We start from the raw sequence: 45,855 nt of genomic DNA on the forward strand, positions 1-45,855 counted from the left end.
CGAAGCCGCCGTCGTGGGCGCCGAAGACGAGACCACGGGCCAGGCCGTCGTCGCGTTTGTGATCCTGCGCGGGGACGCTAGCAACAAGGGCGACGAGACCGTGCAGGAGCTGAAGAACCACGTGGGCAAGGAAATCGGCCCCATCGCCAAACCCAAGCACATCCTCGTAGTGCCGGAACTGCCCAAGACCCGCTCCGGCAAGATCATGCGCCGCCTCCTCAAGGACGTCGCCGAAGGCCGCGAAGTCGGCGACGCCACCACCCTGTCCGACCCCACAATCATGCAGGAGATCGCCAACTCACTCAGGAAGTAGGCAGCTGCGGGTCTGACTTGCGGGTCTCGCTCCTGGATCCAGCACGGGTAGACCATGATGGACTAGGGTGCACAGAGCCCCCGCTGCCGCCGAAAGGATCCTCATGCTCCCCGCCGCACGTCACCAGGCCATCGTGGATGCAGTCCAGCGTGATCGGGTTGTCCGCGTGTCCGACCTGGCACAGCAGCTGGGCGTGTCCCATATGACAGTGCGTCGGGACATCGAGATGCTCGAGGAAAGCGGTCGTGTGGAGCGCATCCACGGTGGCGCCAAGCTGCCCGGGGACACCGCCTCCCATGAGCCGGGCTTCGAGCTGAAGTCCACGCAGCTGCAGGCGGAGAAGCAGGCAATCGCAGTTGAAGCGGCCGCCCTGGTGCATGAAGGAATGGCGGTGGGCCTCAGCGCAGGGACCACAACGTGGGCGCTGGCTAAGGAACTGGCAAAGGGGGCAGGCATCACGGTGGTCACGAACTCCATTCGCATCGCTGACTTGTTCCACCGCTCGGCGGGCGCCGGCCACCCCGGCTCAACGGTGATCCTGATTGGCGGCGAGCGCACGCCGTCGGACGCCCTGGTTGGGCCTATCGCGACGGCGGCGCTCAAGCAACTGCATCTGGACGTGCTCTTCCTGGGCGTCCACGGCATGGATGCCGATGCCGGCTTCACGACCCCCAACCTGCTCGAGGCCGAAACTGATCGCGCCTTTGTGGCAGCAGCCCGCAAGCTGGTGATCGTGGCCGACCATACCAAATGGGGCACCCAGGGCATGAGCACCATCGCAGCCCTCGAAGAGGCCGACGAGGTCATCAGCGACGGCGGGCTCAGCGAGGAGGCCCGGCGCGTCCTTCAGGAAAGCGGAAGCCGGCTACGGATCGCTGAAGTCTAGCTGCGGTGCGGGGTCAAGGGCAGCAGTTAGGGGCAGCCGCATGACTGCCTGACCAGCAGCCGCGTCGGGAAGACCCGATGCCGGGGAGGCTCGCCACGGTCGGCTCCCACGAGCGCGCGCACCGCTGCTTCAGCCATCTCGCGCACCGGCTGTTCCACCGTGGTCAGCGGGGGCCAGGAGTATTCGGCTTCGACCGAACCGTCGAAGGAGGTTACCGCGATGTCCCCCGGAACGGACAGCCCCGCCTCATGGAGGGCGCGCAGGAGACCAACTGCCTGCAAGTCGGAACTCGCGAAGATGGCTGAGGGTCGTTGCGCTGACGCCAGGAGTCGTTTTCCCGCTGCATAGCCGCCCTCCCGGGTAAAGGCACTGCGGGCAATGGGACCCTCGGGCAGCCCTGCGTCGGCCAGCGCCTTCAGCCAGCCCTGTTCACGGCCGTCAGCTTCATCGCCCGTGGTGGTACCCATGGCCAGGCCGATGTTTTTGTGGCCATGCGAGGCCAGGTGCTCCACGGCGATACGGGCACCTTCCACGAGGTCCACCCCCATGCTCGTGACCTCGGCCTGGCTATCGCTGTGGCTGAGCAGGACCGATGGAATTTCCGCTGACTCGAGGTCCACGAGGTCCGGTTCGAAGACGACGCTTGCCAGGACAACGCCGTCCACCTGCCGGGCCGCCAGGTTGCGGATATTCCGCCGTTCCTTGGCGAGGTTGCCCGCCGAGTTGGTCAACAGCAGCGCGTAGCCGAGCTCGGCGGCCGCGTCTTCCACAGCGTGGGCCAGCAAGGAATAGAACGGGTTGGTGTTGTCCGGAACCACCAGCCCGATAGTCTCGCTCGACCCCAGCTTCAGGGCCCTTGCGGCAGCGTTGGGACGGTAACCCAGCACTCGGATAGCGTCCTGGACCTTGGCTTCGGTAGCAGGTGCGACCTTCTTGGGACCACCGTTGACCACATAGCTGACGACCGCGGTGCTCACGCCGGCGTAGCGGGCGACGTCCTTGCGCGTCACTGGCCCGCGGGAGGCGGAGGCTGGCTGGGTGGTCATGGCATCATGCTAGCGACAAAGCCTGCGCTACAACCAAGCCGGGGCATCGCCGAAGTCGCGGATGGGCAGGCGTTCCCCACCGCGTTGGGCGGACTCGTGGGCCACGATTCCGGGCAGCGTGAACCGTGCGGCAACCCAGGCGTTCACGGGCGGAATAGTGCCGCTGTTCACCGCGGTGACGAAGTCGTCAACGAGGAACTGATGGCTTCCTTCGTGTCCATTAGGTGCACCACGGAATTCTTCGGGCAGCCTGCTTGGATCGTGGACCGGAGCCAGGCCCGAGATGAAAGCATCGCGGAGCTCCGGCGCCACGTTGGCGAGGGAGGGGTCGTCGGCCGACATGCTGGGACGGGTCTGCATTTGCTCCGAGATGTCCAGGACATCCTGCTTGTCCTGCCACAGTGTGGTGGTGGCGAGCTGTTCAAAGCTTGCCTCCGTCCCAAAGAACCGGAACCGCGACTCGCGAAGGTGGGAGGGGTAGCCCACGCGGCGCATCTCGTTGGTCCGCATGACGCCGCCGTCGCTAAGTTCGAACAACGCGGTGGCGTTGGAGAAGTCGTTGCCGAACATGCTGACGTTCCGGTCGAAGACGCCGTCGTTCCTGTCATCCTTGACACCCACGCAGCTGACGCTGACGGCATGCGCAGGCACGGCACCCAGCACTCCCCCGATCGCGTGCGTGGGGTACAGCATGGGCGGGTAGCTGGCGGTTGCCTTCCAGTTTTCTCCGCCGCTGAACTTGTAGGCGTCGTAAAAGCCGAGGTCCATGTCGTGGACGTAATCTCCCTCGGCATAGAAGATCCGACCAAACCTGCCGGCAGCATGCTGGCTGCGGGCGTAGACAGTAGCCGGGTTGTAATAGCTGGTCTCCCCCATGGCGTAGACAAGTCCGGTTTCGCGGACCGCCTCGATGATGCGCGCGATCTCGTCCTCGGAAACAGCCATGGGCACCGCGGAGTACACGTGCTTGCCGGCGCGCAATGCACGCTCCACCAAGGGACCGTGGGTCCAGCGCTGGGTGAAGATGGCGACGGCGTCGACGTCGGACGCCAGCGACTCGTCGAAACTCGCCATGGTGCCGTCCAGGCGGAACTGTTCGCATGCCGTGGTTGCCCGTTCAGTCAGCTCGTCGACCGCGTAGACGGCACTGACGCCGGGGTGCAGCTTGAAGAGGTGCGCGAATTGCACCCCGAACTGGCCCATGCCCAGCACTCCGATTGAAAACGCCATTGTTCATTCCTTCCGGAAGTCATTCCTGCTCTGATCCTTGAGTCGATTCAGTGTTCCATGCTAAATCTACTCGAGTCAATCGTTCTCAAAGGTGAGGCTTTATTCCATTGATTTTACAGAGAAAACGTCTTGCACATCAAAATCTACTCGTGTAGATTCGGGGAAGTTGTAATCCACATCACAGCGGAGGGATCAAGGATGACCACCACCACCGCCCGCGGCGCCGTACCGGCCCGCAAGGCGCCGCGAGGAGCAGAAGGAACTGCATCTCGCGGCTGGCGCCGCAACCACGGAGACCTGAAGGTCGCCCTGTTCTTCATTGCCCCGGCCATGATCGGCTTTATCGCCTTCTTCCTGGTGCCCACGCTTCGCGGTATTTACCTGAGCTTTACGGAGTACAGCATCCTTGGAGATCCGGAATGGATCGGGGCCAAGAACTACGAGGCCATCGCGAAGGATCCGCTGTTCTGGAATGCCCTGGCCGTAACCTGCCAGTACGTCCTCATCAACATCGCCCTCCAGACGGCACTGGCACTCGGACTGGCGCTGCTGATGCAGAGGGTCGCCAAATCCACCCTGATCCGCGGAACGCTGCTCCTGCCGTACCTCATGGCCAACGTCATCGCAGCACTCCTCTGGTTCTGGCTGCTCGACTACCAGATCGGCATTGTAAACTACCTGATCGAGGGCCTGGGACTGCCCCGCGTCGCCTTCTTCGGCAGCGAGCAATGGGCCATTCCCACCCAGGCGCTCATCAACACCTGGCGCCACATGGGCTATACAGCCCTACTGATCTTCGCCGGCCTCCAGGCGATTCCCAACCACGTGTATGAAGTGGCCAACCTCGACGGCGCCTCCCCAACCCAGACTTTCTGGAAGATCACCATGCCACTGCTGCGTCCCGTGCTTGTCCTGGTCCTCATCGTTACGGTCATCGGCTCATTCCAGGTCTTCGACACGGTCGCCGTGACCACCCAGGGCGGTCCCGTCAACGCCAGCCGCGTCCTGCAGTTCTACATCTACCAGCGGGCCTTCACCGAGTCGGACTTCGGCTACGGCTCAGCACTTGCCGTCATCCTCTTCGTCATCCTCGCCCTGGTGGCCTTCATCCAGATGAAGTTCCTCCGCGGCAACGAGTCGGACCTGGACTAAGGAGACCACTACCATGAGTACCTCCACCCCTTCCCGCCGCTCCGGCGAGGCCGCAATCCAAGGGTCCCGTGCCGCCGTCGGCAGTCCGATCCGCCGAAACCGCAAGCCCTTCAACTGGCGCCGCGCCGGAGCCTGGGCGCTCGTCATCGTCGCGATCGCCGTGTCCGTGCTTCCCTTCTATTGGGTCCTGCGCACGTCCCTCTCAACCAACAATGCGTTGGCGGCCAACGCCACCAACCTGCTGCCGGCAGACTTCAACCTCGGCGCCTACAAGCGGGTCTTTGGACTCCAGACGGCGGAGGAAGCCGTTGCTGAGGGTGGCTCCGGCGCGCAGATCGACTTCTGGGGCTACCTGCGCAACTCGGTTCTCTTCTCCTCCATCACCACTGCCGGAGCCGTGTTCTTCAGCGCCATGGCCGCCTATGCCTTCGCCCGACTGCGCTGGCGGGGCCGGAACGCCGTCTTCAGCCTGTTCCTGGCAACCATGATGGTGCCGCCGATCTTCACGGCGCTGCCCAACTTCCTGTTCATCAAGAACCTCGGCCTGCTCAACACCATGCTCGGCCTGGTCCTGCCGTACGTCTTCATGACCCCGTTCGCCATCTTCTTCCTGCGCCAGTTCTTCCTGAACATGTCCCGTGAGGTCGAGGAAGCGGCCATGCTGGACGGCGCCAAGCACCTGCGCATCTTCTTCCAGATCGTGCTCCCCAACGCGGCAGCACCCATCGCCACCTTGGCGCTGCTCACCTTCATCGGGCAGTGGAACGAATACTTCTGGCCCCTCCTGGTCGGCCAGGACGAAAGCGTCCGCGTCCTCACGGTGGGCCTGGGTGTGTTCAAATCCCAGTCCCCGCAGGGCGCCCCCGACTGGTCCGGCCTCATGGCCGCAACCCTTGTCTCAGCCCTGCCCGTCCTCATCCTGTTCATCGCCTTCGGCAAGAAGATCGTGAACTCCATCGGCTTCTCCGGCATCAAATAGAAACTTCTTCCGAATCCCCAATATCCGCACCATCACCTTCCGAAAGGCCCGTCATGAAGAAAACTATCGGCGTCGCCGCTGCCGCCGCAGCCATCGCCCTCACCCTCTCCGCCTGCGGGGGCGGGGGAGCCAGCACCAGCACTGAAGCCAAGGGCGAAATCAACTACTGGCTCTGGGACGCCAACCAGCTGCCCGCCTATAAGCAGTGCGCCGACGACTTCACGAAGGCAAACCCGGACATCACCGTGAAGATCACCCAGCGGGGCTGGGACGACTACTGGAGCACACTCACCAACGGCTTCGTCGCCGGCACAGCCCCCGACGTATTCACCAACCACCTTGCCAAGTACCCGGAATACGCCAAGAAAAAGCAACTCCTGGCCCTGAATGACGCCGTCGAAAAGGACAACATTGACCTTTCCCAGTACAACGAGGGCCTCGCTGACCTCTGGGTCGATGAAGACGGAAAGCGCTACGGCCTCCCCAAGGACTGGGACACCATCGCGCTGTTCTACAACAAGAAAATGGCCGCCGACGCCGGCATCACCGAAGAGCAGATGAAGAACCTGACCTGGAACCCGCAGGACGGCGGCAGCTACGAAAAGGCCATCGCCCATCTCACTGTGGACCAGAACGGCAAGCGCGGTGACGAGGCAGGCTTCGACAAGAACAACGTAGCTGTCTACGGCCTGGGCCTGGAAAACTCCGGTTCCGGCCAGGGTCAGACCCAGTGGAGCTTCCTGTCCGCGACCACCGGCTGGACCCACAGTGACAAGAACCCTTGGGGCAAGAAGTTCAACTACGATGACCCCAAGTTCCAGGACACCATCAAGTGGTGGGCCAGGCTCGCGGAGAAGGGCTACATGCCCAAGCTCGAAACCACTGTGGGCGCGAGCGTCGCGGACAACTTTGCCGCCGGCAAGGCTGCCATCAACAGCAATGGGTCGTGGATGATCGGCCAGTACACCGGTTACAAGGGCGTGGAAGTCGGGATCGCGCCGACGCCTGTAGGCCCCAACGGCAAGCGCGCCTCCATGTTCAACGGCCTGGCCGATTCAATCTGGGCGGGCACCAAGAATCCTGCTGCCGCCACCAAGTGGGTTGAGTACCTTGGTTCTGCAGCCTGCCAGGACGTCGTGGCCGGGAAGGCCGTGGTCTTCCCCGCGATCAAGAGCTCCGCGGAAAAGGCTACGGAGGCTTTCAAGGGCAAGGGCATCGACGTCTCCCCCTTTGCGCAGCACGTCAAGGATGAAACCACCGTCCTGGTCCCCATTACGGACAACGCGGCCAAGGTTGAGGGCATCATGGAGCCGGCCATGGACGCCGTCGTCTCCGGCAAGCAGCCCGCCAGCTCCCTGACCCAGGCCAACGAACAGGTCAACGGCCTGTTCAAGTAGGGCCTGCTCCCGGTAGGACCTGCCCAAGCCGGACAAACCCTCCCTTGCGAAACGGCTCCGGGTGCCCCGACCTTCTCGGGGCACCCGGCCCCCTTTCAACCCAAGTCTTAACCCGCTTCTAACTCTGCAGGCGGCCTCCAGGCCGTCCTGCCGCACCAACCTCCCGAAAGAGAGAACCGCCATGGACCCCCTCCACCTCCGTTCCGCCGGAACTAGCCTGGTGATCAGCTTTGACAGCGGAGAGGCCGAGGTCATCCACTGGGGCGCCGACCTTGGCGACTCCCTTCCGGACCTCGCCATCCTCGTCGAGCCCATCCCGCCCTCGTCCATCGATGGCACTGTTCCCGCCGGTCTCCTGCCGCAGGCCTCCTCCGGCTGGCGCGGCCGCCCCGCCCTGCGCGGCCACCGGATCATCGACGGCGTTCCCGGCCTCGACTTCTCCCCCCGCCTGCGCGTCGTCACCATCACCGCCGGGCACAACTCCGCCGTCATCGTCCAGTCCGATACCGAAGCCGGCATCACGGTCGAATCATCCCTAACGCTGCACATGGGCGGCCTCCTGGAATTGCGGCACACAGTCGCCAACGACGGCGCCACGCCGTACCAGCTCGACGAACTGGCAACTGTCCTCCCGGTGGCACCGGACGCCGTCGAACTCCTGGACCTGACCGGCCGCTGGGCCCGGGAAGACCATCCCCAGCGCCGCTCAATCCAGCAGGGAACTTGGGTCAGGACCGGCCGGCACGGACGGACAGGACACGATTCCTCCCTGTTGTTTGCCGCCGGCACGGCAGGCTTCGGCAATCGTCACGGCAAGGTCTGGGCCACCCACCTGGCCTGGAGCGGCAACCACGAGCAGTTCGCTGACACCATTGGCGATGGCCGCACGATGATCGGCGGCTCCGAACTTCTGGGTCCCGCCGAGGTCATCCTCGAGCCCGGCGGCACATACGCCACACCTTCCCTCTTCGCCGCCTACTCGGACAGTGGACTGGACGGCATCAGCAAGGCCTTCTACAGCTGGTTCCGGTCCCGCCCACACCATGTGCTTCCCGCCCAGTCCGCCAACGGCGGTGCCGGCAAGGCCCGCCCGGTAGTGCTGAACACCTGGGAAGCCGTCTACTTCGACCACAACCTCGCCTCCCTGATCGAGCTCGCGGACTCCGCGGCTGAGCTTGGCGTGGAGCGTTTTGTTCTTGACGATGGCTGGTTCCGCGGCCGCCGCGATGACCGAGCCGGGCTCGGCGACTGGTACGTGGACGAATCCCTCTGGCCCGACGGGCTGACGCCGCTAATCGAAGCCGTCACGTCGAACGGTATGGAATTTGGCCTGTGGGTTGAGCCGGAGATGGTCAACCTCGACTCGGACATCGCACGCGCTCACCCCGAATGGATCGTTGGTCCTTCCTCCGAGTCCCACAAGGACGGCGGCCGGCTGCCCCTTGAATGGCGGAACCAGCACATCATCGACCTCGTCAATCCGGAGGCCTGGCAGTACATCTTCGACCGCATCGATGCACTCCTGCGCGGCAACAACATCAGCTACCTCAAGTGGGACCAGAACCGCGACCTCCTAGAGCACGGCCACGCCGGCCGCTCCTCAGTGCACCAGCAGACCCTCGCCGCCTACCGTTTGTTCGACGCGCTCCGCGAGGCGCACCCCGGCGTCGAGATCGAATCCTGCTCGTCCGGTGGTGCCCGAGTGGACCTCGGTATTCTCGAGCGTACGGACCGGATCTGGGCCTCGGACTGCAACGACGCCTTGGAACGGCAGACCATCCAACGCTGGACCGGCCTGGTAGTGCCGCCGGAGCTCGTGGGCGGGCACATCGGCCCCACCACTTCGCACACCACCGCCCGCACCCACGACCTCTCCTTCCGGGCCATTACTTCACTCTTCGGCCACTTCGGCATGGAGTGGGATGTGCGTGACGTGCAGGGTGCAGAACGGGAGGAGCTCAAGCGCTTCATCGCTCTCTACAAGGAGCACCGGGACCTGATCCACAGCGGCCGCATGGTGCGCGCCGACGTCGCCGACGACTCGCTGATGCTGCACGGCGTAGTGGCCGACGGCGGTGTCCCCGACGGCGGCGTCCCGGCCGGTACGACGGCGGCGCTGTTCACCCTGGTCAGCACCCGAACGTCCTTCGCGGAGCAGCCAGGGCGGATTACCATCCCCGGACTGGATCCGGAGCTGAACTATCGGGTGGAGGCCATCTTCCCCGCTCCCGGCGATGCCGACTACGTGCACACGTTCACCCAGACCCGGCCGCCCGCCTGGCTGGAATCAGGGGCGGAAGCCAATGGCCGCTTCCTCGCCGAAGTCGGCCTGCCGATGCCGATCCTCAACCCGGAGCACGCGTTGTTGTTGCGCTTCACGGTGGCCTAGAGCAACCCTAGAGGGGCTGCCGCTTGGGCGGCAGCCCCATTATGGTGCAGTCCCCTTACGAGCGTGGGGATGGTGAACGTACGCTGAGGTATATAGGGTCCTCTTCCAACACTCGGGAGTATGCCGTGGACACTGAATTCGCCGAGGTCGCCGGGCATGATGTCACCACCATTACGTGCCTGTGCGGCAATACCGTCAGCAACGAGGGCCTCATCCAGGCCAATTCAGAAGGCATCCCGATCCATGCCGGCGACCCCCCGGTACCAGCCGGGCTGGCCGCCTGGCCGGAGGACGAGGACCTTTACACACTGTGTCCTTCATGCGGCCGCGTATATCGCGATTCCATCATCGAGGAGACTGGAACAGCACCGGTGGCGTTCAAGGTGGACGTGGCAGCGGGACCAATTGCCGAGGCCATCCGGCTTCACTGGGAGCTGAGCTCCTAAGTCCCGCACCTCGGGCAGGGCGTCCCGCATCGTCACGGCGGGCTGCAGCTCAGGCCGCGCTTCCCAGCCGCGCAGATATCGCCGAACCCAATAGCAGCACGCGGAATGTACGCTCCGTGGCTTCCGTCAGGAGCGTGGCCCCCTCGGCGACCGCCCGGTCCAGGTTCATGGGGATAGGGATGATGCCGGCGATCGCGTCGATGCCCGCAGAATGCACGTCCTGGGCGTCCTTGCCTATAGAACCGGCAAGGGCCAGGACGGGAACACCCGCCGCCTGCGCGCGTTTGGCGATTTCCGCCGGAACCTTGCCCCGCGGCGTTTGGAAGTCAATGGCGCCCTCCGCCGTGACCACCAGGTCCGCCTCAGCAATGCATGCATCCAAGTCCACGCCCGCCAGTCCCGAATCCAACAGCAGCTCAAAGCGCGGCACCAGGTTTGCCCCTATCGCTGCCAGTCCGGCACCGAGGCCGCCGGAGGCACCGGTTCCCGGCCCCGTCCGAAGATAGCCCTCCGGCCTGCCCGACGCCGCGGCCAGCACTCCAGCCCAGCGGTCGAAGCCGAGCGAGAGGATCTCGACCTGCTTTTCCGTAGCCCCTTTCTGCGGCCCAAACACCCGCGCCACACCCTGCGGACCACAGAGTATGTTGAAGGGGTTGAGAGCCAAGTCAATGGTGCAACCCACCAGCCGCGAGTCCAGTCCACTGAAGTCGACGGCGGCAACTTCGGCGAGTGCGGCCCCGCCTTCTTCCAGCTCTGATCCGCCCGACCCGAAGACATGCGCCCCCAGTGCACGCAGGGCGCCGGCTCCGCCGTCGGATGTCCCGGAATCCCCGCAGCCCACAATGATGCGCTCGGCTCCCTCGTCCAGGGCGGCGAGGATCAGCTCCCCGACACCGCGAGTCGTCGTTCGGCCGGGATCCCGGCTGTCCTTCGGGACCAGGCGCAGGCCTGCAGCAGCCGCCATCTCAACTACCGCCGTCGGTGTTCCCACCCGTCCAAGCATGGCGAAATGGGAATCGACCGGGGCTCCCATGGGTCCGGTAACCCGGCGGCGCAGGATTCTCCCGCCGGTGGCTGCCGCGAGCGCGACGGCGGTTCCCTCACCGCCGTCGGCCATGGGCACCGAGGTGACGTGGACACCTGGGATCACCCGCCGGATTCCCGATGCAATCGCTGCCGCCACCTCCACGGCGTCGAGGCTTTCCTTGAATCCCGACGGAGCTACCAGGATGCGTTGCGGAATGGACATAACCATTGGATCCACCTTTGCGAGTGAAATTAGTTCGAGGTTGTTAGGGCGAGGTCAAGAGCGGAAGGCCCATGGCCGGCCAGACGAAGAAGCTGAAGAGCAGGACGAGGACGGCGTTCAGCGGCCCGAGCCAGGAGGAGAGCCGGAGGAGGTCCCGCGGTTCGTAATTGGCACGACCATCGATTTCCGCGAAGAGGGCCACAGGTTTGGCCGAACTTGTCAGCGTGTGGCAAAAGCCGGCGGCCGCAGTTGAGGCAAAAGCCGCCGCCACGGCATCAACCCCCATGGTGCCCGCCGACGCCACCACGATGGGAATCAGGACGGCGGAGCGGGCTGAACGCGACTGGATCACGAGGTGGGCCGCGGTGGAGATCGCCACCACCAGGACGAACACCACCGGCTTGGCGGCACCGAGCACTTCTACCGGCGCCAGCAGCGAGGCCGCCAGCCAGTAGGCCGCTCCCGAGGTCACCAGGCTGGAGCCGAGGGCCAACGTGGCCGCCATAAAGATCAGCATGGACCACGGCACCTTTTTCAGGGCCGCCCCCAGCTTGACCGAGCCGTAATACGGCGAGGAAACCACGAGGGCACCGATTAATGCCACGAGGGCCGGTTCCAGTCCGTGGATCGGCTCGGTGCACCACAGGGCCACCACCGCGCCGAGCAAGAGCAGGGACCTGTGCTCGTCAAGGTCAAGAGGGCCTCGCAGCCGGGTCGTTGACTGCTCCTGCAATTCGGTTATGCCTATACGCAGTCCCGCCGTCCGCTCGCCCGGGCTGGTGAAGAGCCTGAGCACCAGCTCGGTCGCCAGGCCGGATGAGACGAGTGCCAGCGGCAGGCCCAGGAGAAGCCATGACGCAAAGTCAAAGCCGCGGAAGCCAGCGGACTCGAGCACTTGGCTGGTGATCAAGTGTGCCCCGGCACCGAGGAAGGAACTGACCGCCGACAGCAGGATGATCGTCGGGAACAGGACGGAGAGCATCTTGACGACGCAAGGGCGGTCCCGGAGCGCGCCACCCAGGGCCAGGAAGATGGGGAGGGCTAGTGCCGCACGACCCGACGTCGCGGGGATGGCGAACGCGGTGACGATCAGTCCCAGGGAGGTCAGGTGTGCCAGTTGGCGCACGCTGCGGGCGCCGGTGATGACAAACGCGGCGCCGCGGGCGGCCAGGCCCGTGGAGGCTACAGCGCCCGCTATGACGAACGCGGCCATGAGGAGCCAGATCGATTCTTCGCCCAGCGCGTGGAAGGGGTCCTGGGTGGGCAACGAGCCACTGATAACCAGTGCGACGGCGGCGCCCAGGGCGACGTAGGTGTCCTCCACTTTCGTGAAAATCCAGAACCAGATCGCACCGATGAAGATACACAGCGTCATGGCCGCGTGGCCACTGAGGCCTTGCCCGTTGACAGCGTTGATCGTCAGGAGGCCCATGAAGGCGAGGGCAACCAGCAGGGAAACCGCCTGGGCGACAGAAGCGAACCCGAGGATCCGTGGTCCTGTTTCCTCCTTGGGAAGAATCGTCCGTGGATGCGATTCGAAGTACACGGTTTTCATCTCAGCCGATACCCCGCGCCGCGGACGGTTTCCAGCCTCTCGGCTCCGATCTTGCCCCGCAGGGCCCGCACATAGACATCCACCACGTTGGACGCGGGGTCGAAGTCCAGGTTCCAGGCATGGGAAATCAGCTGCTCCCGGGTGAGGACCTGGCCGGGATGCCGCAGGAAGACCTCCAGGAGGGAGAATTCCCTCGCCGTCAGGTCCGCGACGGTATCCCCTCGCCGCACGCGTCGGCTGCGCAGATCCAGTTCGAGGTCTTCGTGTCTTAGTGCACGAATCATGCCAGGTTCACCGTCGTCCTGGAGTCGGAGGCGAATGCGGGCCAGCAGTTCCGCGAACTGGAATGGCTTGGTCATATAGTCGTTTGCCCCGCTTTCCAGTCCATGGACGGTATCCGAAACCGAATCATTCGCCGTCAGGACAATAACCGGGGTCTTCGATCCTTCACCGCGCAGCTGTGCCAATACTTCAAAGCCGTTCAACGTGGGCAGGCCGATGTCCAGGACGACCATGTCGAACTCACCGGAGCGCGCCAGCAGGAGGGCGCTCGCGCCGTCGTCGACCACCAGGCATTGGTAGGCCGCAGCCACCAGCCCCTTTTCTATGAAATCGGCAATGCGCGAATCGTCCTCGGCCACCAGGATGCGGCTCATGGGTAGTCCTTCCTTGGCTCTTCGGCGGGCTCGTCAGGGGACACCGGCTGCTCGTCAGGTGCTGGAATCGTCAGCCCAAAAGTGGCACCTTCGCCCGCCTTGCTGCATACCCAGGCTGTTCCTTGATGCGCTTCAGCAATGCTGCCGACAATGGCAAGGCCCAGGCCGGCGCCGGGGCGGATCGGGATGCCCGAGCAGCCTCGCCCCGATGGAAGCGCCCAAAGATCATGGCGGCTTCCTCTTCCGTGACGCCGATTCCCTTGTCTGCGACCCAGATGGAGAACGTTCGTCCCGCCCCGGTTCCGTTGAAGGCCGAGCCCAGCGAGACCGTTGATTCTTCAGCCGAGTACTGACAGGCGTTGGTAGCGAGTTGCAGAACGGCCTGGGTGATGCGCTGCGGGTCCAGGAGGACATTTCCTTCCGCGATCTCCAGGATCGGCCAGCCGCGCGGTCTGAGGGTTTGTGCCTTGGCTTCGATGTCCAGGAGAAGGGAGGCGGCGTCGGTTTCCTGCAACCTGGTGAAGCCTGGCCTGTCCACTTTTGCGAGCAGCAGGAGATCGGTGACGATCCGCCCCATCCTGGCCAGTTCGTCATCAACCAGGGAAAGCGTCCGCTGCCGGTCCTTCGGGTTGTCCTCCATGAGTTCCAGGTGCCCCCTGATGACCGTGATGGGCGTCCGGAGCTCGTGGGATGCGTCGTCCACAAAGGCTCTCTGCGTTCGATAGGCGACCTCCAGCCGATCAAGCATCGTGTTGAAGGTCACGGCGAGTGCCGAGATATCATCATTCCCCTGTACGGGTACACGGGCAGTGAGGTCGTTTTCGGATATATCGTCGGCCACCCGGCGGACCTCTCTAACTGGACGCAGGATCTGGCCCGCAACCAGCCAGGCCATTCCGGCCGTTATTGCAAGCCCCCCAAAGAGACACAGAAAATGATGAGCGTAGTGCTGGCTGCCTCGGCCACCAGGGGCGCCATATAGAAGCCCACGATCAGGTGCCCGGTTTCCTGCCCCGAAACCACCGGCAGCCGCGCCCAGTGCAGTTCCCCGCCACTGGTCTGGGAGATCCCTGACGCAGCAGTCCCACTCCCAATGGCCTCGATCAACTGCCTGTCCTGTGGAAGCTGATGGCTTATGGAGCCCGAACTGAGGGCGCCGGTGGGAGTGTAGAGGACTCGTCCGCCCACGCTTCCCAAGATGACCTCGTCTTCAGCCGCGGATTGCCGGCTCAGATAGATTTCCAGCATCTTTTCGATCGAGGTGAATGGCTTGGCTGTCGTGGGGTCCACCCCTTCCGCCGAGAAAGCCCTGAATTCCCGCAGTTCCTGGGCAATGGCCTCATGGGCCTCCGCCCTGGCTTGATTCATCATGAGGGACCTCACGGTGAGCAGCACCGCCAAAAGCGTCAGAGCTGTCGTGAAAAGGATCCAACCAGCGATCCGCCAGCGGGCGGGGATCGGGGATCCCAGCCGGCGCGAGGCGCCCGAGTGGTCAGCAGACTCCTTCTTATCGGGCTTATCGGGAGTCCGTGGCTCGTAGGAGGTCTGTGCTTCGTAGCTGGTCTGTGCTTCGTCGGCGGTCTGCGCCTTGTCGGTGGTTTGTGCCTCGTAGCTGGTCCTGGTCATGTCAGCCTTTCCGCTTGCCCCTGCCGCGGCGGTGGATGGTGCTGGTGCACCGCTTGCGGGCGATGCCTGAACTGGTGCCGGTGCCACTAGTCATCTCCATAATCGACGTCGTCATCATCTATGACCACGGGGGGCGCCACGGGCGCCGGAGTGGGGGCGGGATTGTTTGCCGGCGGAACAACGGGAGCGGGAGGCGCAGGTTCCAAGGACGCAGGAGGCGGTTGCCCGCCGGGATCTGCAGTGCCTGGATCTGCAGTGCCTGGATCTGCGGCTCCGGGATCAGGAGCCCCGGGATCAGGAGCGTCTGGCTGCGACGGCATTGGGCTCGGCGTCGGAGTGGGCTCCAGTGCCGGGACAGGGCGTGAGCCGGGGCCGTTGAGCTCCACAGGCCGGGGGTCTTCGGCTGGAGGCCCCGACGGAGCCGCCAGGAGGCTCCCGCCCAGTGCAAGCAGGACCGGAATCACAAGGACGGCAGCCATCAGCGCCACCCGTTTCAGCATCTGCATGGACCCATCGTGTCAGGAGCTCATGAAGGGCCTATGAAAGGAGAGTGAAAAAATCTTCATGACCACCAGGCGCGCGTCGATGAGGCTCCGAGCGGAAGATGATGCCCGCCCATCGCCTAGAGTTGGGGCATGAATCACGACAGTCCGACGCCCGCGGAAAACAGTCAGGCAGCAGCCCGGAGCACTATGGAAGCCGCACCTGAGGCCCCTAACGACCCCTCAACTGACCGCGGCACCATCCTCATTGTCAACGGCCCCAACCTGAACCTGCTGGGCACCCGCGAACCCGAAAAATACGGAACCTCCACTTTGGCTGACGTTGAGCAACTAGCGATGGCAGCGGCCGGAACCCATGGCTTCACTGTGGACTGCGTGCAGTCCAACCACGAGGGCGACCTTCTGGATGCCATCCACGCCGCACGCACGTCCGCCGTCGGAATCGTGATCAACGCCGGTGCTTTCACCCACACTTCCGTTGCACTTCGCGATGCCTTGGCCGCAGTGCAGCTTCCCGCCGTCGAGGTCCACATCACCAATGTGCACCAGCGCGAGGAGTTCAGGCACCACTCCTACCTGTCGCCGGTTTGCACAGCCGTAATTGTGGGCGCGGGGGTGCAGGGTTACAAGTTGGCTATCGACTACCTCGCCACGGCGCTCTGATTCTTCTGCCCGCTACTTCCTGTGCACTGGCTACTTCCTGGTGCACTGGCCCGGGGACACGGCGTCGCCCAGGGAGGCAGCCTGGCTGGCGACCGGAGCGAGGTCTTGCATAGTCAGGGCAAAGCCGAAGGCGGCGTCGGACGTGGTTTTCGCGAAGATGACACCCGCAACCTGACCCTCGGTGGTGAGGAGGGGGCCGCCCGAGTTGCCGGGCTGGACGTCGCCAGCCAGCCGATAGACGTCCGCCGGTGACGGGTTGTTCCCGTAGATATCCGGCACAAGGACCGTGGTGATGTCCTGGACGGTGGCCGGCTTGGACTGGAAGGGGCCGCCGTGCGGGTATCCCGCGAACGCCGCCGGGCTCCCGGCCGGCAGGTCAGGACCGAGCGGCAGCGGGGCGGTCGCCAGGCCGTCGACGGCGATGACGGCAAGGTCGCGTTGGCTGTCGAAGTACACAACACGACCGGGAAGTGCACTGCCATCGGGAATTTCCACCACCGGCTGGGGCACACCTGCCACCACGTGGGCGTTAGTGACCACGCGCTCAGGCGACACCACGAAGCCTGATCCGGTCTGGTTCTGTCCGCACTGGTAGGCAGTACCGGCGATCCTCAGGACGGACCGGGCCGCGTTGTTGAGCGCGGGAGTATCAGTGCTGGCGTTGGGGACCGGAAGGGGATTTGCGGGAGCCAGGCCTTCAATGAGCTTGGGAATTCCGTTGCCGATCACCGTGGAGCGCAGTTGTGCCATGGTGGCTTTGACGGGATTCGGCGTCAGTCCATCGATGAAGCGGATGACCTTGGACTCGGCAAGCTGCTGCGAAACGAACGGCACACCAAGCGAGCTGATGCTGAAGGCGAGCATCGACATGACCAGCGCCGTCACCACAACGCTCACAAGCCCGCCAATGATGCGGTCTACGGCGTGCAGGGGCTTGATCCGAACGGCGCTGCGAACCCTTCGACCCAGCATGGTCCCCACGCCATGGCCCAGGATTATGAGCACGACGGCGGAGCCCACTATCGCTGTGAGGCGCCAGCCGCTATCCTCCACCCAGTCACTGACCAGCGGGACAGCCACGAATGCGGCGATGGCCCCTGCGGCAAACCCGGCGATGCCACCCACCGTGACCAGGAAACCGCTCCGAAGCCCATAGAACAAATAGGAAAGCAGCGTCAATATCAACGCAAGATCCAGGACGGTCAAGCCGAACACCAATGCTCCTCACAGCCGTGTAGGTCCCAATTCTAGTTCGGGAGTCTGACAGTAAGCTGCCAAGCGGCAGCGCGGACGCCACCCGTTGCCATGTCCGCGGGTACCGTTCAGATGGGGTCCAATCCGGTCGCCATCCCGTCAATATCCCGTCAATATCCCTTCAAAACGGCGTGACTTCGCGCGTTTCAGGTGCCAAGTACGTCACAGAAGCGCGAAAGTTCTGAAACAATGGCTGAAGCGCCACAGCCGACACATTTACTCAGGAGATTTCATGGACATCGAGGTATTGCGCCGCGCACCCCTCTTCGCCACCCTTGACGACGACGCCTTCCGCCTGCTGACGGACGAGCTCACGGAGGTGGATCTTTCCCGCGGAGCCTCGGTATTCCGCGAAGGCGACCAGGGTGATCAGCTCTACTTCATCGTTTCCGGCAAGGTAAAGCTTGGGCGCACCTCCCCCGACGGCCGTGAATCCCTCCTGGCCATCCTCGGCCCGGGCGAACTCTTCGGTGAGATGGCCCTGTTCGACCCCAGCCCCCGCACCGCTACGGCCACGGCCGTGTCCGAGACCCGCCTGGCCGGCCTGAAGAACGAAAGCCTCAACACGCTGCTCCGCACGCGCCCCGAGGTTTCCGCCCAGTTGCTGCAGGCCCTCGCCCGTCGCCTGCGCCGCACCAACGACTCCCTGTCGGACCTCGTTTTCTCGGATGTCCCGGGCCGCGTCGCCAAGGCCCTGCTGGACCTCGCCGACCGCTTCGGCCGCCCGGCAACCGACGGCGTCCTTGTCGCCCACGAGCTGACGCAGGAAGAACTGGCCCAGCTGGTCGGCGCTTCCCGTGAAACGGTGAACAAGGCACTGGCAGAGTTCGTGCAGCGAGGCTGGCTACGCCTGGAAGCCCGCGCAGTGGTGATCCTGGACATGCAGCGCCTTCGCCAGCGCTCCCGCTAATAACAAAAACACAAGCAAAAAAGTGCCGCCCCGGAAACACCGGGGCGGCATTTTTGTGACCAATTATCTGAGCGAGCATCGAAGAAGAACGCCCAAGACGTGAGCGAGCGTCACAGAGAACGCCCAAAAGGTGAGAGAGCGTCACAGAAAAGAGCGCGAGAAGTGAGAGACCGTCACCTAAAGCCGGGCGGCGGTCTTCGCGAAGGAGCGCATCGCGGTCGAAAGCGTCGCGAAGGTCGCCCAGCGACCGCAGCGGTGCACTTCGATCGTGTCTAAGCGACGGCGAAGGCCGTCGTCCGGCGAACCCAACCACGGCGAACAGCGACGGCGAAGGCCGTCGTCCGGCGAACGCAACCACGGCAAACAACGGATCTCGACGAGCTCGATCACCGGCGAACTCAGCGTTCCCGCTGCGGCTCCCCCGCGATGGTCCGGGCTGCCTCGACTTCGAGCATCAGTGCGCCATCTTCTTCGACCAGTTTGGGCTGGTACACATGCGGCGTGCGCTTGTAGCTCAGGTAAGCGATGCAGCCGTTTGCGGCTGCCATCTTTTCAAGCATGATCTCGGTCCCCGGAACCAGCAGTTGGCCGAGCGTGCGGCCGACGGTCTCCTCCTGGCCCACCTCGTCCCCCAGTGCCGTGGTGTCGCGTTCCTCGATGAGCTTGGCGGGGGAAACCCAGCGACCCCACACGCCCTTGCTTGCGAGGATGGACGGCTCCTGGTTGACCGGCACGGTGGCGGCAAAGTACCGGGTGTTAAAGCGGCGGTGCGCGAAATCCGGGCTGAGCCAGTTGACCAGGGGCTTGAGGAGGTCGGTCCGCAGCTTGAGTCCGCGCTTGGCGAGGACGTCCGTAAACGACTTCTCCTGCTCCGCAACGGCCTCGCGTATCTTCATCCATTCAACCGTGGACGTCGCCTCCACAGTCGAGGACAGGTCACGGCCGGCGAGGAGGACTCCGGTCTCTTCGAAGAGTTCGCGGATGGCGCCCACAATGTGGCGGCGCGCGAGCCCGACGTCGGACATGCCCATCCATTCCGCCCAATGCTGCGGCGACGGACCCAGCCAGCCGACGGCGTCATCGTCGCTGGTTTGCAACGAGCCGCCGGGAAACGCCACGACTCCCAGCGGCGAGGAACCGGCGCGGTAGCCCATCCACGTTTCCAGGCCGGCGGGCGAATCGCGGAGCAGGATAATGGAAGAGGCGTAATTTGCGGCTCGGGGGGTCGGTTCACCGAGTTTCAACCAGTTTCGTGCCGCCCCCTCAAGGTCGGGGGGCAACACAAACAGGCGTCGGGCTAGCTGTGGCACGGTGGTGTTCGGGTCCTTAGCTGAATTCGGCGATCAGCTCGACCTCTACGGGAGAGTCGAGCGGCAGCACTGAAACGCCGACGGCGGAGCGGGCGTGCTGCCCCGCGTCACCAAAGACGCGGCCGAGAAGTTCGGAGGCGCCGTTGATGACTGCAGGCTGTCCCGTGAAGGAAGGATCGGAGGATACGAAACCGACTACCTTCACGATGCGGGTGATGCGGTCGAGGTCTCCGATAACGCTCTTGACTGCGGCCAGGGCGTTGACGGCGCACACGGCCGCGTACTGCTTGGCGTCCTCGGGGGCCACTGTGGGTTCGTCGGAGTGGCCTTCGTCTCCTGTGGATACCTTGCCCGTAGCTTCGAGTTTGCCGTTAATAAATGGCAGCTGGCCCGAAGTGTAGACGTGGCTGCCGGATACGATCGCGGGCACGTAAGCGGCCACCGGCGGGCTCACTTGCGGGAGCGTGATGCCCAGCTCGGCAAGGCGCTGCTCGACGGCGGACGTGGGGACTTCGGCGCCGGCGGATGCGTTCGTTTCCGCTGATGGCGTGGTTTCTGCGGGGGTGCTCATTGTTACCGCTTCTCCCTCTTGAGGTAGGCTACAAGGCCGTTTCCGTCGGGCCCCGGGACGACCTGGACGAGCTCCCACCCGTCGTCTCCCCACTGGTCCAAAATCTGCTTTGTGGCGTGAATAATGAGCGGAATCGTCGCGTACTCCCATTTGGTCATGAGAGAAAGACTAGTCCTTGCCGGTAAAGTGGAAAACATGGCGACTCGTAAGAACCCCTTATTCGACACTGCCACAACCCTCGGAAAGATCTTCGGATTCCTGGGTGTGAGCGCGGTCTGCGGCGTCCTCGTGGCGGGCCTGCTGGTCCCCGCGGCCGCCGTTTCCGGCAGTACTGCCAGCGGTTCGATCCAGTTCTTTGACACCCTCCCGGCCGAGTTGCAGGTGGACCCGCCCAGCCAGTCCACCACGATCCTGGCCGCGGACGGCAGCCGAATCGCCACGCTCTTCGCGGAGAACCGCACCCGTGTTCCCCTGGAGCAGATGAGCCCCTTTATCAAGGAAGCGGTGATTGCTGTCGAGGACAGCCGCTTCTACGATCACGGCGGCATCGACACAACGGGCATTATGCGCGCCATCGTCAGCACGGCACGGGGTAACAAGCAGGGTGCCTCAACCATCACACAGCAGTACGTGAACAACGTCATCAACGAGTCCCTCGTCGCCGAAGGCAAGGATGCAGACGTCAAGCTCAACGGCGTCAACAAGGGCGTAGGCGACAAGCTGCGCGAGATGAAGCTGGCCATCGCTTTGGAGAAGAAGTTCTCCAAGGAGCAGATCCTTGAGGGCTACCTCAATATCGTCTTCTTCAACCGCGACGCCTACGGCATCGAAGCCGCCTCGAAGTTCTTCTTCAGCACCACGGCCAAGGACCTCACCCTTCCGCAGGCCGCCCTGCTGGCGGGCGTCGTGAACAGCCCTTCCTTCTACGATCCGATCAGCAACCCGGATAACGCAAAGCAGCGCCGCGACCTGGTGCTGAAACTGATGCTCCAGCAAGGAAAGATCGCGCAGGCCGACTACGACGCCGCCGTCGCCACACCCGTGGAAACCAAAGTCACTCCCGCCCGCCAGGGTTGTGCCTACGCCTCCACGGCACCGTACTTCTGCGACTACGTCCTGCACCTGCTCCTGAACAACCCCGCCTACGGCGCCGACGCCGCAGAGCGTGAAAAGAAGATCTTCCGTGGTGGCCTGACCATCACCACCACGCTGGACCCCAGCGCCCAGAACATAGCGCAGCAGCAGGTTGATGCCTCGGCCGGAGCCAATCCGGACAAGTGGGGCGCCTCCGTAGTCTCCGTCCAGCCGAATACGGGCAAGATCATTTCGATGGCACAAAACACGGTCTGGCTGCCCGCCGACGGAAAGTTCGACAGCAACATCAACTTCGCCGTGGACAAGCTGGACGAAAACGGCAACGACCTCAATGGCCTGGGTGGCGCCCAGCCAGGATCAACCATGAAGCCATTCACTTTTGCCGAATGGCTCAACGAGGGCAAGTCCATGAACACCGTGGTCAACGGCGCCGTGCGGCGTTATCCGTTGAACTTCCAATGGCGGAACACCTGCGGCGTTGTGACGGGCGGCTACAACACAGCAGAAAAGGGCCTCGGAGCCGCAGATGACCTGCAGAACGCCGAAGAAGGCTACTACCGGCCCATGACGGTCCTGCAGGGTCTGTTCAACTCGATCAACACAGTGACGTTCGCCTCGGCCGCCCAGCTGGATTTCTGTGGAATCCAGAAAATGGTGGACGCCGTGGGCCTTCACCAGGGCTTGCCCCAGACAGACTCCTCGGGCAAGGTCATCGAGGCTCATCCAAAGATCGACATGTCCACCCTGGCCAACCTTCTCGGGTCTACCCAGACGTCACCGCTGACCATGGCAAGCGCCTTCGCAACCTTCGCGAATGACGGCAAGTTCTGCGAGCCGATCGCCATCACCTCGGTTACCGACCACACCGGAGCCCAGCTTCCCGCACAGTCCTCCAGCTGCCGGGACGCCGTCAAACCCGAGGTGGCCCGCGGCGTGAACTACGCGCTCCAGGAAGTGCTCAACCAGGGATCCGGTTCGCTGATCCAGCCGCGGATCTCCACCCGGACCAACTTCCCGATTGGCGCGAAGACCGGTACCTCCAACAACAACGGTTCCACGTGGGTTGTTGGCCACACCACCGGCCTGGCCACGGCAGCGTGGTTCGGTGACCCGCTGGGCACCCAGCTGCGTCCCGGCCAGAACATCACGGTCAACGGCAAGTTCTACAGGGGCATCGACGGTTACATGATCGCCGGTCCCATGTTCTCGAACTACATGGCGAGCGTTGCGCCCGCCTATGGCACCAACCCGTTCCCCGCCCCGCCGTCGAACATGCTGGGCGGTGCACCGGCACCTCGCAACACCACTCCGTCCTCACCGGCAACCGCCAACCCGGCCCCCGCACCGTCCAACCCAGGCGGCGGCAACAACAACAGCGACAAGAAGGACTAAGCCTCAGTGCTCGCTCCTAACGTCCTGGCCCGCCGCGCCCGAACCTTCGGGCGCGGCTTTGCCGTAACAGCAGCAGCCGGCGCGGTGACAGGACTCGCCGCGGCAGCCTATGGCCTGTGGGAGAAGAACCAATTCGTGCTGCGGGAAGAGGCGCTGCCTATCCTTCCCTCCGGGTCCTCGCCTTTCCGGGTGCTGCACCTCAGCGATATCCACTTTGTCCCGGGTCAGGACAAGAAAGCCAAATGGCTGCATTCGCTGGCGGGCCTGAAACCGGACCTGGTGGTCAATACCGGTGACAACCTTAGCCATCCGAAGGCGATTGACCCCCTCCTTTCGGCACTCAGTCCGCTGCTGAAATTCCCCGGGGTCTTTGTCCCCGGTTCCAACGACTACTACGCTCCGCGCCTTAAGAACCCGGCGAGATATTTGCTGGGACCCTCGAAGGTAGAGAAACGAGAGCTGGAACTGGACTGGCCCCGGCTGCGCACGGGTTTCGGCTCGGAGGGCTGGATCGACCTGACCAACCGGCACCAGTCGCTTGCCCTGAACGGCCTTCGGTTCGACTTTTCCGGAGTGGACGATCCCCACCTGAACCGGGAGCGGTATGCCGGCTGGCCGCGGGGAACCGCAGGCCAGGACTCAAAACCACACCTGAAAGTCGCGCTCATCCATGCCCCTTACCAGCGGGTACTGGACCACTTCACAGATAACTCAGCGGACCTGATCCTGGCCGGGCATACCCATGGCGGGCAGATCTGCATCCCCGGCTTTGGAGCCGTGGTGGCCAACTGCGATCTCCCGACGTGGCGGGCCAAGGGCCTGCATGACTGGCAGAACAATGGGAGGACGACGCCGGTCAACGTCTCAGGCGGGATCGGGACCTCGCGCTTCGCCCCGATCCGGATCGCCTGCCGACCGGAGGCTGTACTGCTGACGCTGACCCCGCAGGCTCAGTCGCAAGACTCGTAAGGCCCCCGACGACGGCTCCCACGTTACCTTTACCCACGGTGGAATGGCTGCCATTACACACCGCAATCCTGCTGTCAATTCAGTCACGCCATGGCATAGGGTAGTTGCTACGGGAAACTACATCTGAAAACAGCTTGAGAAGCGGGCATGGCCAAGCAAACTACATTCTTCCGATCCATTAGCCGTCTCTATCCGCATGTAAAACCGATACTCCCCAGGCTTGTCATGGGGCTTGTGTGCGCCCTGCTCGCCAGCGTCGTGGCTCTTTCCATCCCCCAGGTCCTCCGCGTCCTGATCAACACCTCCCTCCAGCCGGGCGGCTCAACCGAAACCGTGTGGATTGCCTCCAGCGTCATCCTTGCCCTGGGCGTTGCCGAAGCCGTCCTCGTGGCCCTCCGCCGTCAGTTCGTCATCAATCCCGCCACCACCGTGGAAACGAAAATGCGGATCTCGCTCTACGGGCATCTTCAGGAACTCGCCGTCTCATTCCACGACCGCTGGGGTTCAGGCCAGCTCCTGTCCCGCGCCATGACAGATCTCAACTTCCTGCGCCGCTGGATGGCCTTTGGCGCCATCATGCTCGTGGTCACGACGCTGACCGTGGCAATCGGCGTCGGGGTCATGTTTTCCATGAGCTGGCAGCTTGCTCTGATCTTCCTCGCGGCCGCCGTGCCGATCATGGTCTATTCCTTCCGCTTCCGCACCCGCTTCAGCAAAGTGGCCCGCCTCAGCCAGGACCAGGCGGGCGACCTTGCCACCACTGTTGAGGAGTCCGTGCACGGCATCCGGGTGCTGAAGGGCTTCGGGCGCAGCCACGAAGCCCTGGAGAACTTCAATGAACAGGCGGAGGAGCTGCGGCAGACCGAGATCGCCAAAGCCAGGCACCAGGCCACCTTCAGCATGGTGGTGACGCTCCTGCCGGAACTTGCACTCGGCCTGGCGCTCGTTGTCGGCATCATGCTCACCGTTGACGGGCAACTGACCATTGGCGCCCTCGTGGCCTTCTTTGCAACTGCGGCAGTTGTGGCCACACCGGTAGAGTTCTCCGGCATGCTGCTGGCCATGGCGCTGACCGCCAAGACCGCCATCGACCGCCATTTCGAGGTCATGGACACGGAGAACACCATCACCAGTCCGGCGGACCCCAAGGATCCGGACTTGTCCAACGTCCGAGGGGCGCTTAGCTTCCGCGGGGCCTCCTTTGGGTTCGACGACGGCGGCCGGCTCCTGGAGGAAATCGACCTGGATGTCCGCCCGGGCGAGACGATGGCCCTTGTGGGCATCACCGGCAGCGGGAAGAGCGCCCTGCTTCAGCTTGTGCCGCGGCTCTTCGAAGTCACCGAGGGGTCGGTGATGATCGACGGCATCGATGTCAGGGATTTCAGCCTCGAGCAGCTGCGCAGCCTGGTCAGCGTGGCTTTCGAGGACACCACACTGTTCTCGAGTTCCGTACGGGACAACGTGCTGCTGGGGGCTCGCGAACGCACCGATGAGGCACTGCACGAGGCCCTCGACGTCGCCCAGGCCCACTTCGCCTTCTCCCTGCCGGACGGCGTGGATACCTTGATCGGTGAGGAAGGGCTGAGCCTGTCGGGCGGACAGAGGCAGCGCATCGCCCTGGCCCGGGCCATCGCAGCCAGGCCTAAAGTGCTGGTCCTGGACGACCCCCTGTCCGCACTGGACGTCAATACCGAGGAGCGCGTCGAAGCGAGGCTTCGCGAGGTCCTGCGTGAAACCACCACGCTCATCGTGGCGCACAGGCCGTCCACCGTGGCACTTGCGGATCGTGTAGCGCTCCTGAGGGAGGGCCGCATTGCCGCCGTCGGAACCCATACCGAGCTCCTGGCAAGCAATGACCACTACCGCTACGTCATCGCGAGTCTGGAGCGTGAGCCGAAGGACCTGGACACGGAACTCCATGAGGAACTCAATGACACTGCCGAACTCAATGACACTGCCCAACTCAACGATGCTGGGGAGACCGTTCGATGAGTACCGCTACCTTCGGCACCATCAACGAGGACAACGCCCACCTGAGCAAGTCCGATAGCAGGGAGCTACGGCGTCGCTCCCTGGCGCTGCTGGCCTCGCTGATTCGACCGGTACGCCTCCGTTTCTGGCTCACGATCGGCATGGTGGTGCTGTCCCAGGCAGCCCGGGTGGCCGGACCCGCCCTGATCGCCTTCGGTATAGACCACGCCCTGCCCGCCCTCCAAGCGGGCAACAGTTTCCCCCTACTGCTGGCCGGTGCGCTCTATCTCGCGGCGGCCGTGGTCACTGCGGTGCTCACAGCCCTCTATGTGACCTCGACGGCGAAGCTGAGCCAGGCCATGCTCCTGGACCTCAGGCTTCGTGTGTTCCGCCACACCCAGCGCTTGAGCCTTGAATTCCACGAGAAGTACACTTCCGGGCGCATCATTGCCCGCCAGACCTCAGACCTTGAAGCCCTTCGCGAACTCCTGGATTCAGGCGTCAGCTCCCTGGTGTCCGGATTCCTGTTCATGATCTTCACGGCAGTTACGGTGTTCGCGCTCGACTGGCGCAGCGGACTCATCGTGCTTGCCGCCGGGCTGCCAATGTACTTCCTGACTCGCTGGTACCAGAAGCACTCGCAGATTGCCTTCCGTGAGTCGCGCGTGGCCTCCGCCGGACTGATCGTGCACTTCGTGGAGACCATGACCGGCATCCGGGCCGTCAAGGCCTTCCGGAAGGAACGCGAGAATGCCGAACGGTTCGGAGAGCTGGCCGAGGACTACAAGAGAGTCACGATACGCTCAATCAACCTCAACGGAATTTTCCAGCCCGGGCTGGTGCTGATCGGCAACATTTGCGTGGCCGTGGTCCTGTTGTTTGGCGGCTTCCGGGTCCTCGCGGGCGACCTTGAGGTGGGAGTGCTTTTGGCGCTCATCCTCTCCACCAAACGCTTCTTCCAGCCGGTAGACCAGATGGCCATGTTCTACAACGCCTTCCAAAGCGCCCAGGCAGCCCTTGAGAAGGTCTCCGGGCTCCTCGAAGAGGTTCCCACCGTCCGGCCGCCCAGGAACCCGACTCCCCTGGCCAAGGCGCGGGGCGAAATCGAGTTCAAGGATGTGGAATTCAGCTATAGCGGCGGACCCCTCGTAGTGCCGCGCCTGAACCTGCATATCCCGGCCGGCCAGACCGTCGCGCTGGTTGGCCAGACTGGCGCAGGAAAATCCACCCTTGCAAAGCTGATTGCCCGGTTCTATGACGTCACCGCGGGTGCGGTGACTCTCGACGGTGTCGACCTCCGGGACCTGTCGACGTCGGACCTGCGCAGGGCCGTCGTCATGGTCACCCAGGAGGCATTCCTGTTCAGCGGAACAGTTGCCGATAACATCGCGCTGGGCCGTCCCGAGGCCAGCCAACGCGAAATCGAGGATGCCGCCAAAGCAGTCGGGGCCCATGAGTTCATCTCCGCCTTGCCGCAGGGCTATGACACCGATGTGAACAAACGCGGCGGACGTGTCTCGGCAGGACAACGGCAGCTCATCGGCTTCGCCAGGGCGTTCCTGGCGGCTCCAGCGGTGCTGATCCTCGACGAGGCTACGTCCTCACTGGATATCCCGTCTGAGCGAATGGTCCAGGCCGGCCTGACCCGGCTCCTGGCCGGTGCCCGTCCGGGAAATCCCGCAGCCAACGGCGGCGGCGCCGGCAGGACCGCGCTCATCATCGCCCATCGGCTGTCCACCGTACAGACGGCGGACAGGGTCCTGGTTGTCCAGGAAGGGCGGATCGTGGAGGACGGCTCGCCCGCCGATTTGATCAGCGGTGGGGGCCGCTACGCCAGGCTGCATGGCGCCTGGCGGGACTCCCTGGTGTGAGCTGCTCCGATTTCGCATCGGGGCAGGTCATCCGCTATTCTTGAACAGTTGCTTTTGCAGCGGATCGGGATGTAGCGCAGCTTGGTAGCGCGCTTCGTTCGGGACGAAGAGGTCGCAGGTTCAAATCCTGTCATCCCGACCAAATGAGAGAGGACCCTCCTTGGAGGGTCCTCTTTTCGTTGTCAATAATGCCGGAGTCAATAATGCTAGTAGAAGGCCTGCTGCCGGGTGCTGAACCGGAGTTCGCGCAAATGAATAAACCCCGGAAATCGTGGCTCGTAAACAATCCCGGGGTTCATTCAATTCACGTGGTTCACAGGCTCTTCAATGGTTCACTGGCTTTTCCAGGTTCACAGCTCCAGGTTCACGGCTCCGGATTCCCGGAGCGGCTCCCCTACATGGGGTCTGGCCAGTTGCCGATGTAGCTGGGCGTGAACATTGGATCCGGCCAGTTGCCAACAGCTTGCGGGGCCCTCATGGGATCGGGCCAGTTGCCCACCGCCACCGCGCTCATGGGATCGGGCCAATTGCCGACGCTGAGCACCGTACTTACGGTGTCGAGAACGGGAGTGGCAGACACAACGGCAGGAGCCGCTGCGGAGAATGCCAATGCAGCAGCCAAGGCGGCCGCGGCAGCAATCTTCTTAAGCATGGTTGTTCCTCAATGCGAGTCGGATTCGTTATGGAATAGCGCGGTCCCCTGTTGACATACATTGTAAAATGTTTTCCACAGAGACTGTCAAGGTACAGGCATGAGCCGCTTCATCACGCCGTGACAGGACTAACGAGGAGGTACCCGTGGGGAACGGATTCGGGGAGAAGCTGCGTGCCGAGCGATTGGAACGCGGATTAACCCAAGCCGAGTTGGGCAGGGATCTCTACTCACCAAGTTACATCTCGTTGCTTGAAACCGGCCGGCGCGAGCCCACGGCCGAAGTCATCGAGGAGTTGGCCCGCAGGCTGGAGCTTGCGCCAAAGGCGCTGGAAGCGTGGAGCCAGCCAGTCTCCATGAGCGACGCCGAGTACGTCCTCTCCGGTTTGTACGCCCGCCAGGCATGGGACCTGCGCGACTATCCTCTCGCAGCCAGCCACGCCGCCACTGCTGCGCAGATTGCGCTCGAAGCCAAGAACACCAGTGCCTGGTGGAACATGACCTACATGCAGGGCGAATGCCTCATGAAACAGGGTCGGCTGAAGGAATGCCAGCAGATCGTCCAGCACCTCCTGGAGCATCCGATGGCAAGCGAATCGGCAGGCCTCGGAGTGCGGGCAAGGCAAATGCTCGCAGCGGTGCTTCAGGGACAGGGACAACTGGCTGCCGCCGTCGAGCAGGCTATGGAAGCCGTAAGGCTGTCCGAGAACCTGCCGAAGGGATCCACGCTGATCATCGGCGCGCATCGCGCGCTCATCGGTGCACTTGCGGAAAGCGGAAAGCTTGATGATGCCTGGAAATACTGCCGGTCCATGATGGACCAAACGGACGAGCACTCCATGTCGCAGCTTGCCGGCGAAGTGGCGTGGGTGGTTGGCAACGTCGCCTTTATGCGCCATGACTATGCGGAAGGTATCAAGCACCACGAGCGCGCCGCCAGGCTGCTCTCCCCCGCCAATGACATCGAGCTGTGGGCGCGTTTCAACAAGGCGTCCGCGGCGGTCCGGCTTGCCTCGGGAATTGTTGAACCGGAGACGCTGTCCGCCCTCGAGCGCGCGGAACTCGCGCTCTCGATTGTGGGAGGCAACAAAACCGACCAGCTTGAGGTCGCTTTCATCCGCGCACGCTGGCTCTACCTGACCGGCGATATCCTGGCAGCCGTCGCGAAGCTGCGCGAAGTCCACGCCGAACGCAAGATGCTTGCCCGACATACCGCCGGGGAAGTCTCGCTCCTCCTGGGAAAATCGCTCAAGGCCGCAGGTGAAAACTCTGAAGCGCTGGTGCACCTCGAAGAGGCCCAGCGGGATTTCGGCGCCGCAGGTGCTGCGGATCGTGTGCAACAGGCCATAGATGCAATCCTGGAAATCCGGCTCGCGGAGCGGCGTGCCGCCGCTGCCCGCGCCGAGGACTTGGGCCCAACGGGCTAAGGGTGGTTGAGCCAGGTTTCGACAGGCTCAACCACCGGCTACAGGCTCAACCTTCGAAGGTACGGCCCGTGAGCTTCTCGAATGCCTCGATGTAGCGCTCGCGGGTGCGCCGTACGACCTCGGCGGGTAAGGCCGGGGGCGGGGTGTCCGAGGCCCGGTCCCAGCCGGAGTCAGGGGAGGTCAGCCAATCGCGCACGTACTGCTTGTCGTAGGACGGCTGTGCCTTGCCCGGCTGGTAGCTTGCCGCGTCCCAGAATCGTGAGGAGTCGGGGGTGAGCACCTCATCGCCGAGCGTGATGATGCCCGTCACCGTGTCCAGGCCGAATTCCACCTTGGTGTCCGCGAGGATGATGCCGCGTTCGCGAGCGATTTCTTCGGCCCGGGTGTAGATCTTGAGCGTGAGTTCTTTCAGCCGCGCGGCGATGTCGTCGCCCAGCATCGCCACCACGTGGTCGTAGGTGATGTTCTCGTCATGCTCGCCCACCTCCGCCTTGGCAGAGGGGGTGAAAATGGCATGTTCCAGCCTGGAGCCATCCACCAGCCCGGCCGGCAGCGGAATCCCGCACACCTCGCCGGTTTCCCTGTACTCCTCCAGGCCGGATCCCGTGAGGTAGCCACGGGCGATGCACTCTACGGGGAACATCTCCAGCCGCTTGCAGATCATGGCCCGGCCCTCGACCTCGGCCGGCACGCCCTTGGCGGCGGTGGAGGCCAGGACGTGGTGCTCCACATCGAGCTGGTCGAACCACCAGAGGCTCAGCTGGGTCAGGATGCGCCCTTTATCCGGAATCTCGCTGCTCAGGACATAGTCATAGGCACTGATCCGGTCACTCGCGACGACCAGCACGCAGTCCTGGCCCATCTCGGCCGTTATGGACTCATCTGACGGAACGTACAGGTCGCGGACCTTGCCGGAGTACACGTGGGTCCAGCCCGGAAGCTGCTGTACATCGGTTTGAAACCCGGCGGTTTCGAAGCCTGCAGTTTCGAAACCGGGTTCAATCTGCTCAGTCATACGCTACGCCTGCACTTTCGGAACCGAACTTGTGGCCGCGTAGGACACTCTGATTTCGCCCCGTGAGGCCTTCCCCGCAATATCCGTGCGGAACTGCGCGCCCTCCAGCTGGATCAGCTCGACGCCGTCGTACGCCTTTTCGCGCGCCTCCACAAGGTCCGTCCCCAAGGCGACAACTGCAAGAACGCGGCCGCCCGCGGAGACAACCTTGCCTTCCTCATCCAGCTTTGTACCTGCGTGAACCACGTGGACGCCTTCCAGCTCCTCCACCTTCTTCAGGCCGCGGATGCGGTCGCCGGTGCGGGGCGTGTCGGGATAGTTTTCGGCCGCAACGACGACGGCGACTGCGGACTCCTTGGACCAGCGCAGCTCTTCGGCCTTGTCCAGCTCGCCCTTGGCGGCTGCCAGGAGAAGGGAACCGAGGGGCGTTTTGAGCCGGGCCAGGACGGCCTGGGTTTCGGGGTCGCCGAAGCGCACGTTGAATTCAATAACGCGGACGCCGCGGGAGGTCAGGGCCAGGCCACAGTAGAGGACGCCCACAAAGGGGGTGCCGCGGCGGGCCATTTCGTCGACCGTGGGCTGGGCGACGCGGTCGATAACGTCCTGGATCAGTCCTTCTGGGGCCCAGTCCAGGGGCGTGTAGGCCCCCATGCCGCCGGTGTTCGGGCCCTCGTCGTTGTCGAAGATGCGCTTGAAGTCCTGGGCGGGAGAAAGCGGCACAGTGGTGTGGCCATCACAGAGGACGAACAGGGAGACCTCGGGTCCGTCCAGGAATTCCTCGATGACCACCGTTCCGCCGGCGTCGAAGCAGGACTGGGCGTGCGCAAGGGCCTCATCGCGGCTGTCGGTGACTACAACGCCCTTGCCTGCGGCGAGGCCATCGTCCTTGACTACATAGGGAGCGCCGAAGGCGTCCAGGGCGTCGGCTGCTTCCTCTGCATTACTAGCCACCCGGGCCATCGCCGTCGGCACGCCGGCCTCGGCCATGACCTGTTTGGCGAATGCCTTGGAAGCCTCAAGCTGCGCAGCTGCCTTACTGGGCCCGAAAACAGGAATCCCGGCCTCCCGCACAGCGTCCGAGACGCCGGCGGCAAGCGGAGCCTCGGGTCCCACCACCACAAGGTCGACGGCCAGTTTGCTGGCGAGCGCTGCGACGGCGGCGGGATCATTGCCGTCAATGGCGTGCGTGGGGACCAGCTTGCTGATGCCTGCGTTGCCGGGAGCCGCATGGACTTCGGAAACGTTGGGATCCTCGAGGAGGGAGCGGACAATGGCGTGTTCGCGGCCGCCGGGGCCAATGACGAGTACCTTCACAGTCTCCAAGCGTACTTTGTGAACGTTGCGGAGTCCTAAGGTGTTTCTCCTGCCGGACCCGCCCCGCGTCGTCGCGGCTCCGAACAGTGTCACGGACCCTAGACTGGCCCCATGGCCAATCCGCATGAAACGTGCACAGTAGAGTCCGCCGTCGAACTGGCCGTCGTTGAGCGCAGCGGCTTCATCGAATCACGACACATCGGCTCCGCCGTCGTTCTTTCCGGGGACGGCAACGTGGTGACGCAGCTCGGCGATATTGAGGCCCCGGTCTTCGCCCGCTCCACCCTCAAACCGTTCCAGGCACTCGCAGCCATGCAGTCCGGCGTCCCCCTGCGCGGCGCCCAGGTTGCGCTGGCCTGCGCCAGCCATGTGGGTTCCCTTGACCACATGGACGTTGTGGAGGGCATGCTGAAGGCGGCGGGAGTCAGGGAGGACCAACTGCAGTGTCCTGCTGCCTGGCCGCACGACGAGACGGCCAGGAACTGGCTGGTCCGCTCGGACCGCGGCCCCTCCCGGCTCGCCTGCAACTGCTCAGGCAAGCACGCCGCCTTCCTCTGGGCCTGCACCGAAAACAGCTGGGACACCCACAGCTACCTGGAGCCGAACCATCCGCTGCAGCAGCGCGTGCGCTCCGTTATTGAGGAGTACTGCGGGGAGCAGACCTCCCACCTGGGCATTGACGGATGTGGAGCCCCCGTGGCCGCGGTGTCGCTAACAGGCCTGGCAAGGGCTTATTCGCAGCTGGCCCGCGCTCCCCGGGATCAAGCCTCCAATGCCCGCGCGGCCACCATTGCAACCTCCATGCTGGACTATCCCTGGGCGGTACAGGGCCGCGGCGAGGCCAACACCGTGGTCATGGACGAACTGGAAGTACTGGCCAAGGGCGGCGCCGAGGGGGTGCTGGTCATGGCCACTCCTGCCGGAGCCACCGTTGCAGTCAAGATCCTGGACGGTTCAAGCCGGGCGGCCTCCCTGGTGGGCCTGACCCTGCTCGCCGTCACCGGCGCCGTAGACATCCCGGGGGTGTCGAGCGTGCTTGAGAAGGTGGTGGACCCCGTCATTGGAGGCGGTCGGCCTGTGGGCAGGATTCGGCTGGGTCCGGCAGTGTCCGCGATGCTGGACTAGCCGTTGAGTGACAGCCAGGAAGGACCATTACGTATGGCAGCAACAGCACGGCGCCGGATCGACCCCTCAGAGGGCCGCGCCGCCTTGGACGCGTGGCAGGCAGCGGCCTCGCAGGGTGCGGAGGCGGCAGCACCGCCGTCGCGCGCTGTGCTGGCAATCGCGGTGCGCTATTCCTTGGAGGAGATTGCCGCGCGTGCCCCGGGCAACTCAGTGGAGGTCCGGGTGCCCCCGTTCGGCGTCACGCAGTGCGTGGAGGGGCCGCGCCACACCCGGGGCACTCCCCCGAACGTGATCGAGTGCGACGCCGCCACCTGGCTTTCCATGGTGACCGGCAGTCTCTCCTGGGCTGACGCCGTCGAGTCTGGACGGGTGGCTGCATCCGGGCTCCGGGCGGACCTGTCGGACATCCTCCCGCTTTAAATCAGGAACGACTGCTCCGATAACGCCCTTTTGAAGGTTCAGAAGGGCGTTATCGGAGCAATCGATGGTGAAGCTAGTCAGGGCTGATGGTGGTGCTGGCGTGCTGGCCGGGCTTGGTCATTTCGAACTGGGGAATGTCCTCGGCGTTGGGGCCGCCGCGGAACTTCGGCGAGGGAGTCTTGCCCTCGGTGAGCCGTTCGAGCTCCTGCTCCTCGAACTCCTCCTCTTCGCCGAGCATGATGGCCGAATCCTCGTTGGTGATCTCGCCGCGGAAGGCACGGACCATAACGTCGCGGTCAAACTGTCCCTCCCACTTGGCGACGACGAACGTGGCGACGCAGTTACCCAACAGGTTGACCACAACGCGCATGGAGTCCATGAGGCGGTCCGCGCCCAGGAGGAGCGCGACGCCGGCAACCGGGAAGATGCCCAGGGCGGCTGCCGTCGCAGACAGCGCCAGGAATGATGATCCGGGGACCCCTGCCATACCCTTGGAGGTCAGGAGCAGGACACCCAGGGCAGCGAGCTGCTGGCCGAGGTCAAGGTTGTGTCCGAACGCCTGCGCCAGGAACAGCAGGGAAATCGACAGGTAGATGGCGGCGCCGTCGAGGTTGAAGGAGTAGCCCGTGGGGACAACGAGGCCCGTGGTTGCCCGGGAGCAGCCCGCGTTGGTCAGCTTGGTCATGATTCTGGGCATGACAGCCTCGGTGGAGGCCGTTCCGAGGGCGAGGAGGAACTCTTCGCGGGTGTACTTCAGGAAGTGCCACAGCGGGACGCGGGCAAAGCTCCAGGCCACTAGGAACAGCAGCGCGATGAACACGATTGCCGATCCGTAGCATGCCGCGATCAGCAGCGCGTAAGTGCTCAGCGTGGCGAGTCCGTACTGGCCAATGATGAACGCCATCGCACCGAAAGCACCGATCGGTGCGACTTTCATGATCCAGGACATGATCTTGAAGACGAGCTCCAGGACGGTCTCCATCAGGCTGATCACCGGCAGGCAGCGCTGGCGGCCGATGACTACGATCGCAGCGCCGAAGAACACCGAGAAAAAGAGCACCTGGAGCAAGCTGTTGCTCGCGAACGCCCCGATCACGCTGGTAGGAATCACACTCAACAGGAACGCGGCTGCGTCCTTGGGCGCGGCGTTGCCGGTCTTGGCATCCACGGCATCCTGCGACAGCGTGTTGGGATCGATGTTCAGCCCGGCTCCCGGCTGGACGATGTTTCCAACGACCAAACCGAAAACCAGGGCGAACAGTGTTGCTGCCGTGAAGTACAGGAGCGCCTTGACCCCGACCCTTCCGACCGCCTTGACGTCGCCCACGGCCGAGATTCCCGTGACGATCACGAGGAAGATCAGCGGAGCGATGATCATCTTGATGAGTTGAATAAAACCATCGCCCAGCGGCCGGAGGGTGGACCCAATGTTCGGCCAAAAATGGCCGATGAGTACACCTGCGACGACGGCGATCAGGATTTGAAAGAAGAGCGACCTATACAGGGGCTTCTTCTTCAGCGGGGCCGAACTCGCCTTCAGCGCCGCAGAGTCTGGGATCTTCATTGATCTGAACCAATCAGTTGGGAACAGCCCCCGATTTTCGGAGGGTCAAATCAATGTAAGCCTCATCACGTCATTCCGCAAGGGGAAATTCAGTTTTCATATCGTGGAATAGGCAACTGCTTCCGATTCAGTCTCTTCCTGCGCAGGATTGGGTATGAGGCCAGTGCCGGACGTTGACGCTCCTACGAAGACCCGGTACCCCCGGCCTTGGTCAAAGCCATGGATTTCACGGGTGTCCAGCGCTGCCATGAACTCGAGGGTCTGCCGGGTAATCACCTGCCCCGGCACCAGGATGGGGAACCCCGGCGGATAGGGCGTCACGAAGCCCGCCGAGACAACCTCCTCACCTGCTGCGATCCGGGCCGTCAGCTCCTCAGCTGACAAGTATTCCTTGGTTCCTGCCTTGTAGCTTTCGAAGTAGGCCGCCCTGATGTCACCGTCGGTGTTCTGATGACTACCTCGGAAACGGTCCGCGAACCTGCTGAAGTCAGGCAGCGGCGGGGTGCTTCCGACGTCGGCCTGCCGCCCGCCGTCGAACGCTTCAGCCGGCTGTCCGGGCTGCTTTTTGCCGTTGAACCGGTTCGACTGACGCTCCTCCTCGAACGACTCGGCGAGCTTGACGAGGACCTCGATCAGGTACGCCACTGCACTCCGGGACGTGCCGATGTTGGTCATAAAAAGCACAGTGTTGCGGGAGGTCTTGTTGACCTGGATTCCGTGTTCGTCCGCCAGGTAGCGGTGCCGGAAGGTATCGCCGTCGATCCCGGTCCTGCTGATATCCAGGGTCAGGCGGCTGGGGTCGACGACGAACTCGTCATGTTCCCACGCCTCGGCCAGGGCAGCCAGGCCGTCCCGAAGGGGCATTGCGGTGCCCGTTTCACGGAACGGCGCCGCAATGAGCTCCCTCGAGGTCAGCACCCGGAAGTACTTCTTCAGGAGGGGATGGCGGGCTACCGCCTGGGCCACGGTGGTGGCAAGGTCCGCCTGCCTCTGGACGAGCCCGAAACCTTCGAGCTCCACCTGACGGCGCCCGATGTCCAGGGACGCGAGGATCTGGTAATTCGGCGACGTGGAAGTGTGCGTCATGTAGGCCTCGCGGAAGGCTTCCTGGTTGAGCTCTCCAAAGTCCTGGTCAAAGACGTGGATCATGGATCCCTGCCGCAGCGACGTCAGCGTCTTGTGCGTTGACTGGGTTGCGTAGACGCGAAGACGCACCTTCCGGGGATCGGGGATGAGGCGGGTTTTCAGCCACAGCTCGTCGTCAGCCGCCTGGAGGGTTTCCGCCTGTTTCGTGTATCTGTCTGCGTAGGACTTATCCGCGAAGGAGGCTTCAAGGTTCCGGGCCGCGGCCATCGCGGTCCTCCGCCGGTAGACAGGATGCGAGCGGGCAAACGCGAACCAGGCCTCGTCCCAGAGGAAAACCAGGTCCGGCTTGATGGCCAGGCATTCCTCCATGACCCGTTCGACGTCGTATACAATGCCGTCGAACGTGCAGTTGGTCAGCGTGATCATCTTGACTTCATCCAGCCGCCCCGCCCGGCGATACTCCAGCAGGCGCGCCTTGATGCTTGCCAGCGGCACGGCGCCGTAGAAGGCATAGCGGTCCAGGGGGTACGCATCCAGGTAGGACACCTGCGCCCCCGCCAGGACAAACGCGTAGTGGTGGGACTTGTGGCAGTTCCGGTCAACCAGGACCACATCGCCGGGAGCAAGGATGGACTGGTGGACAATCTTGTTGGCCGTGGACGTGCCGTTCGTGACAAAGAACGTCTTCTGCGCCCCAAAGGCACGGGCCGCAAGATCCTGCGCCTCCTTAATGGAGCCATGCGGATCGAGCAGGGAATCCAGGCCTCCCGACGTCGCCGACGTCTCCGCGAGGAGGAGGTTCATTCCGTAGAAATCGGCCATGTCACGGATCCAGGGCGAATTGCCCACGGATCCGCCACGCGAGATGGGCAGCGCGTGGAACACGCTAGCCGGGCGTCGGCTGTACTCCTGGAGCGCAGTGAAGAACGGCGTCCGGTACCTTTCGGCGACGCCTGACAGCAGTGACAGGTGCAGGTCCAGGTGGTCCTGCCTGCGGAAGATCCTCCTGAACCGCTTGGTCAGGGAACCAGCAAGGTTCTCGATGGAGACGCCGGCTACCAGGTACACGTCCAGTTCGGGACGGAGCCCGGTGATTTGCTCGGCCAGGCTCAGGATACGGCCCAGTGGCCGGGCCCCGGCGAGTCCGGGGGTTACGTGGGCGGCAAGGTACTTCCGGAGGTCCCTTCCGAGGGGCTGGCTGCTGCCGATGGTGAAGCCCGGCCGGAGGATGCAGGCCTGGATGGCAGGGTTCAGCAGCAGCGCGACGAGAGCGTCTTCGTAACTGGGAACCACGGTGACTTCGTAGGCGAAGGCGTCCGAAGGGCGGCGCTGGGCCGCCATGTCAGCCTTGAGCCCCTCGGCCTCCTCCTCCGTGAGCTCGTCCACAACGAGGACTTCGAAACGGGGACGTTCCGCCGCCGCCTGTCCTTCGCCGGCATCTTCGTCTGCGACTTCAGGGCCGGAGCCCACGCCGGGGCGCTGGTCGCAACGGCGCTGGTCGCAACGGCGCTGTTCGGAACGGCGTTGGTCGGAACGGCGTTGGTCGGAACGGCGTTGGTCGGAACGGCGTTGGTCGGAACGGCGTTGGTCGGAACGGTGCTGTTCGGAACGCGGTTCCGAACGATGCTCTGGGCCAGCGCCGCCAGCAGGCAGCAGGTGCGATAGTTCCTGGAGCAGCTCCAGCCCGGACCGGTACTCTCCTGACTCCAAGGCCGCCTGGAGCCTCGCCACTGCATCCAGCCCTGGCGTGGACCAATAGAGTTCGATCGCCTGCAGGAGGCCAAGGGCCTGCCCGGCCTGGGCCTTGAGTCCGGAATCAGGCGACGTGCCCGGCCGGGCCTTGGTCAGCTGCTTGAAGGCGTAGCCGAGAAACTCCCAGGCATCTGACCGTGAGCGCCATGCGCTGCTGGGAGTACCGATTTCCCTGTTTGCTGCTTGATTGTTCACAGTGCTTCCGTTTTCCATCAGTTCGTTGTCAATCACAGTCAGTGGCCTGCCTTGGTCGTCTGGGCGCTGGAGGTCTCCAGGATGCGCTTCCGGCAGGCAAACCAGCCGAGAACCAGCACCGGTATCAGGACCAGCACCGAGGCCAGGACCCAGCGTCCGGTTTCTGAGAAGCCCATCGTGACCAGGACCAAAGCCAGGAAGCAGAGAGTGAGGTACGAGGTGAAGGGTGCTCCGAACAGCCGGAACGACGGGCGTTCGACCTTGCCGAGCCTGACCCAGGATTGAAGCTTGATGTGGCACAGCATGATGGTTGCCCAGCCGCCGATAATGCCTATCGCAGACACCTCAAGCACAATCTCGAACACCTGCGAGGGGACGAGGGCGTTTTGAGCCCCACGCCAAGCAGGGTGATGACCGCCGTCAGGAGAATCCCGCCGTAGGGCACGCCCGAGCCACTGATCCTGGCAGTGAACCGCGGCGCCGAACCGTTGACGGCCATGGACCTCAGGATCCGGCCCGTGGAATACAGGCCAGCGTTGAGGCTGGAGAGTGCGGCGGTCAGGACAACGAAATTCATGACCGAGGCGGAGACTGCTCCGGCCTGGGGATCTCCCAGGTGCGAGAAGAATGTGACGAATGGTGATTCGCCGGCCTTGTAGGCGGTGAAAGGCAGGAGGAGGGACAGGAGCAGCACTGAGCCGACGTAGAAGATCCCGATGCGGAAGACCACCGTGTTCACGGCCTTGGGCATGACCTTCGCCGGGTTGGCCGTCTCCCCCGCGGCAGTGCCGACGAGTTCGATTGCGGCGTAGGCAAACACGACGCCGCTGATCGCCAGCAGCGGGGCTACGGCACCGGTGGGGAACGCCCCTCCGTTGTCCAGGATCAGTCCCAGCCCGGGCACCCCGACGTCGGTCCTGCCGCCCAAGACGATGAAACAGACCCCCACGATGAGGAAGAGCACCAAGGCGCTCACCTTGATCAGCGCGAACCAGAACTCCATTTCCCCGAAGATCTTCACCGAGACAAGGTTCAGGGCCAGGACAACAACCAGGGCGCCGAGGGCGATGAGCCATTGCGGCATTGCCTGCAGCGGCTCCCAGAATTGCCCCCAGAACTTCACGTAAAGGGCCACCGCGGTGACGTCGACGATGGAGGTCATGGCCCAGTTCAGGAAGTACAGCCAGCCGGCCGCGTACGCCATTTTCTCGCCATAGAATTCCCGGGCATAGGACACGAAAGAGCCGGAGGACGGGCGGTGGAGGACCAGCTCGCCCAGCGCGCGCAAGATCAGGAAGGCGAAAAAACCGCAGACGGCGTAGACCAGCACCAGGGCGGGCCCGGAGCCATTAAGGCGGCCGCCTGCTCCCATGAACAGCCCGGTTCCAATAGCCCCGCCGATGGCAATCATCTGGATCTGCCGCGGCTTGAGGGTCTTGTGGTAGCCCGCTTCTTCGCTCGAAAAGTCCTGGGCGGCGGTGAGCCTGTCGCCGAGGAGCTCGCGCTCGTTTTCCGCTGCATCAGCGGGATCGAGCCCGGCGAGCGTTGTTGTTGGTTTCATTCCTGGGGTCTCCTTTGACTCCGGTACCGCGAACGGGGCTGCATACTTTGTCTCCCTGAAAGCGCGCGCCACTGAAGGGCGCGCGGACTTCCAGCGGCGCTGCCGGAAATCAGCTGCTGCTTTCTTGTTTGGGGGACGGTAATCAACTCTAGGTTCCGCAGCGGCGGCGTGGACTGTCCGTCGAGCTAAATTCGCGGGATGCTGATTGTGCCGCGATGACAACTCCATTCCGGCTGTGGGCAGGTAATGTTCATGGCTGTGAGCGCGGCCCTGCCGGACACATTGACCAATCCTCAGAGGAAGCGAATACGGCGGTGGTACCCCAGGAATCGGATGAGCATGCCACAGGCGTCATGCTCAGCGACATACTTGAAGACCTTGGAGTGGACAACGGGCGATTGCTCGTGGCACCCGAAGCGGAGAACGGCAAGGTTCGCGGAACCGTCATCGTGGACGCGGAGGACGATGCCGCAGTGCAGCACAGCTCGCTTGTGCTGCTGATTGGCGCCCGGGGCCGCGCAGCCCTGCCCACTGTCAGGAGATTGATTCCGCACAGTCCCTCGGCTATCGCGGTGAAGGGAACAGAGGACGAACTGGAAGCAGTGCGGGAACTGCTGATTCCAGCCGGAATCGGCCTGATAGCCGTATCCCCGTCCCTAAGATGGGACCGGTTTGAACGCATCGCCAAAGACCGCATCCAGGAACCCGCCGTAAACACCGGCGCAACCACCATCATCCACCGTGACCTCTTTGCCATCGCGCAGACGACGGCGACCCTGACAAAAGGCCACGTCGTCATTGAAGACCCGGCCAACCGCGTCCTGGCCTACTCTCCCGCGTCCAATGACGTGGATGAACTTCGCAGGCTGTCCATCCTCGCAAGGCGGGGTCCGGAGCGCTACCAGAAGCTGCTGAAGGAATCCGGGATCTACAAGCACCTCCAGGCTGTCGAAGCCCCTATCCATATGGAGGCCAATCCGGCCGAAGGGCTCAGGGAACGGGTAGCAATCGGCATCCATGCCGGACGCCGGGTCCTGGGATACATCTGGCTGCAGGAGGGCCTGGAGCCCCTTGCGTCCAATACCGACAAAATCATGGTCGGAGCGGCCCGCCATGCCGCCATCGAGCTCGTGCGGCACCGCAACGAACAGTCCCAGGCATTGCGCAGGGACAGGATCTCAAGCCTGCTCAGCGGCACGGCCCAAATCCACTCCCAGGCGCAGTCAGCCGGAATCGACCCCAGCAAGCCGGCCGCGCTGGTGCTGATCTCCGCGAAGGGCGACGACGAGACGGCGGCGGGCCTGCAACTCCGCCGCGGCGAGCTGGCCAACGTCGCGTCCATTCATGCAGCGGCCTATCGGCCGGGAGCCGTAGTGGGCGCCATCGGCCTCGAAATCGCGATGATCCTTCCCGACCTCGACCCCGTGAAGTCGCCCCCGGCGATCAATCGCCTGATCAACGTCATTGTCAGGGACGCCCGAATCCACCTGCACTGCCAGGTGCAGGCGGCGGTTGGACCCGTCGTCGAACGTCTCGATGCACTTCACGGCACCCTGGAGCACGTCCGCAACGTACTGGCCGTGCTGGCCGAAACGCCCTCTATCAATGTGGCCTCCTACAGCGATGTGGAAACCACAGTGTTGACCAGGGAGCTCCTGGAGTTGCTCGGATCCCGGCCGGGCCTGAGGCATGAAGGCATCACGCTGCTCTGCAACCGGTATCCCGAGTTCGCCACGACGCTGCTAACCTATCTCGAATTCTTTGGGGACGTGAACCGCTGCGCCGAGGAACTGGCAATCCACCGGAACACCGTGCACTATCGGCTTCGCCGCGCCTGCGAGGTAGCGGGAATCGACCTCCATGCCGCCGACCAGCGGCTGCTCGCGCATCTTCAGATCCGGCTGTGGGCCCATTCGTAGCCCGCGCTCTCAGCCGCCTGAAACCCACACCCTCACAATGGAGTAGAAACACGCATTATGGACCTCCAGAATCTTCTCGACGATATCGTCGGCGCGGTTCAGCCCCTGGCCCGCCAGGGCGCCGCCGCGGACTACATCCCCAGCTTGGCTTCCGTGGATACGAGCCAGTTCGGAATTTCGGTGGCAACCCGGGAGGGCGAAGTCTTCTCAGCCGGCGACGCGGACGTGGCTTTCTCCATCCAGAGCATCTCCAAGGTCTATGCCCTGGCACTGGTGCTCGCAAGGGACGGCAACAGCATCTGGAAGCGGGTGTTCCGCGAACCATCCGGCAATCCCTTCAATTCGCTGGTGCAGCTGGAGCATGAGGACGGCATCCCCCGGAATCCGTTCATCAACGCCGGCGCCCTGGTGGTCGCGGACAGGCTACTGACCGTGACTGGAGGATCCACCACGGCCGTCCGCGAGCTGTTGCGGGAAGAGAGCGGCAACTTCTCCATCGACTCAGACCCCGAAGTGGCCGCCTCGGAGGCGAGGAACAGCCACAGGAACACCTCGCTGGCACACTTCCTGGCCTCCTACGGCAACCTGGAAAACTCCGTCGACGACGTCCTCGATGCTTATATCAAGCAATGCGCCCTGGCAATGAGCTGCACCGATCTGGCGCTCGCCAGCAGGTTCCTGGCAACCAATGGGCTTAGGGCGGACGGAACGCCCCTGCTCTCCCCGCCCCAGACGAAGAGAATCAACGCCGTCATGCTCACGTGCGGCACCTACGACGCTGCAGGAGAATTCGCCTACCGGGTGGGACTGCCAGGGAAGAGCGGAGTGGGCGGCGGAATCATCGCCGTCGTCCCCAACAACTGCTCCATCTGCGTCTGGAGCCCGGCGCTGGGCAGATCAGGCAACTCGGTAGCCGGGGTAGCAGCGCTGGATGAATTCACCACCCGGACCGGCTGGTCCATTTTCTGACAGCTCCTGACGGTCGTACAGACATCCCCGGCTAGCCGCGGCCGATGAACGGCATTCCCGCTGCCGTCACAATCAACGAACCTACGTTGGCCGACGGCGGCATTCCGGCCATGAGCAGCACAGCCCTGGCGGCGTCCTCCACCGGGAACATGGGCTCCACTCGTCGAGACCCGTCCGCTTGGAGTGCCCCCGATCCGACGCCGATAGTGTCCATGATTTCGGTAGCAGTGTTACCGATGTCGATCTGCCCGCAGGTGATCCCGAAGTCGCGGCCGTCGAGTTCTATGCTCCTGGTCAGCCCTGTCATGGCGTGCTTGGTTACCGCGTAGGCCACTGAGCGCGGCCGGGGTGAATGTGCGGAGACGGAGCCGTTGTTGATGATGCGTCCGCCCCGGGGTTCCTGGGCCTTCATGGTTCGTACTGCCTCCGCGGCGCACAGCATGGAACCAGTGAGGTTCACGGCCAGCGTGGCATCCCAGTCGGCGACGCTGATCTCGTCCACGCCGCCGGCCGGGCCGAAGATTCCGGCGTTGTTGAACAGCACGTCAACCCGGCCCCACCGTTCGCGGGCGGCGGCGAAAAGGCGCGTGACGTCGTCGGGCACGGTAACGTCGCAGGGAACCGCCAGCGATTCCGGATGTCCGTCCGCCGTCTCCAGCAACTGGGCTTCCCGTCGGCCGGCGAGGGCTACTCGGTAGCCTTCGTCCAGCATGGCGCGGGCCACTGCCCGACCAATGCCGGAGCCTGCCCCGGTGACGACGGCGACGTGCCGCCCGGAAACGCTGTCGGTCATGATTCCTTCCCGTTAGCGCGGCGAGGTAATGTCCGCAGCCACCAGGGGCCAGCCTATGACAGTCTTGGGTCGCGGCGCTGCGTAGGTGCGCACCTTGGAGGTAGACAGGCCCAGCCGCACGAGTGATTCAGCGATGGTGACGGCCGCCGCCACCCCGTCCACCACCGGGACCCCTGACTGCTGGCGGATCTGTTCGTCAAGGCCAGCCATGCCGCCGCAGCCGAGGACGATCACCTCTGCCTTGTCCTCCCGGACTGCCAGCAGCGACTGTTCCACAATGGACTCGACGGCGCGGTCCGGGTGTTCCTCGAGCTCCAGGACCGCCATGCCGCTGGCACGGACGGAGGCGCAGCGCGCGTCCAGCCCGGCCAGCTTGAGCCGGTCCTCGATCAGCGGAACCGCCCTGTCCAGGGTGGTCACCACCGAATACTTGTGGCCGAGGAACATGGCTGTGCTGGCTGCGGCCTCGGTGATGTCGACCACCGGGACGTCCAGGAGTTCCTGAAGGCCTTCCCTGCCGTGTTCGCCATAGCCGGCCTGGATGACGGCGTCGAACGGTTCCGGGTAGTTGACCACGGCGTCCATGACGGCGATCGCGGCAAGGTAGCTTTCAAAGTTGCCCTCGCAGGAATCTGCGCCGAACCTCGGCGTGATCCCCACGATTTCCGTTCCGGGAGCGGCGGCGGCGCGTGCCTGCGCGGCGATGGAGTCGGTCATGGACTGGGTGGTGTTGACGTTTGCTACAAGAATGCGCATGGCTTCCTCCTGGCGTGCTTTGGGACTATCAGTGACTACTGACGACGGCGATCGGCTCGCCGGACACGTCGTTGTACCGCTGGCTGCGGTCTGAAATCAGATAGTAGGTTATGGCCGCGAGTCCGGCCCCGAAGAACCAGGAGAAGGGTGCCGCTGCTTCCAGTGCGGGGACAAAGGCGACAAGGATGGCGACGGCGGCCGCTGGCAGCATGGCGATGATGGCCTTCGGGTTCACTCCCTTCTTGTAGAAGTATGAGCCCGCCGGGTCCGCAGTATAGAGCTCGGGGACGTTGACCTTGCCTCGGCGAAGTAGCCAGTAGTCAGCCATGACCACGCCGAAGAGGGGTCCAAGCAGGGCGCCCAGCCCACCAAGGAAGTACACGATCACGAGCGGATTGTTGTAGAGGTTCCACGGCAGGATGATCAGGCCGATAGTGCCACTGATCCAGGCGGCCTTCCGGAAATCCAGGTGCTTGGGAAGGAGGTTGGTCAGGGCGTAGACCGGTGCCACGAAATTGGCCATCAGGTTCACGGCGATGGTGAGGATGAGGATCGCCAGGCAGGCCAGCACCAGGAACAGCGTGTTGGGGATGCTCTGGATGATGTCCGAGGGGCTTTCGATGACTGTGCCGTTGATCTTGTACTGGCCTCCGGCAAGGATCACCACGATCGCACCGAACAGGAGCATGTTGATGGGGATGCCCCAGAAGTTGCCGCGGACAATCGACTTCTTCGAGGTGGAGGACCGGGTGAAGTCGCAGAAGTTCAGGACGAAGGTGCCATAGATGGCGACCCATAGGGCACCGCCGGCAAAGATGGTGCGCCACATTTCACCGCCCTCGAGGCCCTTGATTCCAGACCACTGAATAGCGCCGCGAGCCTCGATGAAGATCCATACGGCAAGGAGCACCATGGTGACCAGGATGACGGGGCCCGCGAAGGCCTCGTACTTGCGGATCATCTCCATGCCGAAGCTGACAATGATCAGCTGGATGATCCAGAGCAAGGCAAAGGTGATCCAGCCGAGCGTGGACAGGCCAAGAATAGAGTTGCTGTCGAGCTCCTTGAGTCCAGGGAACATGGCAACCAGCATGACCCGGAACACCACCGAGGCCAGGAAGGTCTGAATCCCGAACCAGGCGATCGCGACGGCGCCGCGGAGCAGGCTGGCGATCTGGGCACCGTGGATTCCGAAGCTGATACGGCTCATCACAGGGAAGGGAACGCCCGTTTTGTGGCCCATGAAGCCGGAGAAGCTAAGAAGGCCGAACAGCAGGACGGCTCCGATGCCCAGCGCTGCCAGGATCTGCCACCCTCCCAGCCCAAGTGAGAAGAGCCCGACGGCGAACGCATAGTTGCCGAGGCTGTGTACGTCGTTGGCCCAGAGGGTAAAGATGCTGTAACCGGTCCACCGGCGGCCCTTTACCTTGGTGGGGGCAAGATCGATGTTATAGAGGCCAGGGCTGACGGGCAGGGCCGTTACTTCGGACGCCTGGGCGCACAGGGCCTCATTGCCCGGGGCAGGGTGGAAGGTGGTTGTCGAAGGCTCGGTCTGCTCCGGAGCCGGATCGACGCCGACTGGTGAAGTCGTCTGCATCGTGGATCTCCACTTCATTGTGAATGGGGTGCTTCCCGCCGGTCTCGCGAACCCAGAGGCTTCAGGCGTAGTTTCCGTATGGCGGAAGGCAGTTATTGAATAGTGAAATAACTGTATGAGCCAGATCACGGCGAGTCAAGGTAGGCCGTCATGTTTGACCCCGAGGTAGTGTCTGTCTAATCTCGAATTACAGAATTTTATTCTCACAATACGAAATTCTGCTTGCGCACTATCCGAGCGCCCACATCATTCAATGAAGAGAGGTTGGACGTGGCTG

General features: G+C 63.7%; 38 protein-coding genes, 1 tRNA gene and 3 pseudogenes. 19 read left to right on the forward strand and 23 right to left on the reverse strand.

All coding sequences use genetic code 11. The features are described from left to right. Together J7E82_RS17115 and J7E82_RS17120 are read left to right on the forward strand one after the other, a co-directional pair. Window positions 1–313 (forward strand): annotated as a pseudogene (locus J7E82_RS17115) (acetyl-coenzyme A synthetase); the annotation flags it as partial. 103 nt (window positions 314–416) lie between these two features. Beyond that, on the forward strand, window positions 417–1,199 hold the full coding sequence (locus J7E82_RS17120; protein WP_214864802.1) for a DeoR/GlpR family DNA-binding transcription regulator: 783 nt from the start codon (window positions 417–419) through the stop codon (window positions 1,197–1,199). Between the two features lie 26 nt (window positions 1,200–1,225). Here the strand turns inward: J7E82_RS17120 and J7E82_RS17125 are convergent, their stop codons facing one another. Both J7E82_RS17125 and J7E82_RS17130 read right to left on the reverse strand, forming a co-directional pair. Then, window positions 1,226–2,245, reverse strand: a complete 1,020-nt coding sequence (locus tag J7E82_RS17125; protein WP_214864804.1) for a LacI family DNA-binding transcriptional regulator — start codon at window positions 2,243–2,245, stop codon at window positions 1,226–1,228. A gap of 27 nt (window positions 2,246–2,272) precedes the next feature. After that, window positions 2,273–3,475, reverse strand: coding sequence for a Gfo/Idh/MocA family protein (locus tag J7E82_RS17130; protein WP_214864807.1), 1,203 nt, complete (start codon window positions 3,473–3,475; stop codon window positions 2,273–2,275). A 198-nt stretch (window positions 3,476–3,673) separates the two neighbouring features. Here J7E82_RS17130 and J7E82_RS17135 point away from each other — a divergent pair, with 198 nt between their 5' ends. The 5 genes from J7E82_RS17135 (at window position 3,674) to J7E82_RS17155 (ending at window position 9,838) form a co-directional block, all read left to right on the forward strand. Next, window positions 3,674–4,627 (forward strand): carbohydrate ABC transporter permease, encoded by a 954-nt coding sequence (locus J7E82_RS17135; RefSeq protein WP_214864809.1) that lies wholly within the window; start codon window positions 3,674–3,676, stop codon window positions 4,625–4,627. 13 nt (window positions 4,628–4,640) lie between these two features. Then, window positions 4,641–5,606, forward strand: coding sequence for a carbohydrate ABC transporter permease (locus J7E82_RS17140; RefSeq protein WP_251042052.1), 966 nt, complete (start codon window positions 4,641–4,643; stop codon window positions 5,604–5,606). Window positions 5,607–5,659: 53 nt separating this feature from the next. Beyond that, the gene (locus tag J7E82_RS17145) at window positions 5,660–7,003 is read left to right on the forward strand and encodes a sugar ABC transporter substrate-binding protein (protein WP_214864811.1); all 1,344 of its coding nucleotides are present in this window, start codon (window positions 5,660–5,662) and stop codon (window positions 7,001–7,003) included. Window positions 7,004–7,184: 181 nt separating this feature from the next. Continuing rightward, window positions 7,185–9,392, forward strand: a complete 2,208-nt coding sequence (locus J7E82_RS17150) for an alpha-galactosidase (RefSeq protein WP_214864813.1) — start codon at window positions 7,185–7,187, stop codon at window positions 9,390–9,392. Between the two features lie 125 nt (window positions 9,393–9,517). Next, the gene (locus J7E82_RS17155; protein WP_214864815.1) at window positions 9,518–9,838 is read left to right on the forward strand and encodes a hypothetical protein; all 321 of its coding nucleotides are present in this window, start codon (window positions 9,518–9,520) and stop codon (window positions 9,836–9,838) included. A 49-nt stretch (window positions 9,839–9,887) separates the two neighbouring features. On the opposite strand, the gene J7E82_RS17160 is transcribed toward J7E82_RS17155, so the two are convergent. The 7 genes and pseudogenes from J7E82_RS17160 to J7E82_RS17185 form a co-directional block, all read right to left on the reverse strand. Beyond that, on the reverse strand, window positions 9,888–11,093 hold the full coding sequence (locus tag J7E82_RS17160; protein ID WP_214864817.1) for a glycerate kinase: 1,206 nt from the start codon (window positions 11,091–11,093) through the stop codon (window positions 9,888–9,890). Between the two features lie 37 nt (window positions 11,094–11,130). Further along, window positions 11,131–12,642, reverse strand: a complete 1,512-nt coding sequence (locus tag J7E82_RS17165; protein ID WP_214864819.1) for an SLC13 family permease — start codon at window positions 12,640–12,642, stop codon at window positions 11,131–11,133. After that, window positions 12,639–13,298, reverse strand: coding sequence for a response regulator transcription factor (locus tag J7E82_RS17170; protein WP_214864821.1), 660 nt, complete (start codon window positions 13,296–13,298; stop codon window positions 12,639–12,641). The genes J7E82_RS17165 and J7E82_RS17170 overlap by 4 nt, the downstream gene beginning before the upstream one ends. Continuing rightward, entirely contained in the window at window positions 13,295–13,573 is a 279-nt protein-coding gene (locus J7E82_RS21365; RefSeq protein WP_374223635.1) for an ATP-binding protein, read from the reverse strand. The genes J7E82_RS17170 and J7E82_RS21365 overlap by 4 nt, the downstream gene beginning before the upstream one ends. Next, a pseudogene (locus tag J7E82_RS17175) lies at window positions 13,504–14,193 on the reverse strand (sensor histidine kinase); the annotation flags it as partial. The pseudogene J7E82_RS17175 and the gene J7E82_RS21365, both read right to left, overlap by 70 nt. Before the next feature lie 8 nt (window positions 14,194–14,201). After that, on the reverse strand, window positions 14,202–14,924 hold the full coding sequence (locus J7E82_RS17180; RefSeq protein WP_214864825.1) for a hypothetical protein: 723 nt from the start codon (window positions 14,922–14,924) through the stop codon (window positions 14,202–14,204). 86 nt (window positions 14,925–15,010) lie between these two features. Further along, window positions 15,011–15,430: a hypothetical protein gene (locus J7E82_RS17185; protein ID WP_214864827.1), complete on the reverse strand. Its 420-nt coding sequence runs from the start codon at window positions 15,428–15,430 to the stop codon at window positions 15,011–15,013. 186 nt (window positions 15,431–15,616) lie between these two features. On the opposite strand from J7E82_RS17185, the gene aroQ reads away from it, so the two are divergent. Further along, a complete protein-coding gene (aroQ, locus tag J7E82_RS17190; protein WP_214864869.1) occupies window positions 15,617–16,090 on the forward strand; it encodes a type II 3-dehydroquinate dehydratase in 474 nt (157 codons plus the stop codon). A 30-nt stretch (window positions 16,091–16,120) separates the two neighbouring features. On the opposite strand, the gene J7E82_RS17195 is transcribed toward aroQ, so the two are convergent. Next, entirely contained in the window at window positions 16,121–17,305 is a 1,185-nt protein-coding gene (locus J7E82_RS17195) for a MarP family serine protease (protein WP_214864829.1), read from the reverse strand. Window positions 17,306–17,576: 271 nt separating this feature from the next. Here J7E82_RS17195 and J7E82_RS17200 point away from each other — a divergent pair, with 271 nt between their 5' ends. Next, entirely contained in the window at window positions 17,577–18,254 is a 678-nt protein-coding gene (locus J7E82_RS17200) for a Crp/Fnr family transcriptional regulator (RefSeq protein ID WP_013602309.1), read from the forward strand. A gap of 177 nt (window positions 18,255–18,431) precedes the next feature. Here the strand turns inward: J7E82_RS17200 and J7E82_RS17205 are convergent, their stop codons facing one another. The 4 genes from J7E82_RS17205 to J7E82_RS17220 are packed head-to-tail and all read right to left on the reverse strand — an operon-like array spanning window position 18,432 to window position 20,293. Then, on the reverse strand, window positions 18,432–18,644 hold the full coding sequence (locus J7E82_RS17205; RefSeq protein WP_214864831.1) for a hypothetical protein: 213 nt from the start codon (window positions 18,642–18,644) through the stop codon (window positions 18,432–18,434). Window positions 18,645–18,652: 8 nt separating this feature from the next. Beyond that, window positions 18,653–19,564, reverse strand: a complete 912-nt coding sequence (locus tag J7E82_RS17210; protein ID WP_214864833.1) for an NUDIX hydrolase — start codon at window positions 19,562–19,564, stop codon at window positions 18,653–18,655. 16 nt (window positions 19,565–19,580) lie between these two features. Then, window positions 19,581–20,135, reverse strand: a complete 555-nt coding sequence (locus tag J7E82_RS17215) for a RidA family protein (protein WP_214864835.1) — start codon at window positions 20,133–20,135, stop codon at window positions 19,581–19,583. A 2-nt stretch (window positions 20,136–20,137) separates the two neighbouring features. After that, window positions 20,138–20,293 (reverse strand): DUF4177 domain-containing protein, encoded by a 156-nt coding sequence (locus J7E82_RS17220; RefSeq protein WP_214864837.1) that lies wholly within the window; start codon window positions 20,291–20,293, stop codon window positions 20,138–20,140. A 37-nt stretch (window positions 20,294–20,330) separates the two neighbouring features. On the opposite strand from J7E82_RS17220, the gene J7E82_RS17225 reads away from it, so the two are divergent. The 5 genes from J7E82_RS17225 (at window position 20,331) to J7E82_RS17245 (ending at window position 27,575) form a co-directional block, all read left to right on the forward strand. After that, the gene (locus J7E82_RS17225; RefSeq protein ID WP_214864839.1) at window positions 20,331–22,622 is read left to right on the forward strand and encodes a transglycosylase domain-containing protein; all 2,292 of its coding nucleotides are present in this window, start codon (window positions 20,331–20,333) and stop codon (window positions 22,620–22,622) included. Between the two features lie 6 nt (window positions 22,623–22,628). Further along, window positions 22,629–23,591, forward strand: a complete 963-nt coding sequence (locus tag J7E82_RS17230) for a metallophosphoesterase (RefSeq protein ID WP_214864841.1) — start codon at window positions 22,629–22,631, stop codon at window positions 23,589–23,591. Between the two features lie 147 nt (window positions 23,592–23,738). Next, window positions 23,739–25,583 (forward strand): ABC transporter ATP-binding protein, encoded by a 1,845-nt coding sequence (locus J7E82_RS17235; RefSeq protein ID WP_214864843.1) that lies wholly within the window; start codon window positions 23,739–23,741, stop codon window positions 25,581–25,583. Further along, window positions 25,580–27,433, forward strand: a complete 1,854-nt coding sequence (locus J7E82_RS17240) for an ABC transporter ATP-binding protein (protein WP_214864845.1) — start codon at window positions 25,580–25,582, stop codon at window positions 27,431–27,433. The genes J7E82_RS17235 and J7E82_RS17240 overlap by 4 nt, the downstream gene beginning before the upstream one ends. 65 nt (window positions 27,434–27,498) lie before the next feature. Beyond that, window positions 27,499–27,575: transfer RNA gene (locus J7E82_RS17245), tRNA-Pro, on the forward strand. Window positions 27,576–27,827: 252 nt separating this feature from the next. Here J7E82_RS17245 and J7E82_RS17250 read toward each other — a convergent pair. Beyond that, window positions 27,828–28,085: a hypothetical protein gene (locus tag J7E82_RS17250; RefSeq protein ID WP_214864847.1), complete on the reverse strand. Its 258-nt coding sequence runs from the start codon at window positions 28,083–28,085 to the stop codon at window positions 27,828–27,830. A gap of 146 nt (window positions 28,086–28,231) precedes the next feature. On the opposite strand from J7E82_RS17250, the gene J7E82_RS17255 reads away from it, so the two are divergent. Beyond that, window positions 28,232–29,512 carry a helix-turn-helix transcriptional regulator gene (locus J7E82_RS17255; protein WP_214864849.1) on the forward strand — a complete coding sequence of 427 codons (1,281 nt, stop codon included), beginning with the start codon at window positions 28,232–28,234 and terminating at the stop codon, window positions 29,510–29,512. Between the two features lie 46 nt (window positions 29,513–29,558). Here J7E82_RS17255 and J7E82_RS17260 read toward each other — a convergent pair whose 3' ends face one another. Continuing rightward, the gene (locus J7E82_RS17260) at window positions 29,559–30,527 is read right to left on the reverse strand and encodes a phosphoribosylaminoimidazolesuccinocarboxamide synthase (RefSeq protein ID WP_214864851.1); all 969 of its coding nucleotides are present in this window, start codon (window positions 30,525–30,527) and stop codon (window positions 29,559–29,561) included. 3 nt (window positions 30,528–30,530) lie between these two features. After that, window positions 30,531–31,841: a phosphoribosylamine--glycine ligase gene (gene purD, locus J7E82_RS17265; RefSeq protein ID WP_214864871.1), complete on the reverse strand. Its 1,311-nt coding sequence runs from the start codon at window positions 31,839–31,841 to the stop codon at window positions 30,531–30,533. Between the two features lie 111 nt (window positions 31,842–31,952). On the opposite strand from purD, the gene J7E82_RS17270 reads away from it, so the two are divergent. Next, entirely contained in the window at window positions 31,953–32,966 is a 1,014-nt protein-coding gene (locus J7E82_RS17270) for an asparaginase (protein ID WP_214864853.1), read from the forward strand. Window positions 32,967–32,999: 33 nt separating this feature from the next. Next, on the forward strand, window positions 33,000–33,386 hold the full coding sequence (locus J7E82_RS17275; protein ID WP_214864855.1) for a sterol carrier family protein: 387 nt from the start codon (window positions 33,000–33,002) through the stop codon (window positions 33,384–33,386). Between the two features lie 73 nt (window positions 33,387–33,459). On the opposite strand, the gene J7E82_RS17280 is transcribed toward J7E82_RS17275, so the two are convergent. The 3 genes and pseudogenes from J7E82_RS17280 to J7E82_RS17290 all read right to left on the reverse strand — a co-directional run bounded on the left by J7E82_RS17280 (window position 33,460) and on the right by J7E82_RS17290 (window position 39,544). Further along, window positions 33,460–34,950 (reverse strand): cation:dicarboxylate symporter family transporter, encoded by a 1,491-nt coding sequence (locus tag J7E82_RS17280; RefSeq protein WP_214864857.1) that lies wholly within the window; start codon window positions 34,948–34,950, stop codon window positions 33,460–33,462. A gap of 96 nt (window positions 34,951–35,046) precedes the next feature. Then, complete coding sequence (locus tag J7E82_RS17285) at window positions 35,047–37,983, reverse strand: beta-eliminating lyase-related protein (RefSeq protein WP_308113923.1); 2,937 nt, start codon at window positions 37,981–37,983, stop codon at window positions 35,047–35,049. Window positions 37,984–38,021: 38 nt separating this feature from the next. Continuing rightward, window positions 38,022–39,544 (reverse strand): annotated as a pseudogene (locus tag J7E82_RS17290) (amino acid permease). A 215-nt stretch (window positions 39,545–39,759) separates the two neighbouring features. On the opposite strand from J7E82_RS17290, the gene J7E82_RS17295 reads away from it, so the two are divergent. Together J7E82_RS17295 and J7E82_RS17300 are read left to right on the forward strand one after the other, a co-directional pair. Next, the gene (locus tag J7E82_RS17295) at window positions 39,760–41,463 is read left to right on the forward strand and encodes a CdaR family transcriptional regulator (protein WP_251042055.1); all 1,704 of its coding nucleotides are present in this window, start codon (window positions 39,760–39,762) and stop codon (window positions 41,461–41,463) included. 57 nt (window positions 41,464–41,520) lie between these two features. Then, window positions 41,521–42,432, forward strand: coding sequence for a glutaminase (locus J7E82_RS17300; RefSeq protein ID WP_214864859.1), 912 nt, complete (start codon window positions 41,521–41,523; stop codon window positions 42,430–42,432). A 31-nt stretch (window positions 42,433–42,463) separates the two neighbouring features. On the opposite strand, the gene J7E82_RS17305 is transcribed toward J7E82_RS17300, so the two are convergent. From J7E82_RS17305 to J7E82_RS17315, 3 genes are read right to left on the reverse strand one after another with little or no spacing between them, the layout of a single operon-like run. Next, window positions 42,464–43,225: an SDR family oxidoreductase gene (locus J7E82_RS17305; protein WP_214864861.1), complete on the reverse strand. Its 762-nt coding sequence runs from the start codon at window positions 43,223–43,225 to the stop codon at window positions 42,464–42,466. 12 nt (window positions 43,226–43,237) lie between these two features. Then, a complete protein-coding gene (locus J7E82_RS17310; RefSeq protein WP_214864863.1) occupies window positions 43,238–43,981 on the reverse strand; it encodes an aspartate/glutamate racemase family protein in 744 nt (247 codons plus the stop codon). Between the two features lie 28 nt (window positions 43,982–44,009). Beyond that, window positions 44,010–45,578, reverse strand: coding sequence for an NCS1 family nucleobase:cation symporter-1 (locus tag J7E82_RS17315; protein WP_214864865.1), 1,569 nt, complete (start codon window positions 45,576–45,578; stop codon window positions 44,010–44,012). Between the last annotated feature and the right edge of the window lie 277 nt (window positions 45,579–45,855).

The organism is Arthrobacter sp. ISL-30 (assembly GCF_018613855.1).
In the GTDB taxonomy this organism is placed as follows: Bacteria; Actinomycetota; Actinomycetes; order Actinomycetales; family Micrococcaceae; genus Arthrobacter.

Bases quoted from the DNA above. Each gene is read 5' to 3' on its own strand.
- aroQ (WP_214864869.1), top strand. From the start codon at position 15,617: ATGGAAGCCGCACCTGAGGCCCCTAACGACCCCTCAACTGACCGCGGC.
- J7E82_RS17160 (WP_214864817.1), bottom strand. From the start codon at position 11,093: ATGGTTATGTCCATTCCGCAACGCATCCTGGTAGCTCCGTCGGGATTC.
- J7E82_RS17145 (WP_214864811.1), top strand. From the start codon at position 5,660: ATGAAGAAAACTATCGGCGTCGCCGCTGCCGCCGCAGCCATCGCCCTC.
- J7E82_RS17150 (WP_214864813.1), top strand. From the start codon at position 7,185: ATGGACCCCCTCCACCTCCGTTCCGCCGGAACTAGCCTGGTGATCAGC.
- J7E82_RS17270 (WP_214864853.1), top strand. From the start codon at position 31,953: ATGGCCAATCCGCATGAAACGTGCACAGTAGAGTCCGCCGTCGAACTG.
- J7E82_RS17315 (WP_214864865.1), bottom strand. From the start codon at position 45,578: ATGCAGACGACTTCACCAGTCGGCGTCGATCCGGCTCCGGAGCAGACC.
- J7E82_RS17310 (WP_214864863.1), bottom strand. From the start codon at position 43,981: ATGCGCATTCTTGTAGCAAACGTCAACACCACCCAGTCCATGACCGAC.
- J7E82_RS17120 (WP_214864802.1), top strand. From the start codon at position 417: ATGCTCCCCGCCGCACGTCACCAGGCCATCGTGGATGCAGTCCAGCGT.
- J7E82_RS17165 (WP_214864819.1), bottom strand. From the start codon at position 12,642: ATGAAAACCGTGTACTTCGAATCGCATCCACGGACGATTCTTCCCAAG.
- J7E82_RS17125 (WP_214864804.1), bottom strand. From the start codon at position 2,245: ATGACCACCCAGCCAGCCTCCGCCTCCCGCGGGCCAGTGACGCGCAAG.
- J7E82_RS17185 (WP_214864827.1), bottom strand. From the start codon at position 15,430: ATGCAGATGCTGAAACGGGTGGCGCTGATGGCTGCCGTCCTTGTGATT.
- J7E82_RS17220 (WP_214864837.1), bottom strand. From the start codon at position 20,293: ATGACCAAATGGGAGTACGCGACGATTCCGCTCATTATTCACGCCACA.
- J7E82_RS17215 (WP_214864835.1), bottom strand. From the start codon at position 20,135: ATGAGCACCCCCGCAGAAACCACGCCATCAGCGGAAACGAACGCATCC.
- J7E82_RS17200 (WP_013602309.1), top strand. From the start codon at position 17,577: ATGGACATCGAGGTATTGCGCCGCGCACCCCTCTTCGCCACCCTTGAC.
- J7E82_RS17225 (WP_214864839.1), top strand. From the start codon at position 20,331: ATGGCGACTCGTAAGAACCCCTTATTCGACACTGCCACAACCCTCGGA.
- J7E82_RS17295 (WP_251042055.1), top strand. From the start codon at position 39,760: ATGACAACTCCATTCCGGCTGTGGGCAGGTAATGTTCATGGCTGTGAG.
- J7E82_RS17130 (WP_214864807.1), bottom strand. From the start codon at position 3,475: ATGGCGTTTTCAATCGGAGTGCTGGGCATGGGCCAGTTCGGGGTGCAA.
- J7E82_RS17250 (WP_214864847.1), bottom strand. From the start codon at position 28,085: ATGCTTAAGAAGATTGCTGCCGCGGCCGCCTTGGCTGCTGCATTGGCA.
- J7E82_RS17275 (WP_214864855.1), top strand. From the start codon at position 33,000: ATGGCAGCAACAGCACGGCGCCGGATCGACCCCTCAGAGGGCCGCGCC.
- J7E82_RS17140 (WP_251042052.1), top strand. From the start codon at position 4,641: ATGAGTACCTCCACCCCTTCCCGCCGCTCCGGCGAGGCCGCAATCCAA.
- J7E82_RS17280 (WP_214864857.1), bottom strand. From the start codon at position 34,950: ATGAAGATCCCAGACTCTGCGGCGCTGAAGGCGAGTTCGGCCCCGCTG.
- J7E82_RS17240 (WP_214864845.1), top strand. From the start codon at position 25,580: ATGAGTACCGCTACCTTCGGCACCATCAACGAGGACAACGCCCACCTG.
- J7E82_RS17305 (WP_214864861.1), bottom strand. From the start codon at position 43,225: ATGACCGACAGCGTTTCCGGGCGGCACGTCGCCGTCGTCACCGGGGCA.
- J7E82_RS17180 (WP_214864825.1), bottom strand. From the start codon at position 14,924: ATGACCAGGACCAGCTACGAGGCACAAACCACCGACAAGGCGCAGACC.
- J7E82_RS17235 (WP_214864843.1), top strand. From the start codon at position 23,739: ATGGCCAAGCAAACTACATTCTTCCGATCCATTAGCCGTCTCTATCCG.
- J7E82_RS17260 (WP_214864851.1), bottom strand. From the start codon at position 30,527: ATGACTGAGCAGATTGAACCCGGTTTCGAAACTGCAGGCTTCGAAACC.
- J7E82_RS17300 (WP_214864859.1), top strand. From the start codon at position 41,521: ATGGACCTCCAGAATCTTCTCGACGATATCGTCGGCGCGGTTCAGCCC.
- J7E82_RS17170 (WP_214864821.1), bottom strand. From the start codon at position 13,298: ATGAGCCGCATCCTGGTGGCCGAGGACGATTCGCGCATTGCCGATTTC.
- J7E82_RS17135 (WP_214864809.1), top strand. From the start codon at position 3,674: ATGACCACCACCACCGCCCGCGGCGCCGTACCGGCCCGCAAGGCGCCG.